The following is a 55743-nucleotide window of genomic DNA, read 5'->3' on the forward strand; positions in this document are numbered from 1 at the left end:
CCGATGGGCCGACCACGCTCGCCGACGTCCGCCATGCGGTCGGCGTCGAGCAGGCCCGGACGCTTGAGGATGTCCTTCTCCGCCGTACGGGTTTGGCCTGGTCGGCGGATCAGGGGCGGGCGGCGGCCTTGCCGGCGGCGGAGGCCATGGCGTCCATGCTCGGCTGGGATGAGGCACTTATCAAGGCCGAGGTCGCGGGCTATCTCGCCATGCTCGACAGGCTCTACAGCATCCCCGGCTCCGGCAAAGATCCTTCGCCGGTCGCAACCGGTGAGGGGCGCCATGCGTCGCGCGGTTGACCAGGACCGGCCTTCCATCGCCTTTTTCATCAATGGCCAGCGCTTCATTGGTAAGGCGGGCGATACCGTTCTGACGGCCGTCCTGACGCAAGCCGGCCATCTGCGCCTGTCGGAATTCGACCATCGGCCGCGCGCGGGCTTCTGCCTCATGGGGGCCTGTCAGGATTGCTGGCTGCGGACAATGGACGGGCCCTCTGTCCGAGCCTGTTCCACATTGCTGGAAGACGGCATGGCTTTCGTGATCGAGGGGGGGCCGGCGACATGACTGGTCGGCCGTCCACCGAGATCAGGCCCGTCATCGTCGGCGCCGGCCCGGCGGGTATCCGTGCCGCCGAGGCCCTCGTCGCCGCTGGCCTGCGCCCTGTCGTCCTCGATGAGGGGGACCGGGCAGGCGGCCAGATCTATCGCCAGCCCCCGGCCGCCTTCAGCCGTAGCCGCAAGGCGCTTTATGGGTTCGAGGCGCATAAGGCCGAGCGGCTTCATCAGACATTCGAGGGGCTTCGCCAACACATCGACTATCGCCCGCGGACGCTCGTCTGGAATGCCGTGCCGGGCGAACTGCATGTCATGGGCGATACCGGGCCGGGGGAGGTTCCGTTCAGCCATCTCGTGCTGGCGACCGGGGCGACCGATCGGATTTATCCCTTCAAGGGCTGGACGCTGCCGGGCGTCTTCAGCATGGGTGGGGCGCAGATTGCGCTGAAGGCACAAGGCTGCACCATCGGCGAGTCTGTCGCGCTCGTCGGCACCGGGCCGCTGCTCTATCTCGTCGGCTATCAATATGCGAAGGCCGGCGCGCGCATCGCCGTCATTCTCGACAGCGCGCGCTTGACGGACCAGATCGCGGGGGCGCCGGCCATGCTGCACCGCCCGGCTACCCTGGCGAAAGGCCTTTACTACGTCGCATGGCTCAAGGCGCGAGGTATCCGGATCGTCCATGGCGCGGTACCGACGGCGGCCGAGGGCACGGATCGCGTCGAAGGTCTCGCTTGGCGCACGGCCGCGGGTGACGAGCGCGTGACATGCGATGCCGTTGCGCTCGGCTACGGCCTGCGCTCGGAAACCCAGATCGCCGATCTCCTGGGATGCCGCTTCAGCTATAGCGAGGCGGAGCACGAGAGCCTGCCGGAGCGTGACGTGGCCGGTCGCACGTCCGTTGCGGGCGTCTATATCGCGGGCGATGGGGCGGGCATTCGCGGTGCGGATGCCGCCGAGGCGGCCGGTGCGCGGGCGGCTCTGGCCCTGTGTGAAGACGCCGGCCTTCCGATTGATGGAGCGGCGACCGGCCTGCTTGAGGCGAGGGTCTCGCGCTGGCGCCGGTTTCGCGCCGGGATCAGGCGGGCCTTCCCGGAGCCCCGTGTGGCCCAGTTCGCGCTCGCCGATGATGTTCTCCTCTGTCGCTGCGAGGAGATAACGGTCGGCGCCTTGCGCGCCGCCTGCCGGGATGATGGCGTCGATGAGCTCAACCGGCTGAAGGCCTTGACCCGCATCGGCATGGGGCGCTGTCAGGGGCGGATGTGCGGGCCGGCGGCCCGCGCGCTCCTCGCTCACCACAGCGGGCGGTCGCCCGGCGAGGTCGGCCGCCTGCGGGGCCAGGCGCCGATCAAGCCGATGCCTCTCGTGTTCGGCGAGCCAAAACCGTGAAGCAACTTGATACGGATGTCGCGATTGTTGGCGCCGGCCTCGTCGGCAGCACGACCGCGCTCGCGCTTCGCCAGCGTGGCGTGCAGGTGGTGATGCTGGAGCGCGATCTCGGCGGTTCCAGGGCGAGCGGTGTCAATTTCGGCGGCGTCCGCCGGCAGGGTCGCTCGGCAGCGCAGCTCCATCTCGCGCAACGCGCGCATCCCATCTGGGCTGATCTCAAGGCACGGATCGGCATCGACGGCGAATACCTGCAGTCCGGCCACATCAAGCTGGCGCGCTCCCAGGCCGACCTTGCCGCGCTGGCGGCCTATGCCGAGCGCGTCGCGGATTTCGGCCTCGGGCTCGAGATCCTCGAGGGCAGGGCGTTCCGCGAGCGCTATCCCTGTTTCGGGCCAGAGATCATCGGTGGCTCGCTCTGTCCCGGCGACGGCCAGGCAAATCCGCGCCTCGTCGCGGCCGCCTATGCGCGGGCGGCGCGGCAGGCGGGCTGTGAGGTGATCGAGCGATGTCTCGTGACGGGGATCACGCGCGAAGGTGATGGCTTTCTATTGCGTTGCGGTGATGCAGTTACAGTCCGCGCGCGCCGGCTGGTCAATGCGGCCGGGGCTTGGGGCGCCGAGATCGCTGCGGCGCTGGGAGACGATATTCCCCTGCGCGTCGATTACCCGACCATTCTTGTTACCGAGCCGCTCCCGCCGATCGTCAGCGTCAATATCGGCATCGAAGGCGGTGGCTTCTACGGACGACAGGTCGAGCGCGGTAATCTCGTGATGGGCGGCGGCTTCGGTGTGGCGACCGGCGATGGCGCATCCCGTCCCGACAGCGGTGCGCTGCCGCGTATCGGCAGCCGCGCGGCGGCCATTCTGCCGGCCTTGCGCCACGCCCGCGTCATCCGCATCTGGGCCGGCATCGAGGGTTACACGGCGGACAAGAGCCCCTTCATCGGCGAGAGCGCCGCCGTTCCGGGCCTGTTCCATGGCTTCGGCTTCAGCGGCGGTGGCTTCCAGATCGCGCCGGCCGTTGGCGAGGTGCTGTGCGAACTGATCTGTGATGGCCGCAGTTCCACACCCGTCGAGGCGTTCCGCCCGGACCGCTTCCAGCAACAGCCCGTCGCGACAAGGAAGAAGCCATGAGCCTCGTCATCATCCGCAAGACCGCGCCCGTGGCCACATGGCTGGAGGCTCTCGCCCGCGAATGCCCCGATCTCGACGTGTGTGTCTGGCCGGAGACCGGGCCCGTTGCGGATGTCGAATTCGTGCTGACATGGGCCGCCAATCGCGGCGTCATCGCGAGCTTCCCTAATCTCAAGGGCATCTTCTCGCTGGGTGCTGGCGTCGACCATATTCTCTCCGATCCCACGGTGCCGGTGAACCTCCCGGTCATCCGCATGATCGACCCGTCCCTGACGCGGAACATGGTGCAGTATGTGGTGCTCGCCGCGTTGCGCCACCATCGCCGCTGGGATGAGATGGCGGCCGATCAACGCAGACGGCGCTGGGGACGCCCGGAGGTCAGCCCCGCGCGGATCGGCATTCTCGGCATGGGAGAGTTAGGCCAGGCCTGCGCGCGACAGTTCCTGTCACTCGGCTATGCCGTGAGCGGATGGAGCCGGCGGGGCCTCCCCGTCGAGGGCGTGGAGGTCTTCTCGGGCGACGACGGGCTTGCCGCCTGCCTCGCGCAGAGCGACATCCTCGTCTCGCTCTTGCCGCAGACGGCCGCGACGGAGAACCTTCTCGACCGCGCGCGCCTTTCCCGCTTGCCGCGAGGCGCCTATCTCATCAATGCCGGGCGCGGCGAGCATCTTGTCGACGCGGATCTCGTGGCGCTCCTCGACGAGGGCCATCTCGCGGGTGCGACGCTTGATGTCTTCCGGCAGGAGCCGCTGCCGCCGGAGCATCCGTTCTGGACCCATCCCGCGGTAACTGTCACGCCGCATGCCGCGAGCTGGACGGTTCCGGCCACGGCCGCGGCGCAGGTGGCGCAGGCGATCGAGGCGCTCCGAAACGGCAAGCCGCCGCGCGGTCTTGTCGACCGCACGACGGGGTATTGAGGCCTCGCAACCTTACTGCTTCTTCACCTTGCTCGCGTCCATCTTGATCGACGGATCGAGGAACTTCGTCGTGGCGATCGCCGAAGCGTCGAAGGGCTTGTCGAGGCCGATCATCGTGGACACCAGCTCGTAGTCCTTCCTGGCGCGATCCGCGTCGATCCAGCCGAGGCCCTTGGAGACGGTGAATTCGTCCGTCATCATCTCCTTGATGCGCTCCCACTGGTTGGCCTGCACCTGCCGGTCTAGGCCGGAGGTCGCGGCGACGAGCGCGTCCAGGCAGGGAGCTACATCCGCCACGCAGGCGGCGAAGGCCTTCTGGCTTATCTTGACGAATTCATCGACAACCTTCTCGTTCTTGGCGAGATAGGCGCCATTGACGATGATGGAATTGCCATAGGGGTTGAGGCCGACTTCCTTCCACGAGAGGTAGCCGAGGTCGTCACCGAATTCGCGGACCTTGAGGTCATGCTCGTTGTAGAAGTCGCTGATGATGTCGACCGCCTTGCTCTTCAGCGACGGCATCTTGGCCTGGGGCGAAATATTGACGAAGCTGACCGCCTTGGGGTCGATGCCGGCCGCCTTGGCAAAGGCCGGCCACATCACGCGCGAGGCGTCGCCCGGCGGGTTGCCGATCTTGCGGCCTGGAAAGTCCTTGGCACCGTTGATGCCCGAGCTCTTGAGCCAGTAGAAGCCTTGCGGCGTGTTGGCGTAGACGCTCATGACCGCGACGACGTCGGCGCCCTTGCCACGCGCGACGATGGCCGTTGCGAGATCGGCGATGCCGAGTTCGGACTGACCGGCGCCGACCTTCTGCGCCGCGACGCCCGAGCCTTTGCCGACTTCGATGTTGAGATCAATGCCGGCCTTCTCGTACCAGCCCTGCGCTTTTGCATAATAATAAGGCGCGTGGTCGGCAGTCGGCGTCCAATTCAGGATAAGGTTGAGCTTCTCGGCTGCTTGAGCCGCGCCGCTGGCGACGGAAAAGGCCAGCGCGGCCGTGCCGATCATCTGGACGATCTTCATGACAATTCCCCTCTATTCATCGAAGCGCGCGCCGATACGGCGGACAATTTCGGCAACACGCGCGGTGCTGCCGGACGCTTGGTGCCGCGGTCGTGGTCTCATTGCCATCGTGCTTGTCGCGCGATCCATAAATCGCTACCAACCCTGTTGGTGGGCGTCAAATACTTTTCAACCAGTTGGTTGGTAGTGTGCGACAAAGTGATAAGCTTGCCGACGGGCCGTGGGGCTGAAGGAGGCCATGATGACCGAGGTGATCAGTGCGGGAACCCGTGCGCCACGCGCGCGGCGCGACCCCGTGGCGAGCCGGCAGGCCCTGATGGCGGCCGCGCGTGTCGAGTTTGCCCAGAAAGGACTCGCCGGGGCGCGGGTCGACGAGATCGCCGCGCGGGCTGGCGTCAACAAGCAGCTCGTCTATCACTATTTTGGTGACAAGGACGGTCTCTATCTCGCTGTCCTCGAATGGATCTATGACGAGATCCGCGCGCAGGAGCGCACACTCAATCTGCGTGGGCTGGCGCCGGAAAAGGCCATCAAACGGCTGATCGAGACTTCCTTCGACCATCTCAAGGACCATCCCGATTTCGTGGCGCTGCTCAATGATGAGAACCGCCATGGCGCCACCCACGTGAGGGCGTCCGCCATGTTGCCGGAGATGCATTCGCCTTTCGTCGCGCTGATCGCCGAGACCCTGGAGAAGGGGACCAAGGAGGGCGTTTTCCGGCCCGGCATCGACCCGATGCAGCTCTATATCTCGATCGCCGGGCTCGGCTATTTCTACTTTTCCAACGCGCCGACCCTCTCCGCGATTTTCAAGAAAGACCTGATGACGCAAGCCGCTTTGAAGGCACGGCGCCGCCATATTGTCGACCTTGTGATGGGTTCGATCCTCATCAAATAATCAACTAGTTGGTTGATTTGTTCGCGGCATTGCTCTAGGTTCAATCGACATTCGGCATTCTCAGCCGTCATGGCCGGGCCCGTCCCGGCCATCTCGATGGATCAAGGCGCCTTTCCGGTCGGGATCACCGGGACAAGCCCGGTGATGACGGTGGGATCGCTTGGGCAATACGTGAATGTCGATTGAACCTAGCCTTCAGGCAATCCTGAAAGGAGCGGGAACGGTGTCGGAGCAATCTATCCCTGTCATCCGCGATCAATCCGCTGAAATCTCCGCGGCGCGCTGGCGGTCGTTGGGCCGTGCGGGCGTGATTGTCGCTGTGCACCTCGCTGTCCTCCTGCTGTGGCAATGGGCGGTGGACTGGTTCGCGATACCCGCCTTCATCCTGCCGTCGCCTGTCGCCACGCTGGCTACGCTCGGCTCGGATCAATATGCCTGGGGTTCAAATACCCTCGTGACGGCGGCCGAAATCTTCGGCGGCTATGGCCTCGCCGTATTCATCGGCGTGGCGCTTGCTCTTCTGTTTTCATGGTCACGCTGGCTGACACTTATCTTTCTGCCGCTCTTCGTGACCTTGAACATGATTCCGAAAGTGGCGCTTGGTCCGCTGTTCATCGTGTGGTTCAGCTACGGCATCGTGCCGAATATTCTGATCGCGTTCAGCATCTGCTTCTTTCCCATCCTCCTGACGACGGCACGTGGTCTCGGAGAGGTCGATCCCGACCTGCTCGATCTCGTGCGCTCGCTCAAGGGCACGCGCTGGCAGCTCTTTCGCAAGATCCAGCTCCCCGGCGCGTTGCCTTATGTGTTTTCCGGCATGAAGGTCGGGGCCATCCTTGCTGTCGCGGGTGCGGTCGTCGGTGAATTCATCGCCTCCGAGCGGGGGCTCGGCTACCTGATGATCCAGGTGCAATCGTCGCTCGATACCCCGGCCATGCTGATGGCCGTCATCCTTCTCACGCTCCTCGGCATCCTGCTCTACGGCCTCGTGCTCCTTCTCGAGCGTCTGGTCATCGTGAGGGATGTCCGCGTTCAATAAGGTCCCAAAAGTCCAAGAGGTCCAAAGAGGTCCCCATGACATCGCACCCGTCAGTGCTCACCGCGGCGTCCTTGCCTGCGCGCATCACTTCGATTGCGGAACTCGACGATCTGCTGTGCCGGCCGTCGCAGGCCCTGATCGACGATCTCGCCGCCGTTGATGGAGACATCATGATCGTCGGCGTCGGCGGCAAGATGGGGCCGACCGTTGCCGGGCTCGCCAAGGCCGCCGCGCCGCACAGACGCGTTATCGGTGTGGCGCGTTTCTCGGAGCCGGGCCTGAAAGAGGCGCTGGAGGCGCGCGGGATCGAGACGATCGTCTGCGATCTGCTCGATGAGGCGGCTGTCGCGGCGCTGCCGAAGGTCAGGAACATCATCTTCATGGCGGGGCGCAAGTTCGGCGCCGAGGGCGACCTCGGCCTGACCTGGGCGATGAACGTCCATGTGCCGGGCATCGTGGCGCAGGCTTTCCGCGACTCGCGCATCGTCGCCTTCTCGACAGGGTGCGTCTATCCCTTCGTGCCCGTGGACGGGCGCGGCGCCGATGAGAGCGTCGCGGCGGATCCGCCGGGCGAATATGCCCAGTCCTGCGTAGGCCGTGAGCGCTTCTTCGAGTATTTCTCGGGGAAGTTCGGGACGCCAGGCCGTCTCTTCCGGCTCAACTACGCCATCGACATGCGCTACGGCGTGCTGCACGACATCGCCTCGAAGGTCCTCGCGGGCAAGCCCATCGATGTCACCATGGGCCATGTCAACGTGATCTGGCAGGGTGATGCCTCGGCGCAGGCGCTGCGGTGCCTGAAGCATTGCACCACGCCCACGAGCCCGATCAATGTCAGCGGTTCCGAGATCCTGGCGGTGCGCGATCTCGCGGTGCGCATGGGTGAGCGGCTAGGCAAGGCCCCTGTCATCACCGGCACGGAAGCGCGCACGGCGTGGCTTACCGATACATCGCTCGCGGTCAACCTGTTCGGGGAGCCTGTCGTCTCCACGGCGCAGATGATCGCGTGGACGGCGGACTGGGTGGCGCGCGAAATGCCGAGCCACGGCAAGCCGACCAAATTCGAGGTGCGGGATGGGCGCTACTGAGGCCATGGCGGCGGACGGTATCAGCTTCGACCGTCTGCAGTCCGGCGAGGCGGCGGCGGGGCTCGCCCTGTCCGACGCCGCCGGCTGGAACCAGACGGCGGACGACTGGCACCTGTTCCTCGCGATGGCCGATGTCTTCGCCGCGCGCGCGCCCGATGGCCGGGTTGTCGCCACGGCGGCGCTTTTGCCCTATCCGCCGGCGGCCTGGATCAGCCTTGTGCTGGTCCATGCGGATTGGCGTCGTCGTGGGCTGGCGACCGCCCTCATGTCGCGCTGCCTCGAAGTTGCGGACGCACGCGCGCTAAAATGCTGGCTCGATGCGACGCCGGCGGGTGCCACGGTCTATGAACAGCTAGGGTTCCGCGCGATCGGCGATATCATCCGCCTGCGCCGCAAGCCGGAAAGCGTGCTGCCCAAGGCTTCGCAGGGAGCCGGCGGGGCAGGGGACATTCCGGCGTTCGTTGCGGCTGATGAGGCCGTTTTCGGTTTCAGCCGCGCCACGGTCTTGACCGAGATGGCAGGCCGCGCAGGCTCGCGGCTCCATCGGCAGGGCGAGGCGATCGCGCTCCTGCGCGATGGTCGCAGGGCCCTCCAGCTCGGCCCGCTTTATGCGCCCGACGAGGCGCGCGCAGCGGCGCTGGTCGACAGCATTCTGGCCGGTGAGCCTGGCGAACTGGTCATTGATCTCGCGGCGGATCGCGATGCCTTGCGCGGGCATCTCATCGCACGTGGCTTTGTCGAGGAGCGCCCGTTCCTGCGCATGGTCCGCGGCGCGCAGGATCTCGCAGGTTTTGGCAGTGAATTCATGGCGGGAGCCGGGCCCGAATACGGCTGAAGACTGCGCCGAATGGCACGATGAACTGTTGCATAGGCTGAAGCAAGAGGCTTAATCATGGGATTGCACCACACGGACCTGAGCCCGGATGTTCTTGGCCTTCTGCGTGAAGGGGCCGTCATCCCGGCGCATCCGCTGGTACTCGATGCCGCGCGCCAGCTCGACGAGCGTCGCCAGCGCGCCCTGACGCGCTACTATCTCGATGCGGGTGTCGGAGGGCTGGCCGTTGGCGTGCACACCACGCAATTCGCCATCCGCGATGTCGGGCTCTACGAGCCGGTGCTGAAGCTCGCGGCCGAGGAAGCCCGGGCCTGGACGGACCGGCCGCTGGTCATGGTTGCCGGGCTGTGCGGCTCGACCGAACAGGCGATCCGCGAGGCGAAGATCGCCGTCGCCAATGGCTACCATGCGGGGCTCCTCAGCCTCGCCGCCATGAAGGGCAGCGATGTCGATGCGCTGATCGCCCATTGCGAGGCCGTGTCGCGGGAGATCCCGCTGATCGGCTTCTATCTGCAGAGCGCCGTCGGCGGGATGACGCTGGGCGTCGATTTCTGGCAGCGCTTCGCGACGATCGACAATGTGGTGGCGATCAAGGTGGCGCCCTTCCACCGCTATCGCACGCTCGATGTGGCGCGCGGCGTGGCGCTTGCCCGTGCCGAGGATCGCGTCACGCTCTATACCGGCAATGACGACCACATCGTGCTCGATCTGGTGACGCCGTTTGATGTGCGCCGCGGCAACGCGGAGACGGCGCGGGTGCGCTTCCGCGGTGGGCTGCTCGGGCATTGGTCGGTCTGGACATCGAAAGCGGTGGACCTGATGAAGCGCTGTCGCGCGGCGCGGGAGGCGGGCCACGTCGACGCGGACCTGCTGGCGCTCGACGCGCGCGTCACGGATTGCAACGCCGCCTTCTTCGACGTCGCCAATAATTTCCACGGCTGCATTGCCGGTTGTCACGAGGTCCTGCGCCTGCAGGGCCTGCTCGAGGGCATCTGGTGCCTCGATCCCGAGGAGGGCCTCGGGCCGGGACAGAAGGCCGAGATCGACCGTGTGCGCGTGGAGCATGCTGATCTCGGCGACGACGACTTCGTCCGGGCCAATCTCGAACGGTGGCTGGCATGAGCGGCGCGCCCTTCATCAGCCTGCGCAATGTGCGCAAGGTCTATGGCTCCGGCGCGCGGGAATTCCTCGCCGTCTCGGACGTGACGATGGACATCGCCGAGGGCGAGATGGTCTCGCTCGTCGGCCCCTCCGGATGCGGCAAGACCACCGTGCTCAAGATCCTCGCCGGGCTTCATACGGCCGATGGCGGCACGGTCGCGATCGGCAACGCAGGCACGCCCTTCAACCCGGGGCGTGATGTCGGGATGGTGTTCCAGCAGGCGCTGCTCCTGAAGTGGCGCACCATCATGGACAATGTGCTCTTGCCAGCGGAGATCGTCGGCCTGCCGATGCGCGAGGCGCGCGAGCGGGCGAAGCACCTCCTCGCCATGGTCGGCCTCGGGGGCTTCGCGGAGAAATATCCGCAGGAGCTTTCAGGCGGCATGCAACAGCGCGCTGCCATCGCCCGCGCCTTGATCCATGACCCGAAGCTCATCCTCATGGACGAGCCGTTCGGCGCGCTCGACGCCATGACGCGCGAGCACATGCATATCGAGATGCTGCGCATCTGGGGCGAGAGCGGCAAGACGATCATCTTCGTCACCCACAGCATCCAAGAAGCCGTGTTCCTCGGAACCCACTGCGCCGTGCTGACGGCAGGCCCCGCCCGCATGGCTGATTATTTTCCCATCACCTTTCCCGGCGAACGCACCGTCGCCTTGAAGACGCATGAGAACTTCGGCGAATACTGCCGGCGGATCTACGCCGAGCTCGGCTTTCCGGCTGGGCATTAGAACATCGCTGGCTATCGGCAAGCATTTGCGGCGGCGATGGATCCCCTTCCCGTCGCTGCGCGACGCTGGGGACGACGAGCGGATGGGTCGGCGCCTATCCTCGCTGCCCTGGACGCCGCGCTGATCCCTCCCCCTCGGGGGAGGGTGGCGCCGCAGGCGCCGGGTGGGGGTGTCTCGACGGGCTTGGGGTAAGCGCTGCATGGCGGGCGGAGCATCGTTCCCGACCTCGTGCCCCCACCCGACCTCGCTGGCGCGAGGCCACCCTCCCCCGAGGGGGAGGGATCAGGGGCGGCGCTTCCCGCGTGTCATCGCGGCGCGCAGCGACGGGAAGGGGATCCATCACCGCATGTTCAAACCAGCTGCACCTGCGGCGCGGGCCCCTCGCCATAGGCCTCGCTCGCTGTCAGCAGCTCGCGCGTATAGGGATGCGTGAGGTTGCCGGCGCGTAGCTGAGCGGCGTTGAAGCTGTCGACGATGCGGCCGCCCTGCATCACGGCGATGTCGTGGCACATGTGGGCGATGACAGCGAGATCGTGGCTCACCAGGACATAGGTGAGGTTGCGTTGTTCGCGCAGGTCCATGAGCAGGTTGAGGATTTCCGCCTGCACCGAGACGTCGAGCGCCGATGTCGGCTCGTCGAGCAGCAGCACCTCCGGCTCCAGCATCAGCGCCCGGGCGATGGCGACGCGCTGGCGCTGCCCGCCGGAGAGCTGATGCGGGAAGCGGAAGGCGGCGGCGCGCGGCAGGCCGACTGATTCCAGCGCCTCGCCGACGATCGTGATCGGCTTGTGGATGCCCTGGTTGCGCAGGGGCTCCAACAACTGTGCCTGGATCGTCTGGCGGGGATGCAGGGAGCCGTAGGGATCCTGGAAGACCATCTGGACGCGCTTGAAGAAGCTCTTCGGGCGGTGGGGCGGCAGCGGTGTGCCGTCCAGCAGGATCTCGCCGTCATAGTTGGTGTTGAGCCCCGCCAGCGCGCGCAGCACGGTGGACTTGCCGCAGCCCGATTCACCGACGAGGCCGAAGGTCGAGCCCGTGGCGACCTTGAACGACAGGCCCGCGACGACGAGCGGCGCGTCATGGGCGAAACGGATGTTGAGATCTTTGGCCTCGATCATCGCGTCGCCCCCGTGCCGAGGAGCCATGCCGGATCGCGCGTGAGCACCGGCAGGCGGTGCTGCTCGCTGTGAATGGAGGGCAGCGAGCCGAGAAGCCCGCGCGTATAGGGATGCTCGGCCTTGTCGAGATCGGACGCCTTCAGCGTTTCCATGATGCGCCCGGCGTACATGATGACGACACGGTCGCAGAAGCGGCGCACGAGGTTGAGGTCATGGCTGATGAGGATCAGGCCGAGACCGCGGCTCTCGATGAGTTCGTCGAGCAGCGTCAGCACCTCGAGCCGCACCGTGACATCGAGCGCCGAGGTCGGCTCGTCGGCGATCAGCACATCGGGGCCGGCGATGAGCATCATGGCGATCATCACGCGCTGGCCCATGCCGCCGGAAATTTCGTGCGGATAGAGCTTCGTGACGCGCTTGGGATCGCGGATCTTCACCGCTTCCAGGATGGACAGAGTGCGCTCGGCCGCCTCGCGCGCGCCCTGGCGTCCGGGATGGTGCAGCCGCCAGGCCTCGGCGATCTGCTCGCCCACCGGCACGACGGGATTGAGCGAGTATTTCGGGTCCTGCAGGATGAGGCCGATGCGCCGGCCTCTCAGGCCCATCATTTCCTTCTCGCTGGCCTTGAGCAGGTCCACGTCCTTGAAGGTGAGCCGATCGGCCGTGACGCGCGCCCCCGGTGGCGACAGGCGCATGATGGCGCGGCCGATCGTCGACTTACCGGCGCCGGATTCGCCGACGATGCCGAGCTTTTCCCGGCCGAGCGTGAACGAGATGCCGTGGACGACCTCCACGGCCGCCTCGCCCCGGCCGAAGACGATGCGAAGGTTTTTGGCCTCGATCAGGGGTTTGGTTGCGATCTTTGTTATGTCGGTCATTCGCCTGCCTTCGGATCGAGCACGTCGCGGAGCGCGTCGCCGGCGAGGTTGAAGGCGAGGCTCACCACGGCGATGGCAATGCCGGGCGCGGCCACGACCCATGGCGAATCCAGCATGTATTCGCGGCCGGTGGAGACCATGGCGCCCCATTCGGCCATGGGCGGCTGCGCGCCGAGGCCGAGGAAGCCGAGGCCCGCCGCCGTCAGGATGACGCCCGCCATATTGAGGGTGATGCGCACGATCACCGATGGCAGGCACATCGGCAGGATATGGCGCGTAATGATGCGCGTTCTCGAGGCGCCCTGCAGGCGCACCGCCGCGATGAAATCCGCGTTGCGCAGCGAGAGGGCCTCGGCGCGGGCGAGGCGCGCCATGGGCGGCCAGGCGGTGAGCGCGATGGCGATGATGGCGTTGGTGATGCCGGGGCCGAGCGCGGCGGCGAAGCCGAGCGCCAGCACGAGGCCGGGGAAGGAGAGGAAGATGTCCGTGACGCGCATCAGCACTTCATCCGCCCAGCCGCCGAGATAGCCGGCGCAGGCGCCGATGATCAGGCCAATGGGGGCAACGATCACCGTGACCAGCATGATGATGTAAAGCGTCGTGCGCGCGCCGTAGACCACCCGCGCGAAGACGTCGCGTCCGAATTCGTCCGTGCCGAGCCAATGGGCTGACGAGGGCGGCTGCAACCGGCCCATCATGTCCTGGGCAGCGGGATCATAAGGTGTCAGCCAGGGAGCCGCGATGGCGGTGGCGACGAGAAGGAGGATGATGCCGAGCCCCAGGAGCCCCAGGGGATGGATCGCGAAACGGCGCCAGCCCTGGTAGAGCTGCTGTACGCTCGCCTGGAAGGCGTCCTTCGGCGTATCGGTCTTGAGCCAGCTTTTCGGCCGCGCGCCAGGGGATGTCATGATCGCCGTCATCGTGTGCGCGGGTCCAGGATGCGGTAGAGCTTGTCGGAGATGATGTTGATCGTCAGGAAGACGACGCCGATGAGCAGCACGGCGCCCATCACCACGTTCATGTCGTTCATCTTCAGTCCCCGGGTGAGATACTGGCCAAGGCCCGGCCAGCCGAACACGGTCTCGATCAGCACGGCGCCGTCGAGCAGCCCGCCGAAAGTCAGCGCGAGCACCGTGAGCAACTGGACGCGAATGTTCTTGAAGGCATGGCTCCAGATCATCTGGCGTCGCGAAACGCCCTTGGCGCGCGCCGAGATGATGTATTCCTGCCCGAGCTGCTCCAGCATGAAGCTGCGGGTCATGCGGCTGATATAGGCCACCGAATAGTAGCCGAGGATCGCGCCGGGCAGGATGATGTGGGACAAGGCGTCGCGAAACACGTCCCATTCCCCCTGCAAGGCGGTGTCCAGCAGCATAAGCCCTGTGATCGGCGGTACGAGCCCTTCATTGAGGATGTCGATGCGCCCGGAGGCCGAGACCCAGCGCAGCTTCGCGTAGAAGACGAAAAGCGCCATCAGGCCGAGCCAGAAGATCGGGATGGAATGACCGGCCAAACCGACGATGCGCGCGATATGGTCGATCAGCTTGCCGCGGTTGATGGCGGCGACGATGCCGAGCGGCACGCCGATCAAGGTGCCGCACAGCATCGCGACGAGGGCCAATTCGATGGTCGCGGGAAAGACTGTCAGAAGATCTTGCGCGACCGGGCGGCCGGTGGTGAGCGACTGCCCCATGTCGCCGGTCAGCATGCGGCCGACATAGGAAGCGAACTGCTTCCACACGGGTTCGCCGAGGCCGAGTTCGTTGTACACCCGCTCGTAGGTCGCGCGGTCCACCTCCGAGCCGGTGACGGCAAGGACCGGGTCCGCGGGCAGAAGCCGCCCCATCGTGAAGGTCAGCAGCAACAGGCCGACCAGCGTGACCACAATGGAGAGAGCCTTGCCCGAGAACTGGCGCAGGCGCAGGAAACGTTGAGGTCTGTTGAAGGCTTCGTAAGTCGTCATCCAGCGCCTCGAAGCAGAGGTTTAGACATTGTTCTCACGTGAAGCGGGTTGCTGTTCCCGCGAGAACAATGCGGTGCAAGAATGAAAGAGAAAATTCCCCATGGATTTGAAGCGCCAGCTTCTAAAGGCGTCATTACCGGGCTTGTCCCGGTAACCCCGATCAGAAAGGCGCTTCAACTCACCGGGATGGCCGGAACAAGCCCGGCCATGACAACGGGGGTTTTCTCGATTCAAATCGATCGACACTGCTTTAGTTCTTCTTCACGTCGAACCAGCGCGTCGACCAGGTGGGGTGACCGACGTAACCGCTGACCCCCTTCTTGATGACGTAAGGATCCGTGCGCTGGAGGGTGATGATCAGCGTCGGTGGCAGGGCCTGATAGCCCTTGTCCACCTGCTCGAAGAGCGCCTTGCGCTTCTCGGGATCGGTCTCGGCCTTCGACTGGTCGACGAGCTTCGTCAGTTCCGGCGCATCGAGCGCCGTGCGCCAGAGGTAGTAACCGCCAAGCTTCGCCTCGTCGCGATTATCCGGGTTGTAGGCATATTGCACGAGCGTACCGAACGGATCGGGCAGGCGTGTGCCGGAATTGCCGACGAGAACCTGGAACTTGCGGGCGCGGAAGTCAGGGGTATGTTCGCCGGGAACGATTTCGAACTCGACGCCGGCCTTGCGCGCGTTGTCCTGGAGCGCGACAGCCATCTTGAGAAGCGCGTCCGACGACGGGAAGAGCGTCTTCTTCAGGCCGTTGGGGTAACCCGCCTCGGCCAGGAGCCTCTTGGCCTTTTCCGGGTCGTATTCATGGCCTGTGGGCTCGGCCGTCGGCGCGCCGGACATGCCCTTCGGAATAATCGACTGCCAGGGGAAGCCATTATACTTCATGGTGGTGGCGGCGAGCGGCTTCCAGTCGAGGATATGCTGGAACGCCTCACGCACCTTCGGCTTGGCGAGGTCCGGGTCCTGGGTGTTCATGGCGATGTAGTAGAAGCCGAGGCCCGGGCCCGGATCGATCGTCGCGCCCTTGGCTTCGAGCGCCTCGATATCGCCGCTCGCCATATACTGGCCGACGTCGATGTCGCCGGCCTCGATTTGCAGGCGCATGTTGCCGGATTCCGGCACATGGCGCATGACGACGCGCTTCATGGCGGGAGCGCCCGCCCAGTAGTCGGCGCGCGCATCCGTTAGCAGGATGTCGTTCGGCCGCCATTGCGTGAGCTTGAAGGGCCCGCTGCCGGCGCTGTTGCTCTTCAGCCAGTTCTGGCCGAGATCGCCATTCTTCTCGTTGGCGAGCACCGTCTTCTTGTCGACGATGCCAAGCGAGGCGCCAGCCAGCGAGTAGAGCACGAGATCGGTCGAGACCGGCTCCGGCAACTTGATGACCAGCGTCTGCGGGTCGGTCGCCTGGACAAGGCTGTCCACGTTGTCCTTGGTGAAGCCCCAGAGCGCGATGTCGGTCGAGCCGACGGCGCCCATCTTGATGACGCGCTGGATCGTCCAGGCGGCGTCCTCGGCCGTGACCGGATTGCCGGACGAAAACGTCGCGCCCTTTCGGATGGTCATCGTGATCGTGCGCTTGTCGTCGGAAACCGTCCATTTCTCCGCCAGCATTGGTCTGATGGTGGTGAGATCGTCCGGGTTAACGATGACCAGATTGTCGTAGAGGTTCGACACGACTTCCGACACCGTGCGCGCGTTGATGGCGGCGGGATCGAGTGCCGGAATGGCGCCGAGGTTGGTGCCGATGACGAGCGCGTTCGGTGGAGAGGCAGCGAATGCGCCTCCAGCGCCCGTGATCAGCGCCACAGCCGCAAGCCCGGCCAGAAGTCGGTATCTCATAAGGTGTCCTCCCTCGATGGACTGGTGGTGCCGGGCTTTTCGCCCATTCACTGCACGTGGTCTTGATTATCGGGAGCGGGCTCGTTGCATGGCCCGCCTGTGCTTCAAAAGAATACCGCAAATCCTGGCGCGGCCAATGGCCGGTTGCAATGGAATGCGCGCCGAGGCCGCGGCTGACCTCACGGGAAGGCGGTCGAGCCGTCCGGGCGTGTCGCGACACGTCGCTCCCAATGCACGTAGGCATCGGTCTTGAGGACGTCCTCGTCGATCTCGACGCCCCAGCCGGGACGATCCGGCCGGAGTTCGAGATAGCCGTCTTTCGGGAGATAGGGGTCCTTGATGTACCAGGTGCCCTCCAGCCCCTCGCGCTCCACGGGCTTTTCCTCGCCGCCCCCCTGCAGGAAATATCCCGGTCCCTGGGGCAGGCGATATTCCAGAATGCGGAAGTTCGGCTGCGCGGCGGAGAAGTGCAGGTTGACCGCGGTGGCGAGAGGGCCCATCGGATTATGGGGCGCGACCGTGACGTAGTGGGCCTCAGCGATCGCCGCGATCTTGCGCATCTCCAGCAGGCCGCCGATGACGCAGATATCCGGCTGGATGATGTCGGCGCCGCGCACGTTCAGGAGGCGCAGGAACTCGAAGCGATTGTAGAGCGACTCGCCGGTGGCCAGCGTGCAGGCCATCTGGCGCTTCATGTCGCCCCAGACTTCCACGTTTTCCGGTCGCACAGGCTCCTCGAAGAACATGGGATCGTACGGGGCGAGCGCATTGCCGAGCTGGACTGCCTGATGTGGCTCGAAGATGCGGGCGTGCGCGTCGAAGGCGATCTCGTAGTCGTTGCGCACGGTCTCCCTGAGGCTACGGAAGTATTCGGCGCTCGTACGCACCACCTCGCCCCAGCGGTTCTGGTGAATATTGATGCGGTAGGGGCTCAACTTGAAGGCGGTGAAACCCCAGCCTTCGTTGAGCCGGTCGAACTCGTCCCGTGCGGCGGGCGCGTCGGGCGCGGTGTAGACACCCGCGTAGACACGTACCCTATCTCGCGCATTGCCGCCCAGCAGCATGTAGACGGGCACGCCGAGGGCCTTGGCGGAAATGTCCCACAGGCAATGGTCGATCGCCGAGATCGCCGCCAGAGTCATGGCGCCCGGTGGAAAGCGCGTCTGCTGGAGGAGATACTGGATGATGTATTCGATGCGCCTGGGATCGCGCCCCTCAAGGAAGGTGTAGAGATATTCGAGCAGCGGCGCGAGCGCACGGTCTGGCCCGTGGTTATAGCATTCGCCCCAGCCGGTGATGCCCTCGTCGGTGTCAATCGCGACCAGCAGGCGCGGACGATCCTTGTCGCGCGTCATAAAGGTCCGCAGGCGATCAATCTTCATATGCGCCCTCCTAATGCCCGTCGCTTTTTGATCGGGATATCCTCGGACGGCTTTCATGGTGCCTGCCGACACGCGCGAAGCCATCTCGAAAAGATCCACGCCTGAGAACCGGGCCGCAGCAAGTTCCGGCGACGCTGATCGCCGAGCTTCGACCGCGCCTGTGACTAGACCTAGCCTAAGAATCTTGATATATCAAGACGCAATATATCAGGCGTCAGCCATCGTCGCCCGCGATCGTGCGGACACTCGTCATGAAGAGGTCAGGTTGCTTCACGCACTGGAATCCCTTGATCCCAATCTGTTGAAGGGGTTGCGTGACCATGTTCACGAAAAGCTCCGCCAGGCGATCATCGCGGGGCGATTGCCAACGGGGATATTGCTCAACGAGCGCAAGGTCGCGGCGGAACTCGGCGTGTCCACAACGCCCCTGAAGGAGGCGCTGCGCCGGCTTGAGCATGAAGGGCTTGTCAGGACCGAGCCGCGGCGTGGCATCCGTGTCACATTTGACTCCGGGCAAGCGGAGGAGATGGCCTTGGCCCGCGCGGCACTGGAAAGCATGATCGCGCGCCTTGCGGCCGCCCGCATCACAGATGATGCCCTCGCCACTATTCGCGGCATCACCGAGGGGATGAAGAAGGCGACCCAGTCGGGGGCGGTCAGCCGGCTCATCGAGCTCAACGAGGCGTTCCACGACGCGATCCACGCGGCGTCCGGCTGCCACTATCTCAAGCGCCTGCTCGTCGGCCAGCTCATCTACGACAAGGCGGCGCGGCGGTTTCTGCTCAGCGATGTGGACGAGCGTGGCCGCGCGCTCGGGGAGCATCTGGCCATCTTCGCCGCTCTCGAAGCGCGCGACGAGGATGGTGCGGAACGCGCGATGCGCGATCACATCGTGCGGTCGGGCAAACAGCACGTGCAGACGGCGTTCGAACGCCGCTAGAGCCTATGCGGTCAACTCCGGTTCACCGCACAGGCTTCAGGTCTTTCTTTCACGCATTTTCTTCACGCGAACCGGTGTCCACTTCGCTTGAAAATGCTCTAGGAGTTGAGGAAATGGGAAACGCCAACGGCTCGGGATCGACTCTGCGGACTGCGCTCGCCGGGATTTCCGGTGTGCACGCCACGCCTTACGACAGGGACGGGGCCGTCGACCGCAAGGTCTTGGGCGATATCGTCGAGCGTATCGTCGCGGGCGGTATCCACAATGTCGTGGCGGCCGGCAATACGGGTGAGTTCTACGCGCTGACGCCGGACGAGGTGCGCCTCGTCCATGATGCGGTGGTGGAGACGACCGCCGGCCGCAGTCGCGTGACAGCGGCTGTCGGGCGCTCGCTCAAGGAAGCGATCGCGCTTGGGCGCCGCGCCAAGGAGATCGGCGCCGATGCCGTCATGTCGCACCAGCCGCTCGATCCCTTCGCCGCGCCCCAGGCACAGGCTGCCTATTTCCGCGCGATCGCCGAGGAGGTCGACCTGCCGCTCGTCGCCTATGTGCGCTCGGATGCGATGAAGCCGGACGATCTCCTGTCGATCGCCAACCACCCCAACGTCGCTGGCGTGAAATTCGCCACCACCAACCTGATGCTGCTGGCCGAATGCGTGCGCGCCAGCAGTGACGAGACGGCTATCTGGGTCTGCGGACTGGCCGAGGGCTGGGCGGCGCCATTCTATGCGCTCGGAGCGCGGGGCTTCACCTCGGGCTTCGTCAATGTCGACCCCAAGCGCTCCCTGGCGATCCATGCCGCGCTCGAGGCCGGCGATTTCGCGCAGGCGCGCGAGCGCGTCGCCGAGATCGCCCGGTTCGAGACCCTGCGCACCAAATACGGCAACGGTGCCAACGTCACCGTGGTCAAGGAGGCGCTCGGCCTCCTCGGCCTTCCCGTCGGGCCGGTGCGCCTGCCGGGCCTGCCGGTGCTCGATCCCGGTGACAAGGAGATCCTGAAGCGCGAGATGGCGCGTTGGGGGCTGACGGGCTGAGCGCCTCACACGTCCTCATCGCCCTCGAAGGGGGCCACATTGGGTTCTTGCGGTTTTTGGTTTGACGGTTTGCGATTTCTGGAGGGTGGGGGCTCCGGAGTTCTCACTCCGTCAGTATGTTCATGGAGATGCGCATGCACAGCCTGGCCGAGAGGATCGAGGATGACGTCTATCCCCTCACGTCGCGCCAATTTGGCTGCCGGCACAAAGTCGCTATCCCCTGTGATAAGCACGATCTGATCGACCAGCCGCTTGTACGTTAAAGCGGCGACATCAAGTCCAAGACGCATGTCGACGCCTTTTTGAAGAGTATCTAGGTCGAAGTCGTCGTCCACGACCTGCTCAAAGCCCTTTTCCCCCCTGACCAGGGCAGACAATACCGCCGGTCTAAGGCGCCAAGATGATGTATCCATAAGGTGCCCCAGCCTGAGAGCCACCTTTCTCTTCTTGCGGAGTTCGTCATGTAAGCTGTTGCGAAAAAGAGCTTGAGGGGATTTTGAGAAGTCGATGGATCGCTTCGTAATTGGATGGTGCATTTTTTTGGAGAACGGAGGGCAATCATAGTAAAAAATGCGGTATAAATCGAAGCTCTCGAAGATGGGCTTATTATACTCATCGCGGCCAGTCTTCTGGTTCCGATGTCTTATCGCGTGGCCATGGATGAGGCGCGCAATGGCGCGCGGATCAGTATGGTCTGAGTTAGGAAATTGATAGCGAAGGCGCTTGAGAAAGAAGCCACCGTCGATCAGGACCGCGACGCGGTTCTTGTGCACGCCCTCCTCCAATCGACATGAGAAGCCCCTGGGCTCGGCTTCACAATCATGAACGGCGTGGCCGAAAGGGAAGCGTACTGCCAGGGGCTTGTCGATTGTCTATCTATCGCGCGTGAGCAAAATTGTCAACCCAAAAGTGAATGTCCCAACATCGCGCGATCTATCTAATATATTGATATTTTTTAATTTTCTGAAAAAGCGCAGGTGTGCGGGTCGCGGCCTCTCCGCCTCACGCCGCCCTTTTCGGCAAGGGGCCGACATAACGGGATTGCGGGCGGATCAGGCGGTTTGTGGCTTCCTGTTCCAGGACATGCGCGGCCCAGCCGGCGACGCGCCCGACCGCGAAGACCGGGGTGAAGGTCTCGCGCGGCAAGGCCAGGGCCTCCAGCACCAGCGCGGTGTAGAACTCCACATTGGTCTGCAGAGGGCGTGAGCGCTTGCGCTCCGCCAGGATTGCGAGCGCGGCCTTTTCCACCTCATCGGCGAACTGGATGCGGTTGCCGCCAGCGCGCAGTGTCGCGGCCACATGTTTCAGGACATCGGCCCGGGGATCGCGCACGCGGTAGACCCGGTGGCCGAAGCCCATCAGCCGGTCGCCGTTGTCGAGCGCCTGTTCCAGCCATGGCCTGATCCGCTCCGGCGTGCCGATCTCATCGAGCATGTCGAGCACCGGACCGGGCGCGCCGCCGTGCAGCGGCCCCTTGAGCGCGCATAATCCCGCGATCACCGATGACACCATGCCCGCCCGTGTGGAGGCAACGACCCGCGCCGTAAAGGTCGAGGCGTTGAGGCCGTGGTCGATGACCGTGACGAGATAGGTGTCGAGCGCGCGGATCTCTGCATCCGAGGCCGCTTGACCGCGCAGCATGCGCAGGAAATCCGCCGCCTGCCCCAGGGTGGAATCCGGCGCGACGGGGGCCAGTCCGTCGCGATGGCGGGTGATGGCCGCGACAAAGACCGGCATGGCCGCCGTCGTCAGGACATGGCCCGGAATGGGCGATGCGTCCGAAAGCCCCGACAGCATCAATCGCAGTGCCTCGACGGGACTCAAATCCGCGATCATCGGCAGCAGGCGCTCGGCGATGGGAAAGGCCGCCACGCGGGCGTCGCCCAACGCCCGGCGCACCTCGGCTTCGTCACCCGCAGCCGACAGATCGCGCCACAACAGGCTCGTCACCGCCTCGAAGCTCTGGCGACCGGCGAGCTCTTCAAGGTCGAAGCCTCTGATGATCAGGCGTCCGGCCTCGCCATCGACATGGCTCAGGGTGGTCTCCGCCGCGACGACGTCATCAAGTCCAACTGACATTGCTTGTCTCCTTTTCCGGAGATAAATTGATCTAAAGATTCATATCGTCAATATTGATTGATGTGATCAATATAAGGTGTCGGCTGTGGACGTCATTGATGCGGGCGAGGCGGTGGAGAGGCTGGGGGTCAGCCGGGCGACGCTCTATGCCTATGTGAGCCGGGGACTCGTGCGCGCGTTGCCGGACACGGCCGATCCACGACGCAGCCTTTATAGCGCGGCCGATATCGATGGGCTCGTCACGCGCAAGCGGCGCGGACGGAAGCCGGAGCGCATCGCGGCGGGCACGCTGGACTGGGGACTTCCCGTGCTCACCTCGCACATCACGCGAATCGAAGGCGGTCAACTGAGTTATCGCGGCCGTGACGCGCTGGAGCTCGCGAAGGTCGCATCCTTCGAGGCAGTGGCCGCCTTGCTTTGGGGCTGCGGCGACAGCGACCCTTTCGCCGCGCCCATGCCGGCGGTCGGTGACGCCTGGGACGAACTCTCGCGGCTGATGGCGGCACGCTCCCTGCCGGAGCGCTGCGGCGTGCTGCTCCCTTTGATGCCTGGCGCCAGCGCGACGCTCTGGCGGCGCGAACTGCGTCTCGTCTGGCCCAATGCTGCCACGCTGCTGCGGACGATGGCCGCCGCCGCGGTCGGCCGCGCGCCGCGTGCCACGCCGATCGCGGAGGTCCTGGCGGAGGCGTGGGGTCTCGAGCCCGGACACGCGAGCACTGACCATTTGCGCGCGGCGCTCGTGTTGCTCGCCGATCATGAGCTCAACGCATCCGCCTTTGCGGTGCGTGTCGTCGCTTCCACCGGCGCTTCGCTGGCGGCCGCGCTTACCGGCGGGCTCGCGGCCTTGGGCGGGCCGCGCCATGGCGGCACGACGAGCCTCGTCGAAATCCTCTTCGACGAGATCGAGCGCGCAGGGGATGCCGGGCGCGTGGTCGATGAGCGCTTGTGGCGCGGCGATCTCCTGCCGGGTTTCGACCATCCGCTTTATCCGGATGGCGACCCGCGCGCCGTGGCGCTGCTCGGCCGGCTGCCGCCTGATGGTGAGCGCGACTCGCTCATCGCCGCCGTCGGCGCGCTCGGGAAGCGGCCGAATGTGGATTTCGCGCTCGTTTCACTGCGGCGGGCGCTCGGGCTGCCGCGCGGCGCGGCCTTCACGCTGTTCGCCGTCGGGCGCACCGCTGGATGGATCGCCCATGCGCTGGAGCAGCTCGCGGACGGACGGCTCATCCGCCCCCGCGCCCGTTACGATGATCCTGAGGAGTAGATGGACAAGCATCCACCAGCGTCATCCCCGGCTTTATGCGGGGGATGACGCTCGGAAGGGCACCAGACCTTAGGTATCGGGATGGCCGGGACAAGCCCGGCCATGACACGAGTTTCACGCACTCAATCAGATCGAACAATTATCCAACTCAAGCCGACAGCTGGTAGCTGTGGGCCTTCTCGTTCTCGTGGCGCGCCAGGATCTGGTCGGCCATCTTCTCGGCGATCATGATGGTCGGCAGATTGGTATTGGCGCGCGGCACGGTCGGCATGACCGAGGCATCGACGACGCTCAAGCCACCTACGCCGATGACCTGGCCGGTGCGGGCGTCGACGACGGCGAGCGGGTCGGCGGGGTCGCCCATGCGGCAGGTTCCGGATGCGTGCCAACCGCCGATGGTGTGTTTGCGGACCGTGGCCTCCAGAAGGTCGTCGTCCGCGAGGATGGTCGCGAGCGCCGGGCCGGGCGCCAGCAGCCGCTCGATGACCTGCCGCCGCAGGGCCGCCGGTCCATCGGTCAGGAGCGCCGGACCGATGGTCATCAGCCAGTTCCGGGCGCTGATCTGTCCGACGAGGGCGGCCATGGCCCCGTGGGTCGAGGCGAAGGGGTCGAGCGCCGCCACCCGCATCTCGGGTGTCGCGAAGATCGCCGCCATCCGGCGGAACACGGCTTTCATGCGCGTGAGGTCGCGTGGGTCCGTCAGCAGCTGGAAGGCGACTTCCGGATAGACGTTCGGATCGGGCGAGGTCAGCTTCACCCAGCCTTGGCTGTAGGGCTTGTTGATCCAGCTAAACAGCGAGCCTATCCGCCGGCCGATGGGGTGCCAGGCGGATTTTGCGACGACGACCGTGAACATGTCGTTGGCGGGCGCGTCCGGCAGGTCCGAGGTGTAGCGCAGCGCCATCTGCACATGGCGACGCGGGGTCTCGCCCATGCGCGCGCCGGGCTTGATCCAGGCCGACATCGACATCGACGGATGTTCCTGCAGATTGGCCCCGACGCCGGGCAGGTCGTGGATGACCGGGACGCTTATGGCGCGCAGGTCGGCGGCGGGGCCGATGCCTGCGCGGAGGAGGATCGCTGGTGAGCGCAGGGCGCCCGCGGCGAGGATGATCTCGCGGCCGCGAACGACCTCGCCGTTGACCTCGACGCCGACCGCGCGGCCCTCTTCCACCACGATGCGCGAGACGATGGCACGGGCGCGAATCGTCAGGTTCCGGCGGGCGCGGGTCGTCGCGTCGAGATAGCCCATCGCCGCCGACCGGCGCTGCTTGCGATCGGTCGTCAGGGCCATCGGGAACCAGCCGTCGTCAAAACAGCCGTTCTGGTCTTCGATGTTGCGATAGCCCAGCCGTTTGAAGGCGCCCGCGGCGGCCTTCGTGAAGCCCGGCCAGACTGCCTCGGGCACACGGCTGATGGTGATGGGGCCATCCGCGCCGTGGAGCGGGCCTGTATGGTCGAGATCGGTTTCGAGCTTGCGGAAATAGGGCAGGACCGAGGCCCAGTCCCAGCCGGTTGCGCCAAGCTCTCCCCATTCGTCATAGTCGTCCGGCGTGCCGCGATTGCCGAGCTCGCCGTTGATGGTCGAGCCGCCGCCCATGACGCGCGCCTGTCCATAGGGCTTCAGCGGCGGCCGGCGCGGATCATTGTGAGGCACGGGCTCGAAATAGGCTTTCAGCCCCTGCCATTGATAATTGGCATTGAAGGCCGCCCGATAAGGATAGACATCCTTGATCTCGTCCGGCTCCTCACCGGGGAGATGGTCCTCGCCCGCCTCCAGCAGGAGCACCTGGTTGGCGCTCCGAGCCGACAGGCGATTGGCGAGGACACAGCCGGCGGAGCCGCCGCCGACGATGATGAAGTCCCAATGCTGCGTCATGATGTGCTCTTCATGGACGTGATGACGTGCGCGATGGCCGCGAGCCCCTGGCGTCGTCTTCAGTCTCGCGGGGTGAAGACGTGGAGCGCCGTGCGGTGCCGGGCGATGTAGTCCCAGTCGTAGTCGACGCCAAGGCCCGGGCCTTCGGGGACGGGCATGCAGCCATCCTCGCCGATCGCCTCGAGTTCGTCGCTGTAGCCTGAGCCGAAGACGGGCGGCATGGGATTGCGCACGCCCGGCGCGACCAGCGACAGCTCGTACCAGTTGCTGTTGCGCATCGCCGCCATGCAATGGCGTTGCGAGGGGCCGGCGGCATGGATCTCGCAATCGAGCCCGAAGGCCTCGGCGAGATGGGCGATCTTCATCGCACCGGTGATACCCATGTCGTAATCGGGATCGGTGCGGATGAAATCCGTCGCGCGCTCTGTCAGCCACGGCACCTTGGCCTCGAGGCCGCGCACATGCTCGGTCAGCAGCAGCGGCGTCTTGACATGCTCCTTGAGCTGGCGCGCGGCATGCGGTGACCAGCCGGCGTCCATGAAGGGGTCCTCGTACCAGTAGTAGTTGCCCTCGTCGCAGGCCTTGCCGACATAGATGGCGTCGGCGAATGTCTTCAGCTCACTCGCGGCGTCGTACATCAACGTCATCTTGTCGCCGACGCGGGCCGCGCAGTGGAGCAGGTTCTCCGCCTCCTCGCGCCGGTCGCCTTCGCCCCAGCCATGGATCTTGTAGCCGCGGAAGCCGAGTTCCAGGCATTCCTCGGCAAAGTCGGCATAGGCCTCCTTGCTGTCGAGGATGCCGGCGCGGCCGCCGTTAAGGGTGCTGGCATAGGTGGGCAGGCGCGAGCGATAGCCGCCGAGCAGCCGCCAGACAGGCTTGCCGACGGATTTGCCGGCGAGATCCCAGAGCGCGATGTCGAGCGCGGAATGCCCAACGGCCATGAAATGCCGGTGCATGCGCTTGAGCTTATTGTAGATGGCCTCGCGCGCCTCGGCATCCTCACCGAGGATATGCGCGGCGAGGCCGCGAACCTGTCCGACAAGAACGCCGTTCTTGCCACTATGCGCGGTGCAATATTCACCCCGCTGCCCGTCGGCCGTTTCAATGGACAGGGCGAAAGACGGCACCTCGCTGGTGGCACCTTTCATGACACAGCGGTTGCCGCTGGCGTCACGGCCAAGGCCTTCAACCTTATAGTCAAATTCGTGAATCTCGACGCGTGTGATGCGGCTGCCTGGCCGTGCTGCCGTCTGTGTGCTCATGGTGGGCGGTCTCCGTCCGCGGCGCTTGTCGGTTCTGTGCAAAGGCACTTGTCAACGCCGATCTGTCTGACTAGTATTGTTGTAGTCCGATAACTTGGAGCGCGTCAATGTCCGATATCAGCGAGCAGGAGAGCCGGGTCGATGCGGCCTACAGGCATCTCGTCGCCTACATCGAACGTGAGAACGTGCCCGAGGGCAGCCGTCTGCCTTCGGAGAGCGAATTCGTGGAGCGCTTTGGTTTGTCGCGGGCCAGCATTCGTGAGGCCCTGGCTCGCCTCAGGGCGGAGGGGCGGGCGGTCTCGCGCCGCGGCTCCGGCACCTTCACGGCGCGTGGTCTGCCGGCGGAGCTCGTTCGCCTCTCGGCGATCGATTCGGTTCAGGACCTCATCGACTGGCAAGAGTTCCGCGTCGCTCTCGAAAGCGAGGTCGCGGCACTGGCGGCTGAACGGCGCGATGACGCTGATTTGGCTCGGATTCATGCCGCGCAAGAGGCGTTGATGGCCAAACTCGCGAGCGAGCATGGCCAGGCCGAGGACGCCGAATTTCACCGGTCCATCGCCGTGGCTGCCCATAACGGGAAGCTTCTGGACGGCGTGAGTGCGCTGGCCAATCACATCTTTCGCTGGAGCGGGCAGACGCGGGAGCGCGGCATTCTCACGCTCAGTGAACGCCGGGAGATCATCGCGGCCGAGCACGGCGAGATCATCAACGCGATCACGGAACGCAAGCCCGACCAGGCTCGCTTCGCTCTCCGCCGGCATCTGTTGAATGGCCGGGCGCGCTTTCTCGGAACGTTGCGCCTGTAGCGCACGTAGGTCTCAAAGTAGTCAGACAGGAAGATAAGCTGTCCGTCAGGGAGGACATGGGGAATGACCGGGATGGAATCCAGGCTGATCGATCGCCGATCAGCGCTCAAGGGCGGGCTTGCGGCGGGTGTCGCAATGCCGTTCCTCTCGCGGGCGGGGTTCGCACAAGCTGCGGGCAGTGTCCGCATCTGGACTTTCATGAGCGCGGAAGGACAATCTCCGCGCGAGAAGGTCTTCAAGGCGCTCATCGACGAATTCGAGGCCAAGAACAAGGTCAAAGTTGTCGTCGAGCCGCAGCCGTTCCAGGAGCTGGAAACAAAATTCGTGGCCGCGGTCGCGCAGAAGCGCGCTCCGGATCTCGTGTGGCTGCGCGACACCTTCCTCAGCCTCGTGGTCGACCGTAAAGGACTTGCGGATCTGAACGAGGTGCTGACGCCGGATTTCAAGCGCGACGCGCTGCCGGACATGTTCGATGTCTTCACGCAGAAGGCGGTCTTCGACGGCAAGCGCGTGTCGTTGCCCATCTGGCCATCGCCAGCGCAGATCATCTTCTATCGCAAGGACGCCTTGCGGGAGATCGGCATCGATGCGCCGCCGCTCGCCTGGGATACCTTCATCGACGCGGCCGCGAAGCTCACGAAGGGCGATCGCATCGCCTTGGGCCTGCCGACGAGCGACAACAGCGTGTCGGCCTTCATCAACATCATGACCGGTTTTGGCCCGGAGATTTTCGACAAGGCGACCGGGCGCATCGATCTCACAGGTGCGCAGGCGATCGAGACGGCCAATGTGGTGCGGACGCTGGTGGCAAGGGGCGCGGTGTCGAAGACCCTGCTGAACGCCATGGGTGACGATATCCAGGACCAGTTCGCCGCTGGCCGCTTCGCCATGGCGCAGGCCTTCGCGCCGCGCTTCCAGCAGTATCAGAAGATCGCCGCCGGCTACGACCCGAAGGAACTGGCGATTTCCGCCTGGCCGTCCTTCGGCGGGCGCCCGCCGGCCGTTCTCCTTGGGCCTTATTGGACGGTCGGCCTTGCCGCCACCTCGCAGAACAAGGAGGCGGCTGTCGCCTTCCTGGAATCTATGTATACGCCCGAGGCGTCGATGCGCTGGGCGAAGGATGCGAGCCTCATTCCCGATCGACGCTCCGTCATGAAGGATCCGTGGTTCGAGAAACCCGAGGCGGCCGTCACGCGGAATTTCTACGAACTCCTGTCGGGCAAAGGTGCATTCGTCTTCCCGCAGCGCGTGCCTGACGTCACCAAGATCTTCGCTGTGCTCAATACGTCCCTGCAAGAAATCATCGGCACGGACGAGAAGGTCGAGGCGATCCTCAGCCGCGCCAAGACGTCGCTCAACTGGTAGGACACCGCGACAGATGGTCAGCGTTCCAGCGTCTGGTACGACAACATTCACCCGATCGATCGAGGACGCGGCGCGCGCCGGGCGCCGCGTCGGGACGACGCTGGTTGGTCCGGCGGTACTCGTCGTGATCGCCGTCAATATATTGCCGGCGTTCTTCGGCTTCTACTCGAGCCTGCGCAAGATCTTCTTCTTCGGAGACGAAGGTTTTGCCGGCCTCGACAATTTCAGGGCACTCTTCGCTGATCCCGTGACCTGGGAGGCGATTGGCCGGTCGCTTATCTTCACCTTCGGAGCGCTGGCGCTCGCGGTTCCGCTGGCGCTGCTCGCGGCGCTGGCGGTTCGTGAGCTTGGCGCGCGCGGCCGTATCCTGCTGACTATTCTGCTTGTGCCGTGGGCGATGAGCCCGATCGTCGTCGCGCTCCTGTGGAAGTGGATCCTCCTGCCGTCGCCGGGCGGTCTCTTCGCGTCCATCTTAGCCACCTTCGGCATGCCGCCCGCCAACCTCCTGTCCAATCCGACATGGGCGATGCCGACCGTGATCGCGGTTGCGGTATGGCGGACTTTCGCCTTCGCCGCCATCATCCTGACGGCCGGCCTCGGCCAGATCCCGAAGGACCTCTACAAGGCAGCGGCCGTCGATGGCCTGACGGCGGTGGAGCGCTTCTCGCGCATCACCGTGCCGTTGCTCGCGCCGTCGATCCTGATCGTCCTGTCGATGTTGACGATCAGCTATTTCAACGAGGTCCAGGTCATCATCGGGCTGACGTCGGGTGGACCTATCCGCTCCACGACGACGCTCGCCTACCAGCTCTACCTCACCGGTTTCGTGGAGCTGGACCAGGGACGCGGAAACGCGATCGCCGTGGTGATGTTCCTGATCAATCTCGTGCTCATCGTCGGCTATGTCCAACTCCTCGGCAACAAGAAGGGCGGTGAAGCATGAACCAGAGCATGCGCCTGTCCGGCCGCGCGGCTCTTCTCGCGGCGTCGGCGATTGCCTCGGTCGTGGTGCTCGGTCCGATCATCTGGGCGCTGTCCACGTCGCTGAAGTCGGACAACCACATCTTCGCGGTCCCGCCGCGTCTCATCCCCGATGAGCCCACGCTGATGCATTTCCAGCGCCTCATCGCGGAAGGCGTGCAGTGGAGTTTCCTCAACAGCGCCTTTTATACCGTGGTCTCCGTCGCCTTTGCCGTCGCTGTCGGAGGCACCGCGGGCTACGCGCTGGTGCGGTATCCCGTCCCGGCCAAGCGCGCGCTGCTCGTCCTGTTCATGGGCGTCATGTCGATCCCGAGCTACGCGCTTCTGCTGCCGACGCAGGTTATCTTCGTGCGGCTGGGGATCTTCGACACGCGGCTCGCGCTGCCGATCCTCTATGCCGCCCACGTCATTCCCTTCGCGGTGTGGATGACCCGGGCGCATTTCGCGACCGTGCCGCGCGAGCTTGAACAGGCCGCTCTCGTCGATGGGTACTCACGCTTCGAGGCGGTGTGGAAGGTCATCATTCCCGGTGCCCGCCCGGCCCTGATCGCGGCGTCCGCCTTCGGCTTCCTCTATGCCTGGAACGACTACATCACCGCGACGACGATGGTGGAAGCGCCCGATCTCCGGACGTTGCCGGTTGCCCTCATCTTCTTCCAGGGCTTCCACGGCCGGGACTGGGGCGCGCTGATGGCCGGGGTGGTCATCGCCACGCTGCCGCCTGTCGTCCTCTTCCTCGTCTATCGCCGCTATCTGATCGGCGGCTTCTCGGAAGGTTCGGTGAAGGGGTGACCCACGCCGACGCCAACGCAATCCGCCAGCCGGACGACAAAGCGCAAGACGTTATTCTGCCAAAGACGCTATTCTGCAATGTGAGAGCCAAGGAATGAACGTGCACAGCCAGGATATCGCATCACGCGCCGTCGGCGCTTCCGCGCGTTCCGTCCGCTTTGTCGATGTCGCCAAGCGCTTCGGCTCCGTCACGGCGGTCGGCGATGTCAACCTCACCATCGCGCCGGGACAGTTCGTCACGCTGCTCGGCCCTTCCGGCTGCGGAAAATCAACGACGCTCAGCATGATCGCCGGACTGGAGCTGCCGAGCCAGGGGCACATCTATATAGGCGAGAAGGACGTGACGACGGTCCCTCCGGCGGACCGGGACATCGCCATGGTGTTCCAGTCCTACGCGCTCTATCCGCATCTCACGATCTTCGAGAACATCGCCTTTCCCCTGCGGGCGAAGCGCCGGCGCACCACCGAGGCCGAGGTCAACCGCAAGGTGACGGACGCCGCGCGGATGCTCGGTCTCGACAAGCTGCTCGCGCGCTTTCCCCGCGAGATCTCCGGCGGCCAGCGCCAGCGCGTGGCGCTCGGCCGGGCGATGGTGCGCACGCCGACCATCTATCTCCTCGATGAGCCGCTCTCGAACCTCGACCAGCAGCTGAGGGTGCAGATGCGCTCCGAGCTGAAGGATCTCCACCAGCGGCTCGGCGCCACCATGCTCTACGTCACCCACGATCAGGGTGAGGCGATGACGCTGTCGGACATCATTGCGGTCATGTCGGCCGGGCGCATCGAGCAGGTGGGGGCGCCACGGGAGCTTTACGACCGGCCGGCCAATCTGTTCGTCGCGCGCTTTCTCGGCGAGCCCGGCATGAACATCCTGAACGGCGATATCGGCGATGGCCGGCTGCGCGGGCCCGGCGTCGCGATCGCGCTTCCGCCGACCGTGAAGGCAGGGCCCGGCAAGCTGTGCGCCGGCATCCGGCCGGAAGATCTCATGCTTTGCCCGGCTGATGAGGCCGAGTTGACCGGGGTGGTACGGACGGTCGAGTTCCTCGGCTCGCGCTGCCTGATGCGCGCCGATATCGGTGAGACACTCGTCACCGCCTTCCTGCCGGCCGAAGTCACGACCCAGCCCGGCGAGACGGTCGGTCTCAAGGCGTCTCACCCGGGCCGCACGCGCTGGTTCGACGTGGCGTCCGGCCTCGCGGTCGGTCATTAAGGCGATTGCGATGCGACAGATACTCAGCATTGAGACGACTGAGGCCTTGAAGGTCGCGTCGGCGGCGCTCGAGGCGGGCGCCGGGCGCGGTCATGCGCTCGCGGTCTGCGTGGTCGACGCGACCGGCACACCGCTCATCCTCCTGCGCGACGACCGGGCGCGGTTGACGACCGTCGAGATGGCCATCAACAAGGCGTGGACGGCGGCGGCTCATCAGCGTGCGACCCATGAACTCGCGGCCGTCGTGCAACCCGGCCAGCCGGGGTTCGGCGCCAATATCCAGTTCGGCGGACGGCTGTCGCCCTTGCCCGGTGGATTGCCGATCGCAGTCGAGGGCGGTGTCGCCGGCGGCATCGGCGTCAGCGGAGGAGACGCGGAGACAGACATCGCCGCGGCCCGCGCGGGGCTGGCGGCACTTGGCTGAGCCGAATTCACGTCGCCTCGCGTCGACCCCGGCCAATCAACGCCACGGCATGACCGGTCAGTATGTCCGCTGCTCGTGACGTTGAGCCGGCCGCGCGGGCAGGACTGCGCCTTGCAGGGCGCGCGCGGCCGGGTGGGTGAAGTGAAGCGGCCGTATCACCGGGACATCCTCGACGATGCGGCCTCCATCCATGACGACGACACGCTCGCAGAAGCGGTGGACGAGCCGGAGGTCGTGCGTGACGAAGAGAAAGGCGGTGCCGCGCGCCGCCTGGATTTCCTTGAACAGATCGATGGTCTGGATCTGCAGCACGAGGTCGAGATTCGAGACCGCCTCGTCGAGCACGATAAGCTCGGGCTGCGGCGCCAGCGCGCGCGCAATGCAGACACGCTGCAATTGTCCCCCGCTCATCTGCACGGGCAACTTTTCGGCGTCATCCGGTGCAAGCCCCACTTCGACGAGGAGTTCGCGGACGCGTGCCGCCCGCTGGCGCTCGTCAAGGTCGGTAAGGTGGCGCAGGGGCTCGGCGACGATGCGTTCCACGCTGTGGCGCGGGTTCACGGCTTCCAGCGAATCCTGGAACACCACCTGGACAGCGCGGCGGAAGGCGAGAAGGTCCGCGCTGTCGAGCGTACTGAGAGGTCTGCCCTTGAAGCGGATATCGCCACGGTCCGGCTTCTCCAGGCCCAGGATGAGTCGGCCGAGCGTGCTCTTGCCGCAGCCACTGCGGCCTAGCAGGCCCAGCGTCTCGCCCGGCTGGATCGTCAGGTCGATGCCATCGAGCACCACTTTCGGCGCGGCGCGGCCGACCAGCGCAAAGCTGCGATAGCTGCGGCCGATACCGCGCGCTTCGATGAGGGGCGTCACGCCACTTCCTCGTCGACATAGAGCGCGAGATGCGCGGCGATGAGGCTCTGGGTGACTGGATGCGCCGGCGCGTCGAAGATCGCGCGCACCGAGCCGCGTTCCACGATCCGGCCGGCGCTCATGACGGCCATGTCGTCGGCGAGCCGTGCCACCACGCCCATGTCGTGGGTGATGAGAAGGACACCGAGTTGGCGCTCCCGCGCGACACGCTCGATGAGATCGAGCAAACGCGCCTGCACCACGAGATCGATGTCCGTTGTCGGCTCGTCAGCGAAGAGAAACGGCGCGCGTGACAAGAGCGCGAGTGCGATCATCATGCGCTGGAGCATGCCGCCGCTCATCTCGAACGGATGGAGCGCGAGGATCCGCGCGGGATCGTCGAGCCCGACCTCCGCCATGGTGTCACGGATGGCGTCTTCGGAGCCGGCGTCCCGATGGCCGACGGCGGCCAGCGTTTCCACCGCGTGGGCGCGCATGGTCTTCACCGGATTGAAGGCGCTGCGCGGGTTCTGCATGATGGTGGCGATGGTGCGTCCGCGGAGTGTCGCGGCCGGCTTTTCCTCTCCATCCAGCAGGATACGACCGATCCGGCGGCTTACCCCGGCCGGCAGCACGCCCTGCGCGCCGCTTGCCGTCAGGGATTTCCCCGAGCCACTCGGCCCCACGAGTGCGAGGATACGCCCTGCCTCCAGCGTAAGCGTGAGCCCGTCGACGAGGGCGATCTCCCTGCCATGCCGATGCGTCGTGATGGTGAGGTCTTCGATGGTGAGCGTCGGCATCAGTGCTGGTGCTCCGCTGCGAGATGCGGATCCAGCTTGTCGCGAATGGCGTCGCCCGCGAGATTGAATGCCGCGACCGCCACGAACAGCGCAAATCCCGGCCAGAACAGCAGCATCGGCTCCGTCCAGACGAACTGACGCGCGTCGTTGATCATGACGCCCCATTCCGCTGTCGGCGCCATCACCCCGAGGCCGAGAAACGACAGGCCGGAGACGTGGAGCATGATGTGGCCGATATCGAGCGTCGCCAGCACGACGAGCTGCGCGAAAGTCGGCGGCAGCAGATGCTCGATGAAGATGCGCGTGCGGCTGGCGCCGGCAACACGTGCTGCCAGAATGAAATCGCGCCGTTTGAAGGAGAGAACGAGCCCGCGCACGATACGTGCGTACCACGCCCAATGCGACAGCACGATCGCGATGATGACATTGACGAGGCCCGTGCCCAGCATGCCGACCATGAACAGGGCCAGCACGATGGTCGGGAACGTCAGGAACACGTCGCAGCAGCGCATGATGACCTGGTCCGCACGGCCGCCCAGCACGGCCGAGGTCCCGCCGATGACGATGCCGAGTGCGATGATGCCCGAAAGCGCGATGGCGACCGCGCCCAGCGAGACGCGGGAACCGTAGATCAGGCGGGACAGCATGTCGCGGCCGAGGTGATCCGTGCCCATCCAATGGGCGAGGCTCGGTCCCTGGAGGCGCCCGGGCAAGTCGACCGCGTTCGGATCATAGGGCGCGATCAGGGGCGCGGCGATGGCGGCCAGGAGAAGAACGGCGACCAGCCCGCAGGCGATGCGCGAACTCCAGCGCATGCTGGCGAAGAAGCCGCGCGCCGGTGCGACGGCGGCGCTGTCGTGCTCGACGATCGCGGTCATTCCGCGCTCCCGGCGTTGAGGCGGATCCGCGGATCGGCCCAGGCGTAGAAGATGTCGACGAGGAGGTTACAGAGCACGAAGATCAGCACCATCATGAGCGTGAAGCACTGGATCACGGGATAGTCGCGGTTGAAGATGGCCGAGACGGCATAGCGGCCGAGGCCCGGCCAGCCGAACACGCTTTCGATGACCAGGGTGCCGCCGATGAGTTCCCCCGCATGCATGCCCGTTGCGGTGATGATCGGCAGGATGGCATTGCGCAGCACATGGCCGCGCTCGACCTTGCCGTCGCTCAGGCCCCTGAGGCGCGCGTAGTACACGTGCCGCTGCCCGGCGACCTCCAGCATGCTGGCCCTTAAGAGCCGCGCGTTGATGGCCAGCGACATGAAGCAGATGGCGATGACCGGCATGATGAGATGGGCGGCGGTGCCACGGCCCATCGGCGGCAGCCAGCCGAGCTGCAGCGAGAAGAGCAGCACCAGCAGGAAGCCGAGCCAGAAGTTGGGCATGGAGACGCCGAGGAAGGCGATGCTGCGTACCACCTGATCCGGCCATTTGTCGCGATGCCGGGCCGCCCACATGCCGAGCGGAACGGAGACGAGGAGCGTGAAGGCGAGCGCGATGCCCGCGAGTTGCAGCGTCGCGGGCAGGAAATGCAACACCTCCGGCAAGACGGGGCGCTGCAAGGCGTAGGACGTGCCGAAATCGAGCCGCAACGCATCCCATAGCCAAAGGAGATATTGGGTCAGCAGCGGCCTGTCCAAGCCAAGCAAGGCGCGCGCTTCGACAAGCGCCTGGTCGGTGGGCGGTATTCGCGACAGGCGGAGATAGTCGAGCGCGGGGTCGCTTGGCCCGAGCCTCAGCATCAGGAAGATGACGAGCGAGGCGCCGAGCAGCATCGGGATGAGAAGCAGGATGCGCCTGACGATGAAGGAAGCCATCGGTGCGGCTCAGCGGTTTGCAGGCTTGATCTTGTCGAACGGGATCTCGCTCGACATGGCCCCGAAGGGGATCTCGCCCAGCGCCGGTTTGGCGACAGCGATGGCGGTCACGTAGGTCAGCGGCAGATAGACAGCCTGCTCATGGAGGCTGGTCAGGATCTTCGCGTAGAGCGCCCGACGCTTTTCCTCATCCGTGGAGATGAGGGCCGCGCCGATGTCGGCGTCGATCTCGGCCTTGTCCGGCAGGCCGAGTTGCGCCTGGTAGTCCGCGTGCGAGGGCAGCCGCATGGAGCTGAGGAAAGCGTGCGGGTCATAGGGCGCGCCCCATGTCCGGTTGAAGATCATGCCGAAGCGCCCATCGCGCTGGCGGGCATAGACGCTGCTTTCTTCCTCGCCAACGAGGAAGGCGTCGATCCCGACCTTGCGCAGATCCGCCTGGATCACCTCTGCCATCGACTTCGCCACCGCGTCCGGACCGACATAGTTCAGCTCGATCGAGAGCGGTTTGCCGCCCTTCGCGCGAATGGGCTGGCCGGGCGCCAACACCCAGCCGGCCTTGTCGAGAATAGTGGCCGCCTGCGCCGGATCGTAGGCAAACGGCTTCAGGCCGATGTCGGCATAGGGCACGTTGGGCGCGAACAGGGTGTCGGCGCGCTTCTGGGTGCCGTAGAGCACCGTCTTGATCATCGTGTCCTTGTCGACGGCATGGTTGATCGCCTGTCGCACGGCAAGTTCGTTGGTCGGCGCCCGGTTGGTGTTGATGGCGAGCGGCCGCGTCTCCAGCGGTTCGGAGAGGCGGGCGCTGTAGGTCTTGCCTTGCGCGAATCGGGCGAAGGTGTCCGGCGAGATCGGGCCGTCGGCCCCGTAGATCAGGTCGATCTCACCGGTCTCCAGAGCGATGGCGCGGGTGTTGGGATCAGGAATGACCTTGACGACGACCTGCTCGAAGGCCGGCTTGTCGCCCCAGTAATCGGCGTTGCGCTTGAAGATGTCATGCTCGCCGAGGCTGATCGCATCGAGCGTCCAGGGACCGGTGCCGATCGGCGCCTTAATGCCGTCCATCGTGCCGCCCTTCTCCCCGAACTGCGAGGGAGCGATGAAGCGGAATGGCCGGGGGAGGGCGAGTTCCTGCAAGACCGGGTAATAGGCGTCCTTCAGGGTCAGCCGCAGCGTCGCCTCGTCGATCGCCTCGGCCTTCACGATCTGGTTGGCCAGTTCGAGCCAGGCGTGCCGCTTGCGGTTGGCGAGGATCGCGTCGAAATTGGCGACGGCCGCCTCGGCGTTGAAGGGTTCGCCGTTAGAGAACTTCACGCCGGGCCGCAGCTTGAAGGTGTAGGTCTTGCCGTCCTCGGAGATCTCCCAGGACTGCGCGAGCCACGGAATGACCTTGCCGTCCGCCTGGTAGCGGACGAGCGGCTCATAGACCATCGCCTGCGCGAACATCTGGTTGGGTGAATAGAGATGGGGATTGAGCGGGCCGACATTCTGCGGCCAGGAGAAATTGAGGGTCTGGGCTTGCGCCGTCTGGGCCGGCGTGACGCAAGCGGCTGCCAGAACAAAACCTGCCCCGCCGAGCCATCGGAATAACTTGCGCATTGCTGAGCCCCGCTTGTCGCTGCCACACTCAAGTATGATGATTCTATAGAAACATCATACTGCCGGCGCAATCGGGATTTAGCGATGCTGATGGAAATATTGTTAAAGCACAGTATTTTATGATCTGATGAAAGCTCGGCGTGCCTCGGCGCTCTGATCAATCGTCGTGATGATGATGGCTATGGACGCCCGGGTGATGGGTATGGGGATGCCCGTGGTCACGATCATGGGCATGGGGTTCATCCGGGCCGGCCGGCATCACATGGAGATGGCCATGGCGCACGCCACGCTGGCTTGAAACGCTGTCGGCGAAATGCTGCATCGCGTGCACGGTGCCCCTGAGGATCGACACCTCGAGGCAGAGGTCGTGGTCCACATGCACATGCATCGTCGCGACGGATAGATCCGAATGGTCGTGGTGGTTTGACGTCAGACGGCTCGCCAAGGCGCGGGTGTGGTGATCATAAACATAGGAAAGGACACCGTGGCCACGCGCCTCGCTGGGCGGGAGGGCCTCTTCCAGCGTTTCCTTACGCGAGAACTCGGCGCGGATGACATCGCGCAAGGCCTCGGAGCGGCTCTGGTATCCCTTGCGTTCGCAGAACGCGTCGATGCCGGCCAGGAGGTCGTCGTCAATCGTCACGGTGATCCGTTGCATGGCGCGGCATCCTCTCTCTGGCCGCCATTGCAGGCAACCGAGTTTGATGGATTCGAGGTTTCACCCTGTGATGGCGCTCGGGCGCAGGACCTTACGGACCCGTGACAATAAAACCCGCAAAACCATCCCAATGGCTTTCCGCGTCATGTGGTCCGCGCTGCGGACGCTATTGTCAAGACTGAAGGCTTGCGCTCCGCATCGATACGCTCGGCCACGCTGGCGGCAGGAAGCGTTTGACGCGTAGCTTCAGAGCTCCAGCGGATGCGGCAGCACGGCCCATTGCCAGAAAGGCAGGCCATCCACATCGAAAGGCTCACTGAGGAGAACGAAGCCGGCGGGCGTGTCGCGCCCTGTATCACGCATGGCGTTGGTGAGGGCCTGTCGCAGTCCGTAGCTGAGCGGCAGCGTGTCGATGGTACCCCGTCCGTCCTGAACCGTCAGACCCGACTCATCGACCGCGATGATCGTCAACCGCCGGCCGATCCAGCGATCGTCCGGGCCCGTGGACGCAACGGCAGGAGGCTCGAGAGCCAAGCTCAACAGTCGCAGGAGGTTGTGCTTGAGGGTCAGTATCATGCGGGGCCATGCGGTTAATTCTCCACTCAGTCAATCATGTTTGTATATTTATTTAAATAACATAATCAATCTGTTGTTTTCGCGTTCCTCTGTCAGCCTGGGCGGCGAAGCGATCGAACATCAGCGCGGCGGATGATAACGGGCGACCGGCGATGGTGAGGCGATTCAGAGAACGGCCGATCTTCACCCCGGTCACATTGATGATCTGCAGTTTGCCCAAGGCCAGCATGTCGGCCGCCGCCGTCCGCGAAATCACCGCGATGCCGAGCCCAGCCGCCACCGCCTGCATGATGGCCGCGGTGCTGTCCACCTCCATTGTCTCAGTGGGTATGACGCCGAGATCACGAAGCGCGCTGTCGACGACGTCGCGGGTGCCGGAGCCGTGTTCGCGAACGATATGACGGTGTTGGGCCAGATCCCGGGTGGTCGCCTTTCGCCCCATGGCGAGGGGGTGGGAGGGAGCCGAGACGATCACCAGCTCGTCGACGCGCCAGGGGGTGAGCGTCAGGCCGGGGAGATCCACGGGCCCTTCCACAAAGGCGAGATCGATCGAACGGGAGGTCAGCAAGTTCGCGATGTCACGCGTGTTCGCGCTCGTCAGCCGCAGCTGGATCGTCGGATGCGCTTCATGGAACAGGCCGAGGATCGGCGGAAGGATATAGGTCGCAATCGTCGTGCTGGCGCCGATATGCAGGCCGCCGCGCTCGATGCCGCGAAAGGCCTGGAGCTCCGCTTCCGCTCCCCGTTCGATCGTGAAGAGAAGTTTCGCGTGGTGCAGCAGGGCCTGGCCGGCATCTGTCAGAACGACGCTGCCGCGAGTGCGGTCGAGCAGCGCAACGCCAACCTGTCGCTCAAATTCGCGGACCCCCTTCGAGACAGCTGACTGGCTGATCGCGAGCGCGTCGCCGGCCCGCGAGAAACTTTCGCATTGGGCGACTGTGGTGAACAGGCGCAGGAGGTGCAGATTGAGCGCCATGGCGACCTATGTGAATGGGCAAACGATATGAATTAAAGTCATGTCGAGATGAAAACTATGCGTTTGCATCCCGGTGAAATCAACTCACATTAGGGGGATGGTTTCGTTCGTGTCTGCGCTCGCGTCGGATCGGCGCCAGTTCCCCGCCTTCACCGTCCTGCCCGGGGTCGCGCTCTGCGCGGCCATTGGAATTATTGCCTGGCTGATTGAGGCGGTCGAATATCGCATCAGTGGGCACCCCTATATCGAGGCGCTCGTCCTTGCGATCTTGATCGGCGCCGGCATCCGGGCCGTCTGGTCGCCGAGCAAAGTCTTCACCCCCGGTATCCAATTCAGCGCCAAGACCTTGCTTGAAGTCGCGGTCATGATGCTGGGCGCGTCACTGAGCGCGACGTCGATCATCGCCGCGGGCGGGCCGCTGCTGGCCGGCATCGCTGCCGTCGTGGTCTGCTCGCTGTTCGTCAGCTATGCCCTGAGCCGCCTGTCGGGATTGCCGCATACCATGGCGGTGCTGATCGCCTGCGGTAACTCTATCTGCGGCAACTCCGCGATTGCGGCGGTGGCATCGGTCATGCGGGCGGATGGCAATGACGTGGCGGCGGCGGTTGCGTTCACGGCCCTTCTCGGCGTTCTCATGGTGCTGTTGCTGCCACTCAGCGTACCGCTTCTCGAGATGACCGAACTCCAGTATGGCGCCATGGCGGGTCTGACGGTCTATGCGGTGCCGCAGGTGCTTGCCGCGACGATGCCCGTGGGCCTCGTCAGCGCGCAGATCGGCACCCTGGTCAAGCTTATCCGGGTGCTGATGCTCGGGCCGGTGGTCTTCGCGGCTGCGCTCGCCTCCCGGGATACCGGTCAGGGGGCGGTTCGCCTGTCCTTCTTCAAGCTGGTGCCCTGGTTCGTGATCGGTTTTGCCGCGCTCAGCGTCGCGCGTTCACTCGGACTGATCCCCGACGCGGTCATCCCGGTTATCCGCCAGACCGCCACGGTCTTCACGGTGCTGGCGATGGCGGCGCTCGGGCTTGGCGTGAATTTCGCCAGCCTACGGAAAACCGGCCTGCGCGCTACGGTTGCTGTGCTCGCATCCATGGCGGCGCTGCTGGTGATGAGCTACGCGCTGGTGATCCATATCCCCATCACCCTCTGATGATGGGGATCAGGCTTTCCAGAACGGCTCGGCTCCTTTGAAAGCCTTCCACCGGCTGCCGAGTGATTTCATCGCCTCGACGCGGTCGCGCGCCAGCCAGCCGGCCATCAGCCCAATGCCACGATGAACGCCCGGATCCTGGGATCGCGCGGCGACGGCGCTGAGAAGATGTTCCGTCGTGGTGACATCGTTGTCGACGCCCAACGCGTCCTGCAGTTTCGAAAGCCGCCTGAGATAGCCCTTGGCGCTGTTGTCATCCTCGAAGAGTGGCAGGAAGAACTCTGTCGCGTAGCGGAGCTTCTTCAACGTCAGGCGCAGGCCGTGTCGGGCTTCCGGCTCCAGCTCGCTGAATCCGGAGCCTTGTTTGAGCGCCTTGCGATGCAGGCGGGACAGCGTGCGCTCGGCGAGGGCGGCGACCGGCTCGGTCAGGATGGTCAAGGTTTCACTGTCGATGTCATTGCGCCAGGTGCGCCGCGCGACGATCCGTCCGAGGGATAACGAGAAGCGGTTGGTGTGCTGGGCGGCCAGCATGGCGCGCACATCCGTGTAGCTTTGCTGGCGGATGGGCTCGGCCGCGGAGCGCAGGGCCTCGGCGTTGAAACCCGGCAGGTTCAGGTCCGCGATCGTCTGGACCGTCGACGTGCAGAACACGTCCCAGTTGCGTGCGTCGCCGAGGGCCCTGGCGATGGCCTTGGCGTCGGCCGAAAGCTGCTTCAGGCATGGAGCGGGAATCTCGCGATGGAACATGGACAACGCGGTGCGCATGCGTCGCAGGGCGACGCGCATCTGATGCACGCCCTCCTGCGTCTTGCCGTGCGCGGCCGCGGCCGTGTTGCGGACCATATGCGCATGGCATCCCATCAGCAGCTTGGCGATCGCCGCGTCCACGCTGTCCTCGGGTTTCAAGTCGGACGGTGCCGCGCGCGCGGCCGCGGGGGCGGCGTCGCGAGCAAGCGCGAAGCCGCGTTCGGCCTTGCTCTCCGTGCCAAACTGGAGAGGGGCGAGCTCGAGCAGCGCGAGTCCAAAGTCATAGAGCGCGCCGATATCGCCGCCCTTCAGCTCCAGCTCGATCTCGCTGAGCGGCGCCTGCTTGTCTCCAGCCTCGATGGCACCCTCATCAAAGGCCAGCTCAACTGTTGCGCTTGGAAGCGCGATGATGCGTGTCCACCGGCGCACCCGCGTTGTAAACACGGGCGCGATCTCGTCGACGCTCAGATTTTCGAGAGGGCCGCCGATCTCGGCGAGTGGGAAAAGGCCGAGTTCCGGCGCCATTCCGGATACCGGTGTTTCCCATTCCGGACGGCTGAGCTGACTGATATCCGGTGGCAGCTTGATCGTCTGGATGCACCGCTTGCCACTACGCCGCACACGCAGTGAAACGCCATGCGTGGAAAGTTTATGATCTGGTGTGTCGAAATAAACGGCTTCCAGAAGTCGCACACTGCCCTTGTTCCGGGCGTGTTGCACAATGATCGGCGCGTCATGAATTTGCTTGAGTACGCCGGGAGGGGCCAGCAGCTTCAGCTCGATCTCACGCGGAGTTTCGGCTTGCGGAGATTTCGGCGCGCTGTCATCCGAGTGGTCCGCATCGCTGGGCATCGCGTCCAACCCTGTACTCCCACTCATATATTATCCCCGTGCGGCGATCATATCCATGTGATCGGCGATCGTCTGCCGCTAAAATAGGCGGCGCATATCACGAGATCGTCGTCACATTCAAACCCGGCCACATAAAGCCACTGTCCTGATTTCAAGGATATGACACAGGTCAGCATATCGGTTGGCACCTGGGTCGTTCCGCCTGAGCGCTGCGCCGTCCGCATGGGATTGGAGCGGCGCCATGAAGCCGCCGCGCTCGATATTCCGAGCCGCAGGGAATATCGTGCCGGTCGGATACCGGCGGGCTTTCTTTGCGCCGCGGACATCAAAAGCCAAACGATAACGGACCCGTACAGGAGGACCGCACGATGCAGTATGGCAGATTGGGTACGACGGGCACCGAGATCTCGCGTCTGTGCCTTGGGTGCATGACCTTCGGCGATCCGGACAGGGGCGATCATAGCTGGACGCTGCCGGAGGATGAAAGCAAGCCCTTGCTGCGCAAGGCCGTGGAAGCCGGCATCAACTTCTTCGACACCGCGAATGTCTATTCCGACGGCACCTCGGAGGAGATTATAGGTCGCGCGCTCAAGGAACTGACACGTCGCGACGAGATTGTGGTCGCGACGAAGGTCTTCAACCGCATGCGCCCCGGTCCGAATGGCGCTGGCCTGTCGCGCAAGGCGATCATGACGGAGATCGACCACAGTCTGCGCCGCCTCGGCATGGACTATGTCGACCTCTACCAGATCCATCGCTGGGACCCGAATGTCGAGGCCGAGGAGATCATGGAGGCCCTGCATGACGTCGTGAAGGCCGGCAAGGCGCGCTACATCGGGGCGTCGTCGATGCAGGCATGGCGTTTTGCCAAGGCGCAGCACATCGCCGACAGCAACGGCTGGACCCGTTTCGTGACCATGCAGAACCATCTCAACCTGCTCTACCGCGAAGAGGAGCGGGAGATGCTGCCGCTTTGCCAGGACCAGGGCGTGGGGCTCATTCCCTGGAGCCCGATGGCCCGGGGGCGCCTGACGCGTGACTGGAACGAGGAAACGGAGCGCACGCGCAGCGACCGTGTGATGCACCGCCTGTACGACGGGACCGTGGAGGCCGACCGCAAGGTTATCGAGCGGGTGGCGGAGGTCGCGGCGGAGCGTGGCGTGTCGCGCGCCCAGGTCGCGCTTGCGTGGGTCATTCAGAAGCCCGGCGTGTCGGCTCCGATCATCGGCGCGTCGAAGCTCAGTCACTATGATGATGCTATCGCCGCGCTGTCGCTGAACCTCTCACCGGAGGAGATCGCGCGTCTCGAGGAGCCCTACGTGCCCCATGCGGCGATGCCGCTGGCATAGGGTGCGGCGGTCGTAGCCGCTTTTCCATGGCAAGGCCGGGCTCGTCCCGGCCTTTGCTTTTCCAGACCGAGGCCTCGCCGGGACGCGGCCTACTCAGTTCGGCCGTGCGACGACGGCGACGAAAGCGGTCACCGCATCGTCCAGCGCGCCACCGTTGTCGATCTCCACATCCACGCGGATGGAGCGCAGCGCCGCCGCGCGATCCAGTCGCTTCGTCGCCTCGTCCTCGCTCTCGCGGGCGCGGCCAAAGATGCGCGCTGCCAGAACATCGCGCGATGCGGTTATGCCAACCACAGTGACATGCTGGTAACGTAGCCGCGCGGTATCCAGCACCGTGCGCGAAACGTTGCAGATGACGGTGGCGCCACGGGCGATCGCGGTGTCGATCGCCCGTGGCACGCCGTAGCGATGGCCGTGGGCGCGCCAGTGCAGCGCGAAGGCATCCGCGTCGATGAGAGCTACGAAGGCATCCTCGTTGAGGCTGAGGTTGTCCTCATCGGCGGAAGGGGGACGTGTCACGCTGCGGCGGGGAAAGACATAGCGAGCATCGTGGGCGAGACGATCACGGGCGCCGCGCAGGACACTGTCCTTGCCCGCGCCGCTCGGACCGACCACAAGGATGAGGCGGCCGGGGCCGATAAGCTCCTCGGGCGCACGGTCCTCTTGAGATCTCAGACTGACGTCCGTTTCGCCATCCATGGTTATGCGACCCGGTTGCCCTGCCGGTAGACCTCGCGGACGACAGGATATCCATCGACCAGCGCCACAAGCAGAAGGTCGGCGCGTTTTCCGACAGCGATCTCTCCCCGGTCGGCGAAACCGGCGACCCTGGCCGGCGTTTGCGTGACGAGGCGGATGGCGCCGGAAATGCCCCCGACGGCTGGCACGTCGGCGAGCGCGATCGCGCCAGCCAGCAGGCTCGCGGGGACATAGTCCGACGACAGGATGTCCAGCAGTCCTTCCTCGGCGAGATGGCGCGCGGAGACGTTGCCCGAATGGGAGCCGCCGAGCAGCACATTCGGCGCACCCATCAGCACCGACAGACCGGCGCCGTGGGAAGCCGCCGCGGCTTCCAGGGTGGTGGGGAATTCGGCCACCGCCACACCGAGCGAAAGCGATTCCGCGACATGGTCCTCGGTGGTGTCATCATGGCTCGCCATAGCGATGCCATGGAATTTGGCGAGGGCGACGATCCCCTCCTTGTTGGCGGTGGCGAACAATTTCGCATAGCGCTTGCGCTCCGCGAAGTATTCGTCGAGGTCGGATTCCGTTTTCGTGGTCTTGCCGCGGTAGTAGTTGCGCAGCTTTTCCTCATCCCGGAACTGGCGTTCACCTGGGGTGTGGTCCATGAGCGACATCAGCCGGACGTCGAAATTCGCGAGATACTGGCGCGCGTCGTCCACCATGCCTTCGCAGGGAATTTCGCACCGCAGATGGGTGAAATGGTCGGCGCGCAGGAGGCCCGTGCCGCGCGCACGCGCGATGGCCTGACCAAGCTCGAACAGCGCCGAGCCCGCTCCCTTCGCGTTGTCGAAGTCGCGGCCGACGCGAAGGCTGTCGAGCACTGTGGTGATGCCGGCCGCGGCGATCTGCGCGTCATAGGAGAAGACGGCGGAGAAGGAATCCCAGTTGACCTTCGGGCGCGGGGTGAAATGGGGCTCCAGATGGTCGGTGTGGAGCTCGACGAGGCCCGGGATCAGGAGGTCGTCGCCACAGTCGATCGCGCCTTCCGCGATCACATCCTGCTCGATGCCGACGATGAGACCCTGCTCGACATGAATGGTTCCCGCGATCTCGCGATCGGCGAGGACGAGGCGACGGGCGGCCAGGGAAAGCGAGCCGGTGGAGAGGGTGGGCGGGACGTGCTTGTTCATGGAACTCTCTAGAAAAAGGCTTTCGCCCACCGCGCGGGGTGGGTCAAGGGTCTTCGTTTCTCACTTGACGCGGCCGGCGCCGACATCGGGCTGATGTCGCTCGCCGTCATACGACCGTCGGTCGCGCGCCAATGATCGCGCTCCTGAGCCGTGTGGAAAGCGTATCGATGACAGCAACCGTCGCCAGGATGAGAATGACGAGAAATGCCACATGCTGCCATTCGAGCGTTCGAATTTGCTCGGACAGATGAAGCCCGATTCCCCCCGCGCCGACAATCCCTATGATGGTGGCCGAACGCGTATTGGATTCGAAGAAATAGAGCACCTGGCTCGCGAAGACCGGCAGCACCTGGGGAAGGATGCCGAAGCGCACGGCCGCCAGGCGGCTGCCTCCCGCCGACATAACACCTTCTACAGGCCGGCGGCTTGCCGTTTCGATCGCCTCGGAGAAGAGCTTTCCGAGGGCGCCGGTATCGGAGCACATGATGGCGAGGACCCCGGCAAAGGGGCCGAGCCCGACGACATTTACCCACAGCAGCGCCCAGATCAGCGTATCGACACCGCGCACCGTGTCGAGCATCCGGCGTGACAGGAAATGCACGATGCGGTTGGCGACGACGTTCTTGGCGGCGAGAAACCCGAAGGGCAGGGCGATGCACGCCGCCAGCATCGTTCCGAGCGCGGCGATCGCGACCGTTTCGCCGAGGGCGTGGAGGAACAGAAAAAGCCGCCTCATGGTGCCGGGTGTCGGGGGCCACATCAGAACGACGAAAGTGCCGAGCTGATCGAGGCCCGCGAGCATTTTTGCGAAGGAGAAGCCAAGCGCCGCGAAGCCATAGATGAAAATGGTGAGCAGCACGACGGTGAGCATCAGCCCGAGGACGCCGTTACGCGTCACGCGGCGGAAAGCATCGGCATGCCGGGCCCGCAGTTGTGGCAGTTCGCGCAGGGCGTCCTCGCGCAGGCGACTGACGGGGCGCGGGGCGCGTGCGCTGCCGGGGAGTGAGATTGGCGCGTTCATGAGGGCGTTCCCGTCAGTGCGTGGCGGATGCGCTCCGTGACGATGTCGATCACCATGACGGTCACGATGATCAGGATGAGGATCGCGCTGACATCCGAGTAGTAGAACTTGCGGATGGCTTCCAGAAGGTCCTGGCCGATGCCGCCCGCGCCCACGAAACCCATGACCGCGGCGCCGCGCACGTTGATCTCGAAACGCAGCAGGGTGTAGCTGACGAAACCCGACAGAACTTGCGGCAGCACCGCGAAGCGGATGACGGCGACGCGGCCGGCGCCGGTGGCGCGGATGCCCTCGACGGGGGCCATGTCGATGTTCTCGACGATTTCGGAGAACAGCTTGCCGAGCGCCCCGGTGCCGTGGATGGCGAGCGCCAGCACGCCGGGTATGGGGCCGAGCCCGAAGGCGATGACGAAGACAAGCGCGAAGACAATTTCGGGGACGCTGCGGCAGAATTCCAGAAAGCGTCGCGCCACGAAGCGGACGCGCGGGGACGGCGTGAGATTGATGGCGGCGGGGAAGCTCAGGACAAACGCGCAGATGGCGCCGAGCGCCGTGCCGAGATAGGCGATGATCAGCGTTTCGCCGAGGAGCACGGTCCATTTGTGGAGGCCCCAGAACCATTCCCCGAAGTCCGTCCAGACAGGCTCGCCATTCGCGAGATGCGCTAGCCGGACGATATAGGAGCCGAAGGCGCCGATGTTCTGGAAGAGCTTGCCGAGATCGACCTCCGTCATCCACCCCGAGGTCGCCATGGCAGCGATGAAGATCGCGATGCCGAGCAGGACACGGCGGCGCCTGGTCGCGACTTCCCGGTCGTACCGGAGGGCGAGCGCCTGGCTCTGCGCCGGCGGCAGGGTGGGTACGGATGCGGTCATGGGCAATCTGCGATCATGTCAATTCATCGGGGCACGTTGGCCCCGATGAAGAGCGGCTTCCCCGTGCATGCGCCAGAAGAGCCCATGCACGGATGACGGGGGCGTCGCCCGCGCGGGCGCGTCCCGTCAGCTCGATTTCTTGCGGAGGCTGTCGACGAAGCTGTTCAGCTCGATGATCGGCTTGTAGGCTGTGTTGTCGACCGGCTGCCAGGGGCCTTGCTTGCCTTCATAGATCTTGTCGAAGGCGGCCTTGTCCTTCGTCTGGATGTCCATGAACGCCTGGCGGATCTTGGTCTTCAGGTCAGGCGGAAGGTTGGAGAGCATCGCGATCGGCGAGTTCACGATCTGCTCGGACTTGAAGATGATGCGGAAATCGTCGGCATTGACCATGTTCTTGCGGGCCATACGCAGAAGGTTCGACTCCTGCTCGTCGTTCCACCAGTTGGCGGCGACATCGACGGTGCCCTGGTTCAGGGCGATGACGGCGTTCTCGTGGCTGCCGGTGTAGACGACCTTGCCGAAGAAGGCGGCGGGGTCGATCTTCATCTGGTCGAGCGCGAAGCGCGGCACGTTGTTACCAGACGTGGAGTTCGGGTCGACGAGGCCGAGGTTCTTGCCCTTCAGATCTTCGATCTTCTGATAGGGGCTGTCCTTCTTCACGTAGAATACGGAGTAGTAGCCCTTCGTGCCGTCGAGGTTGGTCTCGATCGCGAAGGCTTCCGTGTTCACGCCGGTCATGAGCGCGCGGGCGAAGGAGGAGGGGCCGTAGGAGGCGATGTGGATGTTGCCGGAGCGCTGGCCTTCGATGACAGCCGCGTAGTCATTGGCGATGCGCAGCTTGACCGGAATGCCGAGTTCCTTGGACAGATACGTCATCAGCGGGTTGTAGCGCTCGGTCACGCCCGAGGCGTTCTCGGCCGGAATGATCGCGAAGGTGAGTTCCGGATACTGGGCCTTCCAGTCCTGCGCGAAGGCGGCGCCAGTGGTGAAGAGGCCGACAGCGGCCGCGATGACGAGACGACGGTTGAACATTGGGATCTCCGATCAGATCTATTGTGCGAATACGTTACGTATTCGGCGGTATTTGCGGGAACTGACTGCGAATTTCTTGCGCAAAAGTCCGGCTTCGTCTGCCGTTCTTCAGGACGCCAGACAGCTTGGACAATCGACCAAAAAGCCGATCGGCCGAAATCCTGGCGATTACGCCGGAATGGATATGGCGCTCGCCATCGCGGCCTGCGGTCGCGGTATGGCGGTCGCTTTTCCAAGTACTTCCTCGGCCTCCAGGCCATAGAGATCGCGCGCCACATCTTCCGTCAGCGCCTCCGGCGCGCCGTCGAAGACCACCCGGCCAGCGGCGATGCCGATGAGGCGATCGCAATAGGTCCGTGCGAGATCGAGCGAATGCAGGTTGCACAGGACGGTGATGCCGTAGTGCTTGTTGATGCGCAGCAACGCATCCATGACGACCTTGGTGTTGCGCGGATCAAGCGAGGCGACCGGCTCGTCGGCGAGGACGATCTGCGGCTCCTGCACCAGGGCCCGGGCGATTGCGACACGCTGCTGCTGGCCGCCGGACAGGCTTTCGGCCCGTTGAGCGGCGAGGCCGGCGATGTCGAACTGTTCGAGCGCCGACAGCGCGATGGCCTTGTCTTCCTCGGACCACATCTTCAGCACCGCGCGCGGGGCCGGAACATGATTAAGCCGGCCCATGAGCACATTCGTGAGCACATCGAGCCGGCCTGAAAGGTTGAACTGCTGAAAGATCATCGCGGCGGACTGGCGCCATCGGCGGAGTTCACGGCCACGCAGGCCGGTGACGTCAACGCCATCAAAGACGATGCGGCCGCTGGTGGGTTCCACAAGCCGGTTGATCATGCGCAGCAAGGTGGATTTTCCTGCGCCGGAACGGCCGATGACCCCAATGAAGTCCCCGGATTCAATATCCAGCGAGACGTTGTCGACGGCCGTCTTCGTTGCAAACTGGCGCGAGACATCGCGAATGCTGAGCAAGAACCCCTCCGCAGCAAGAAAACTATTCGCTACGCCAAGCCATCTCTGTCGTGTCAGAGATCGGCCGCCGCAGCCGGGACGATCATGGATGCCGCGTGATGCAGCGATTGCTGCGGACGCCAACATAGTGAACCGCAGTTGATCCCGCAGCCTCCAGGCTACGCTGATGCATAGACCTAGGGATATATTGTAACAATCCCATGACGGGCCGGTCGCGTGCGCCACTTATGCGCATCACGTCGCTGTGAATATTGGTGAGAAAGATGCGCTGGCTAATATTGTCTTGGCTAAGCACTTATTCCGGGGGCAGTTGCGGGCTCGCTGGCGTGAGCTGCGGGATGGCTACTCGATGATGATCTGCATGCGATCGCCGCAGTTGGCGCTGATGCCGAAAGCGATGGGGCGGCCATTGGCGTCGATGTCGACTTTTTGGGTCTCGAGGATAGGCCGGGTTCGCGCGATCTTCAGGAGGCGGGCCTCGCGGGCTGTCGGCATCCGGCTGATGATCCAGGTGCATTTGCGTGTGTAGTCCTGGACGCCGAACGCCTTCAGGGCCTTGGTATGGGAGACCGTCTCGCGCAACACGGTATCGAGACCACGGAACCGGTCGGCCGGATAGAAATTCTGGCTGAGACCCATGGGGCGCCCGTCAACCGAGGACAAGGTGTCGATGACGAGGACATCCGCGCCGCGCGCAAGCTCCAGCCGCTCGCAGACGAGCGAGTCGCCCGTCTCTATGGCCGTCGAGAGAATCTCCCGGTCCCCAGCGATGTTGAAGCGGCGCATATTGTCGGTGAAACGCGTGCGCTCGCCCACCGCATAGGGCACGATGTCTTCCGCCACGAAGAGGCCGCGTCCGTGCTCGATGCGGATGAGCCCTTCCTTTTCGAGCTCGGCCAGCGCCCGGCGGGTCGTGAAGCGGCTGACGGAGAAATGCTCCGAGAGTGCCGCCTCCGGCATGATCTGCTCGCCGGGCTTCAGGGTCTGGTCACGAATCTCGGTACGCAGGGCTGTCGCGACCTTCTGCCAAAGGGGAGGGGCCGCCTTCCGCGCCTTGGGGGATCCGTCTCTGGCCGGGGATGCTTCCATGTTGTTTCGGTCCGTTTTGTCCAGCGCGGGGTGCCCCGCGCGGCCTGTCGTACTGTTGCGATATGACACGCGTATACATGCCACCCATAGTCCGATCGCGTATCAGGCCGCAACGTCATTCAAATGATACACTGGCGGCGTAGACATCCGCATGTTAAATGAAAGGTACGTACCTTTCAAAGAAGATATGTGTTCTACGGCAGGCATACGGACCGGGCGGAGGTTTCGCTGCGGCTCTCGGGCCTGGGTTGCGGAGGCGATCGACACGGGATGACGAACATGCGGGCAGCGGGGCATGGCGATGATGCCGGGGATGCGGCGAGGCGATCGTGGCTGAGCGTGCTGGCGCGCGCGCCGCGTGATGAGCTGGAGGCCGCTTTCGCGGATGTGCCGGAATGCCCGGAGCATCGGTTCCTGCGGCAGCCGGAGATAGGCCTCGTCATGGTGCAGGGGCGGGCCGGCGGCAGCGGCAATGCCTTCAATCTCGGCGAGATGACGGTGACCCGTTGCGCCCTGCAGCTCGCGGACGGCACCATTGGTCTCGGCTATGTGCAGGGGCGCGATCGTCGTCGCGCGGAGATCGCAGCGATCATCGACGCCTTGTTGCAGGTGCCGGAGCGCCGCGCCGACCTCGAGACGGTCGTGATCGCGCCGCTCGCGGCGGCGCAGGCGGCGCGGCGGGATGCCCGCAGCCGCAAGGCGGCGTCGACCAAGGTCGAGTTCTTCACGATGGTAAGGGGAGACAATCCGCGATGACACTTGCATTCGATACGGCCGGGCTGGAGCCCGGCTTCTCCAATCCGGTCTTCGACAGCCAGTCCGTGTTCCGCAATGTGCTGAACGCCATCGCCTATCCCGGCGCGATCGAGCAGCTCGCGCAACGGCCCGGTGCCCCCGAGGGGGTCACCCCGGCGATGGCCGCGGTCGCGCTGACGCTGTGCGATCTCGACACGCCTGTCTGGCGCGATGCGGCTTTGTCGAGCGATGCGGTGGCGACCTATCTGCGCTTCCATTGCGGCGTGCCTGTTGTGGCCGAGCCGGCGGAGGCGCGTTTCGCGCTGATCGGCGATGCGGTGGCCATGCCGCGCCTCTCGGCGTTCGAGGCCGGCGACGAGCGCTATCCCGATCGTTCGGCCACGCTCGTCATCACCGTGCCCTCGCTGACGGAGGGCCCTCGGCGCCAGTGGTCCGGACCGGGCATTCCCCGCCGTCGGGCGGTCTCGGTCGCGGGCCTGCCGGATTGGTTCTGGGCGGATTGGGCGCTCAATCAAGGGCTCTATCCGCTTGGTGTGGATGTCCTTTTTGCATGTGGCGACGCGGTCGTGGGCTTGCCCCGGGGCATCGCGGTCAAGGAGTAGCCATGTATGTCGCGGTGAAGGGTGGCGAGCGCGCTATCCTGAATTCCCACAAGCTTGTGGCGGAGGAGCGTCGCGGGGACCCCGCGATCGCCGAACTCAGCCTCGCGCAGATCACCGAGCAGTTCCGCCTGGCCGTCGATCGCGTCATGAACGAGGGCTCGGTCTATGATCCCGAACTGGCGGCGCTGGCGCTGAAACAGGCCCAGGGCGACAGCGTGGAGGCCATTTTCCTCCTGCGCGCCTATCGTACCACCCTGCCGCGCATCGCGGTGTCCCGGCCCATCGAAACGGCCGGAATGGCGGTGCGCCGCCGTATCTCGGCCGCCTACAAGGACATGCCCGGCGGGCAGGTTCTCGGTCCGACCTACGACTACACCCATCGCCTGCTCGATTTCGCGCTAGCGGCGGAGGGCAACGAGGCGCCGCAGGCCGAGAAAGCCGAAACGCCCTTGCCGGAGACCATGTTGCCGGTGCTCGATATTCTCGCTCATGAGGGCCTGATCGAGGAGGAGGTCGCTGACCGGGAAGGCGAGCCCGTCTTCGACGTCACCCGCGATCCCATGTCCTTTCCCGCTGGCCGCGACCAGCGGCTGCAGAACCTCGCCCGCGGCGACGAGGGTTTCGTGCTCGGGCTCGCCTATTCGACGACGCGCGGTTATGGCGGCAGCCACCCTTTCGTGGGCGAGTTGCGGCTTGGTGAGGTTTCCGTCGAGATCGTGCCGGAAGAGCTCGGCTTTCCCATCGACATCGGCGAGATCACCGTCACCGAATGCCAGATGATCAACCAGTTCAAAGGCTCCACAGAGAAACCGCCGCAGTTCACCCGCGGCTACGGCTTGAGCTTCGGACATTGCGAGCGCAAGGCCATGGCCATGTCGCTCGTCGACCGCGCCTTGCGCTGCAAGGAGCTGGGTGAGGATGCGCTCCATCCCGCGCAGGACGACGAATTCGTCCTGTCGCATACGGACAACGTGGAGGCCGTCGGCTTCGTCACCCATTTCAAGCTGCCCCACTACGTGGATTTCCAGGCGGAGCTTGAACTCGTGCGCAAGATGCGGGCTGAGCAGGCCCGGGCCGAACCGCAGGAGGCGGCGGAATGACCAGCGACTACAACTTCGCCTATCTCGACGAGCAGACCAAGCGGATGATCCGGCGGACGCTTTTGAAGGCGCTTGCCATTCCCGGTTACCAGGTGCCGTTCGGTGGCCGCGAGATGCCGCTGGCCTATGGCTGGGGCACCGGCGGTATTCAGGTCACGGCCAGCATCATCGGGCCGCAGGACGTACTCAAGGTGATCGACCAGGGCGCCGACGACACCACGAATGCGGTGTCGATCCGCAGGTTCTTCGAGCGTGTCGCCGATGTCGCGACAACCGAATCGACAACGGACGCCACCATCATCCAGACACGCCACCGTATTCCGGAGGCCCCCTTGGTCGAGGGGCAGATCCTCGTCTACCAGGTGCCGCAGCCCGAGCCGCTCCGCCGGCTTGAGCCGCGCGAGACCGAGACGCGCAAGATGCACGCCTACGGCGAATACGGGCTGATGCAGGTGAAGCTCTACGAGGACATCGCTCAGTTCGGCCATATCGCGACGACCTACGACTATCCCGTCATCGTCAATGGTCGCTATCTCACCGCACCCTCGCCGATCCCGAAATTCGACAATCCCAAGATGCAGGACAATCCGGCGATTCAGCTCTTCGGCGCCGGTCGCGAAAAGCGCATCTACGCGATCCCGCCTTATACCAGCGTGAAGAGCCTCGATTTCGACGATCATCCCTTCACGGTCCAGCGCTGGGACGGCGCCTGCGCGCTCTGCGGCGCCACGGATAGCTACCTCGATGAGGTGGTGCTCGATGACAAGGGCAAGCGCATGTTCGTCTGCTCCGACACGGATTATTGCGGCCAGCGCCGGGCGGCAGGCCACGTCGGCGAGCAGCCGGATGTGGCCGATGCGCTCGCCTCGGAGGTGACGCCATGACGGTCGCCGTGCTTCAGAAGGCGGATAGCCAACCTTCGGCGGTGTCCGCTAGTCGCAAGCCGCTGTTGAAGGTGGAAGGTCTCAACAAGACCTTCGGGCGCACGATCGCCTGCCGGAACATCGACCTCACGCTTTATCCCGGCGAGGTCATCGGCATCGTCGGTGAATCCGGTTCCGGCAAGTCGACCCTGCTGAATTGCATCTCGGGCAGACTGGCCCCCGACGGCGGCTCGGTGGCCTATGACCTGCGGCGCGGCGGCGGCGATGCGCCGCTCGTCGATATTCTGACCCTGTCCGAGCCCGAGCGGCGCATGCTGATGCGCACTGACTGGGGTTTCGTGCATCAGAATCCGCGCGACGGGCTGCGCATGGCGGTGAGTGCCGGCGGCAACATCGGCGAGCGGCCGATGGCCATCGGCGCGCGCCACTACGGCGACATCCGCCGGGAAGCCGAGGACTGGCTGGCCCGGGTCGAGATCGACATCGGCCGCATCGATGACAAGCCGCGCGTCTTCTCCGGCGGCATGCAGCAACGTCTGCAGATCGCCCGCAACCTCGTGACCAGGCCGCGCCTCGTCTTCATGGATGAGCCGACCGGCGGCCTCGACGTCTCGGTGCAGGCGCGCCTGCTCGATCTCCTGCGCGGGCTGGTGCGCGACCTCGGCATCGCGGCCGTGGTGGTGACCCATGATCTCGCGGTGGTGCGGCTGCTGGCCGACCGCCTGATGGTGATGTGGCGCGGCGACGTGGTGGAGGAGGGGCTCACCGACCAGGTGCTTGATGACCCCCATCATCCCTACACGCAGCTTTTGGTCTCATCCGTGTTGCAGGCTTGAGCGCCGCAAGGATTGTTATGATGACGACGAGAATAGATGTCAGGGCGCTCAGCAAGAGCTTCGTCCTACACACGCAGGGGGGCGTGCGAATACCTGTATTCGCCAATCTCGATCTGAAGGTTCATGCCGGTGAATGTGTGTGCCTGCACGGGCCGTCCGGCGCCGGCAAGTCGACGTTGCTGCGCTCGCTCTATGCCAATTACAAGCCGGACAGTGGCGAGATCCTGGTGACGCACGACGGCGCGACCGTCGATCTCGCCAGCGCCGAACCCTGGCGCGTGGTGGAGGTTCGGCGCCGCACGATGGGCTACGTCAGCCAGTTCCTGCGGGTCATTCCGCGTGTTTCCACACTCGACATTGTCGCTGATCCGGCGCAGATGCGCGGGGTCGAGCGCGAGCAGGCCGAAGCGCGTGCCGGCGATCTCCTTAGCCGGCTGAATATACCACGGCGGCTGTGGTCGCTGGCTCCGGCGACCTTCTCCGGTGGTGAGCAGCAGCGGGTCAATATCGCCCGCAGCTTCGTCATCGACTACCCCATCCTCCTGCTCGATGAGCCGACGGCCTCGCTCGATGCGGCCAATCGCCAGACCGTGATCGCCCTGATCCGCGAGGCCAAGGCGAGGGGCACCGCTGTCGTCGGCATCTTCCACGACGCGGAAGTGCGCGATGCCGTCGCTGATCGCCTGTTTGAAGTTGCACAGTTTCAGAGGGCTGCATGACCAAATTGTCCGAAACGGCGCTGATCCATCCGACCGCCGCGGTCAAGGACAGCGAACTGGGCCGTTATGTCGAGATCGGCGCCCGGTGCCATGTCGCGTTCTCGCGCATGGGTGACTATTCCTATGCTGTCGAGGGCACGCAGATCGCCTATGCGGATATTGGCAAGTTTTCCAATATCGCCGCGCATGTGCGCATCTACGCCAGCATGCATCCTATGGACCGGGCCTCCCTGCACCACTTTTCGTATCGGTCGAGCTGGTATTTCGACGGTGAGACCGACGATGCCGACTTCTTCGACTGGCGGGCGGACAGCCGCATCACGATCGGCCACGACACGTGGATCGGCCATGGCGCGGTCGTCATGCCGGGCGTGACGATCGGGACGGGCGCGGTTGTCGGCTCGAATGCGGTCGTGACGCGTGACATTCCCGATTTCGCGATCGCCGTCGGCGTGCCCGCGAAGACAATCCGCCAGCGGTTCCCCGATGGGGTGGCGCAAGCCTTGCTGGACCTTGCCTGGTGGGATTGGCCACACGAGAGATTGCATCAGGCGCTGCCCGATTTTCGCACCATGGCGGCTGAGGATTTCATAGATAAATACAAATAATACATATGAATTTAT

Annotated in this window: 56 protein-coding genes (1 of these 56 only partly in view); 29 read left to right on the plus strand and 27 right to left on the minus strand. The window is 64.8% G+C overall.

The features are described 5' to 3' along the window. The 5 genes in view from KIO74_RS19905 to KIO74_RS19925 are tightly spaced (each overlapping or abutting the next) and all read left to right on the plus strand, a layout consistent with a single transcriptional unit that may run on beyond the window. Positions 1–299, plus strand: partial view of an FAD-dependent oxidoreductase gene (locus tag KIO74_RS19905; protein WP_213333568.1) — the final stretch only. It extends 1297 nt beyond the left edge of the window; the window shows 299 of its 1596 coding nt (coding positions 1298–1596); the start codon falls outside the window, past its left edge; the stop codon is at positions 297–299. Beyond that, positions 283–564 carry a (2Fe-2S)-binding protein gene (locus KIO74_RS19910; protein WP_213333569.1) on the plus strand — a complete coding sequence of 94 codons (282 nt, stop codon included), beginning with the start codon at positions 283–285 and terminating at the stop codon, positions 562–564. The genes KIO74_RS19905 and KIO74_RS19910 overlap by 17 nt, the downstream gene beginning before the upstream one ends. Next, the gene (locus KIO74_RS19915) at positions 561–1943 is read left to right on the plus strand and encodes an NAD(P)/FAD-dependent oxidoreductase (RefSeq protein WP_213333570.1); all 1383 of its coding nucleotides are present in this window, start codon (positions 561–563) and stop codon (positions 1941–1943) included. Before KIO74_RS19910 ends, KIO74_RS19915 begins: the two co-directional genes overlap by 4 nt. Further along, positions 1940–3076: an NAD(P)/FAD-dependent oxidoreductase gene (locus KIO74_RS19920; RefSeq protein WP_213333571.1), complete on the plus strand. Its 1137-nt coding sequence runs from the start codon at positions 1940–1942 to the stop codon at positions 3074–3076. The genes KIO74_RS19915 and KIO74_RS19920 overlap by 4 nt, the downstream gene beginning before the upstream one ends. Beyond that, positions 3073–3993, plus strand: coding sequence for a 2-hydroxyacid dehydrogenase (locus KIO74_RS19925; RefSeq protein WP_213333572.1), 921 nt, complete (start codon positions 3073–3075; stop codon positions 3991–3993). Before KIO74_RS19920 ends, KIO74_RS19925 begins: the two co-directional genes overlap by 4 nt. Positions 3994–4005: 12 nt before the next feature. On the opposite strand, the gene KIO74_RS19930 is transcribed toward KIO74_RS19925, so the two are convergent. Beyond that, positions 4006–5016, minus strand: a complete 1011-nt coding sequence (locus KIO74_RS19930; protein WP_213333573.1) for an ABC transporter substrate-binding protein — start codon at positions 5014–5016, stop codon at positions 4006–4008. Between the two features lie 241 nt (positions 5017–5257). Here KIO74_RS19930 and KIO74_RS19935 point away from each other — a divergent pair, with 241 nt between their 5' ends. The 6 genes from KIO74_RS19935 (at position 5258) to KIO74_RS19960 (ending at position 10771) form a co-directional block, all read left to right on the plus strand. Beyond that, positions 5258–5914, plus strand: a complete 657-nt coding sequence (locus KIO74_RS19935; protein WP_213333574.1) for a TetR family transcriptional regulator — start codon at positions 5258–5260, stop codon at positions 5912–5914. Between the two features lie 268 nt (positions 5915–6182). Then, positions 6183–6953: an ABC transporter permease gene (locus KIO74_RS19940; protein ID WP_291979680.1), complete on the plus strand. Its 771-nt coding sequence runs from the start codon at positions 6183–6185 to the stop codon at positions 6951–6953. Between the two features lie 35 nt (positions 6954–6988). Continuing rightward, positions 6989–8041, plus strand: coding sequence for an NAD-dependent epimerase/dehydratase family protein (locus KIO74_RS19945; protein WP_213333576.1), 1053 nt, complete (start codon positions 6989–6991; stop codon positions 8039–8041). After that, positions 8028–8876, plus strand: a complete 849-nt coding sequence (locus KIO74_RS19950; RefSeq protein WP_213333577.1) for a GNAT family N-acetyltransferase — start codon at positions 8028–8030, stop codon at positions 8874–8876. Before KIO74_RS19945 ends, KIO74_RS19950 begins: the two co-directional genes overlap by 14 nt. A 57-nt stretch (positions 8877–8933) precedes the next feature. Beyond that, positions 8934–9998, plus strand: coding sequence for a dihydrodipicolinate synthase family protein (locus KIO74_RS19955; RefSeq protein WP_249731080.1), 1065 nt, complete (start codon positions 8934–8936; stop codon positions 9996–9998). Further along, positions 9995–10771, plus strand: coding sequence for an ABC transporter ATP-binding protein (locus KIO74_RS19960; RefSeq protein WP_213333578.1), 777 nt, complete (start codon positions 9995–9997; stop codon positions 10769–10771). The genes KIO74_RS19955 and KIO74_RS19960 overlap by 4 nt, the downstream gene beginning before the upstream one ends. Positions 10772–11121: 350 nt before the next feature. On the opposite strand, the gene KIO74_RS19965 is transcribed toward KIO74_RS19960, so the two are convergent. From KIO74_RS19965 to KIO74_RS19990, 6 genes are all read right to left on the minus strand, one after another. After that, positions 11122–11889: an ABC transporter ATP-binding protein gene (locus KIO74_RS19965; RefSeq protein ID WP_213333579.1), complete on the minus strand. Its 768-nt coding sequence runs from the start codon at positions 11887–11889 to the stop codon at positions 11122–11124. Beyond that, entirely contained in the window at positions 11886–12767 is an 882-nt protein-coding gene (locus tag KIO74_RS19970) for an ABC transporter ATP-binding protein (RefSeq protein ID WP_213333580.1), read from the minus strand. Before KIO74_RS19970 ends, KIO74_RS19965 begins: the two co-directional genes overlap by 4 nt. Continuing rightward, a complete protein-coding gene (gene nikC, locus KIO74_RS19975; protein ID WP_249731081.1) occupies positions 12764–13675 on the minus strand; it encodes a nickel transporter permease in 912 nt (303 codons plus the stop codon). Before nikC (KIO74_RS19975) ends, KIO74_RS19970 begins: the two co-directional genes overlap by 4 nt. 8 nt (positions 13676–13683) lie before the next feature. Continuing rightward, the gene (locus KIO74_RS19980) at positions 13684–14730 is read right to left on the minus strand and encodes an ABC transporter permease (protein ID WP_213333582.1); all 1047 of its coding nucleotides are present in this window, start codon (positions 14728–14730) and stop codon (positions 13684–13686) included. 250 nt (positions 14731–14980) lie between these two features. Next, complete coding sequence (locus KIO74_RS19985; protein ID WP_213333583.1) at positions 14981–16564, minus strand: ABC transporter substrate-binding protein; 1584 nt, start codon at positions 16562–16564, stop codon at positions 14981–14983. 179 nt (positions 16565–16743) lie between these two features. Beyond that, entirely contained in the window at positions 16744–17946 is a 1203-nt protein-coding gene (locus tag KIO74_RS19990; RefSeq protein ID WP_213333584.1) for a mandelate racemase/muconate lactonizing enzyme family protein, read from the minus strand. A gap of 265 nt (positions 17947–18211) precedes the next feature. Here KIO74_RS19990 and KIO74_RS19995 point away from each other — a divergent pair, with 265 nt between their 5' ends. Together KIO74_RS19995 and KIO74_RS20000 are read left to right on the plus strand one after the other, a co-directional pair. Beyond that, positions 18212–18886 (plus strand): GntR family transcriptional regulator, encoded by a 675-nt coding sequence (locus tag KIO74_RS19995; protein WP_249731082.1) that lies wholly within the window; start codon positions 18212–18214, stop codon positions 18884–18886. A gap of 113 nt (positions 18887–18999) precedes the next feature. Then, positions 19000–19920 (plus strand): dihydrodipicolinate synthase family protein, encoded by a 921-nt coding sequence (locus KIO74_RS20000; protein WP_213333586.1) that lies wholly within the window; start codon positions 19000–19002, stop codon positions 19918–19920. Between the two features lie 5 nt (positions 19921–19925). Here KIO74_RS20000 and KIO74_RS32520 read toward each other — a convergent pair whose 3' ends face one another. Then, positions 19926–20693 (minus strand): NYN domain-containing protein, encoded by a 768-nt coding sequence (locus KIO74_RS32520; RefSeq protein WP_213333587.1) that lies wholly within the window; start codon positions 20691–20693, stop codon positions 19926–19928. A 229-nt stretch (positions 20694–20922) separates the two neighbouring features. Further along, positions 20923–21999: a citrate synthase/methylcitrate synthase gene (locus tag KIO74_RS20010; RefSeq protein WP_213333588.1), complete on the minus strand. Its 1077-nt coding sequence runs from the start codon at positions 21997–21999 to the stop codon at positions 20923–20925. An 85-nt stretch (positions 22000–22084) separates the two neighbouring features. Here KIO74_RS20010 and KIO74_RS20015 point away from each other — a divergent pair, with 85 nt between their 5' ends. Further along, the gene (locus KIO74_RS20015; RefSeq protein ID WP_291979622.1) at positions 22085–23263 is read left to right on the plus strand and encodes a citrate/2-methylcitrate synthase; all 1179 of its coding nucleotides are present in this window, start codon (positions 22085–22087) and stop codon (positions 23261–23263) included. A gap of 148 nt (positions 23264–23411) precedes the next feature. Here KIO74_RS20015 and KIO74_RS20020 read toward each other — a convergent pair whose 3' ends face one another. Together KIO74_RS20020 and KIO74_RS20025 are read right to left on the minus strand one after the other, a co-directional pair. Then, positions 23412–25142 (minus strand): GMC family oxidoreductase, encoded by a 1731-nt coding sequence (locus KIO74_RS20020; RefSeq protein ID WP_213333589.1) that lies wholly within the window; start codon positions 25140–25142, stop codon positions 23412–23414. A 59-nt stretch (positions 25143–25201) separates the two neighbouring features. Continuing rightward, the gene (locus tag KIO74_RS20025; protein WP_213333590.1) at positions 25202–26404 is read right to left on the minus strand and encodes an enolase C-terminal domain-like protein; all 1203 of its coding nucleotides are present in this window, start codon (positions 26402–26404) and stop codon (positions 25202–25204) included. A 107-nt stretch (positions 26405–26511) separates the two neighbouring features. Between KIO74_RS20025 and KIO74_RS20030 the strand changes: the two genes are divergently transcribed. The 6 genes from KIO74_RS20030 (at position 26512) to KIO74_RS20055 (ending at position 31985) form a co-directional block, all read left to right on the plus strand. Further along, positions 26512–27210, plus strand: a complete 699-nt coding sequence (locus tag KIO74_RS20030; RefSeq protein ID WP_213333591.1) for a FadR/GntR family transcriptional regulator — start codon at positions 26512–26514, stop codon at positions 27208–27210. A gap of 63 nt (positions 27211–27273) precedes the next feature. Continuing rightward, positions 27274–28575, plus strand: a complete 1302-nt coding sequence (locus KIO74_RS20035; RefSeq protein WP_213333592.1) for an ABC transporter substrate-binding protein — start codon at positions 27274–27276, stop codon at positions 28573–28575. Positions 28576–28588: 13 nt separating this feature from the next. Continuing rightward, complete coding sequence (locus tag KIO74_RS20040; protein ID WP_213333593.1) at positions 28589–29518, plus strand: carbohydrate ABC transporter permease; 930 nt, start codon at positions 28589–28591, stop codon at positions 29516–29518. Next, positions 29515–30348: a carbohydrate ABC transporter permease gene (locus KIO74_RS20045; RefSeq protein ID WP_213333594.1), complete on the plus strand. Its 834-nt coding sequence runs from the start codon at positions 29515–29517 to the stop codon at positions 30346–30348. Before KIO74_RS20040 ends, KIO74_RS20045 begins: the two co-directional genes overlap by 4 nt. Before the next feature lie 94 nt (positions 30349–30442). Then, positions 30443–31561, plus strand: a complete 1119-nt coding sequence (locus tag KIO74_RS32290) for an ABC transporter ATP-binding protein (RefSeq protein ID WP_213333595.1) — start codon at positions 30443–30445, stop codon at positions 31559–31561. Positions 31562–31571: 10 nt separating this feature from the next. After that, entirely contained in the window at positions 31572–31985 is a 414-nt protein-coding gene (locus KIO74_RS20055) for a GlcG/HbpS family heme-binding protein (protein WP_213333596.1), read from the plus strand. Positions 31986–32042: 57 nt separating this feature from the next. Here KIO74_RS20055 and nikE read toward each other — a convergent pair whose 3' ends face one another. The 8 genes from nikE to KIO74_RS20095 form a co-directional block, all read right to left on the minus strand. Beyond that, entirely contained in the window at positions 32043–32852 is an 810-nt protein-coding gene (nikE, locus tag KIO74_RS20060) for a nickel import ATP-binding protein NikE (protein ID WP_213333597.1), read from the minus strand. Next, positions 32849–33631, minus strand: a complete 783-nt coding sequence (locus KIO74_RS20065; protein ID WP_213333598.1) for an ATP-binding cassette domain-containing protein — start codon at positions 33629–33631, stop codon at positions 32849–32851. Before KIO74_RS20065 ends, nikE begins: the two co-directional genes overlap by 4 nt. Then, positions 33631–34446: a nickel ABC transporter permease subunit NikC gene (gene nikC, locus KIO74_RS20070; protein ID WP_213335946.1), complete on the minus strand. Its 816-nt coding sequence runs from the start codon at positions 34444–34446 to the stop codon at positions 33631–33633. The genes KIO74_RS20065 and nikC (KIO74_RS20070) overlap by 1 nt, the downstream gene beginning before the upstream one ends. 59 nt (positions 34447–34505) lie before the next feature. Beyond that, a complete protein-coding gene (gene nikB, locus KIO74_RS20075) occupies positions 34506–35450 on the minus strand; it encodes a nickel ABC transporter permease subunit NikB (RefSeq protein ID WP_213333599.1) in 945 nt (314 codons plus the stop codon). A gap of 9 nt (positions 35451–35459) precedes the next feature. Then, positions 35460–37046 carry a nickel ABC transporter substrate-binding protein gene (gene nikA, locus KIO74_RS20080; protein ID WP_213333600.1) on the minus strand — a complete coding sequence of 529 codons (1587 nt, stop codon included), beginning with the start codon at positions 37044–37046 and terminating at the stop codon, positions 35460–35462. Positions 37047–37203: 157 nt separating this feature from the next. Then, entirely contained in the window at positions 37204–37704 is a 501-nt protein-coding gene (gene nikR / locus KIO74_RS20085; RefSeq protein ID WP_213333601.1) for a nickel-responsive transcriptional regulator NikR, read from the minus strand. A 246-nt stretch (positions 37705–37950) separates the two neighbouring features. After that, positions 37951–38280: a hypothetical protein gene (locus tag KIO74_RS20090; RefSeq protein ID WP_213333602.1), complete on the minus strand. Its 330-nt coding sequence runs from the start codon at positions 38278–38280 to the stop codon at positions 37951–37953. Between the two features lie 52 nt (positions 38281–38332). Continuing rightward, the gene (locus KIO74_RS20095) at positions 38333–39256 is read right to left on the minus strand and encodes a LysR family transcriptional regulator (protein WP_213333603.1); all 924 of its coding nucleotides are present in this window, start codon (positions 39254–39256) and stop codon (positions 38333–38335) included. A 97-nt stretch (positions 39257–39353) separates the two neighbouring features. Between KIO74_RS20095 and KIO74_RS20100 the strand changes: the two genes are divergently transcribed. Further along, on the plus strand, positions 39354–40403 hold the full coding sequence (locus KIO74_RS20100) for a YeiH family protein (RefSeq protein ID WP_213333604.1): 1050 nt from the start codon (positions 39354–39356) through the stop codon (positions 40401–40403). A 9-nt stretch (positions 40404–40412) separates the two neighbouring features. Here KIO74_RS20100 and KIO74_RS20105 read toward each other — a convergent pair whose 3' ends face one another. Then, positions 40413–42029 (minus strand): CYTH and CHAD domain-containing protein, encoded by a 1617-nt coding sequence (locus KIO74_RS20105; protein ID WP_249731083.1) that lies wholly within the window; start codon positions 42027–42029, stop codon positions 40413–40415. Positions 42030–42370: 341 nt separating this feature from the next. On the opposite strand from KIO74_RS20105, the gene KIO74_RS20110 reads away from it, so the two are divergent. Next, positions 42371–43351 carry an aldo/keto reductase gene (locus KIO74_RS20110; protein WP_213333605.1) on the plus strand — a complete coding sequence of 327 codons (981 nt, stop codon included), beginning with the start codon at positions 42371–42373 and terminating at the stop codon, positions 43349–43351. Positions 43352–43444: 93 nt separating this feature from the next. Here KIO74_RS20110 and phnN read toward each other — a convergent pair whose 3' ends face one another. The 7 genes from phnN to phnF all read right to left on the minus strand — a co-directional run bounded on the left by phnN (position 43445) and on the right by phnF (position 50223). Beyond that, on the minus strand, positions 43445–44050 hold the full coding sequence (gene phnN / locus KIO74_RS20115) for a phosphonate metabolism protein/1,5-bisphosphokinase (PRPP-forming) PhnN (protein WP_213333606.1): 606 nt from the start codon (positions 44048–44050) through the stop codon (positions 43445–43447). A gap of 2 nt (positions 44051–44052) precedes the next feature. Then, positions 44053–45225, minus strand: a complete 1173-nt coding sequence (locus KIO74_RS20120; RefSeq protein WP_213333607.1) for an alpha-D-ribose 1-methylphosphonate 5-triphosphate diphosphatase — start codon at positions 45223–45225, stop codon at positions 44053–44055. A 106-nt stretch (positions 45226–45331) separates the two neighbouring features. Beyond that, complete coding sequence (phnE, locus tag KIO74_RS20125) at positions 45332–46246, minus strand: phosphonate ABC transporter, permease protein PhnE (protein WP_213333608.1); 915 nt, start codon at positions 46244–46246, stop codon at positions 45332–45334. Continuing rightward, a complete protein-coding gene (gene phnE, locus KIO74_RS20130; protein ID WP_213333609.1) occupies positions 46243–47121 on the minus strand; it encodes a phosphonate ABC transporter, permease protein PhnE in 879 nt (292 codons plus the stop codon). Before phnE (KIO74_RS20130) ends, phnE (KIO74_RS20125) begins: the two co-directional genes overlap by 4 nt. Positions 47122–47247: 126 nt before the next feature. Next, positions 47248–48153, minus strand: coding sequence for a phosphonate ABC transporter substrate-binding protein (gene phnD, locus KIO74_RS20135; protein WP_213333610.1), 906 nt, complete (start codon positions 48151–48153; stop codon positions 47248–47250). A gap of 168 nt (positions 48154–48321) precedes the next feature. Next, positions 48322–49134 (minus strand): phosphonate ABC transporter ATP-binding protein, encoded by an 813-nt coding sequence (gene phnC / locus KIO74_RS20140; protein WP_213333611.1) that lies wholly within the window; start codon positions 49132–49134, stop codon positions 48322–48324. Positions 49135–49476: 342 nt separating this feature from the next. After that, the gene (gene phnF / locus KIO74_RS20145) at positions 49477–50223 is read right to left on the minus strand and encodes a phosphonate metabolism transcriptional regulator PhnF (protein WP_213333612.1); all 747 of its coding nucleotides are present in this window, start codon (positions 50221–50223) and stop codon (positions 49477–49479) included. A 279-nt stretch (positions 50224–50502) separates the two neighbouring features. Here phnF and phnG point away from each other — a divergent pair, with 279 nt between their 5' ends. Genes phnG through KIO74_RS20180 form a run of 7 tightly spaced genes read left to right on the plus strand, consistent with a single transcriptional unit; the run spans position 50503 to position 55728 of the window. Then, entirely contained in the window at positions 50503–50979 is a 477-nt protein-coding gene (gene phnG / locus KIO74_RS20150; protein ID WP_213333613.1) for a phosphonate C-P lyase system protein PhnG, read from the plus strand. After that, entirely contained in the window at positions 50976–51581 is a 606-nt protein-coding gene (gene phnH / locus KIO74_RS20155; protein ID WP_249731084.1) for a phosphonate C-P lyase system protein PhnH, read from the plus strand. The genes phnG and phnH overlap by 4 nt, the downstream gene beginning before the upstream one ends. 2 nt (positions 51582–51583) lie before the next feature. Further along, positions 51584–52681, plus strand: coding sequence for a carbon-phosphorus lyase complex subunit (locus tag KIO74_RS20160; RefSeq protein WP_213333614.1), 1098 nt, complete (start codon positions 51584–51586; stop codon positions 52679–52681). After that, positions 52678–53565, plus strand: coding sequence for an alpha-D-ribose 1-methylphosphonate 5-phosphate C-P-lyase PhnJ (locus KIO74_RS20165; RefSeq protein ID WP_213333615.1), 888 nt, complete (start codon positions 52678–52680; stop codon positions 53563–53565). The genes KIO74_RS20160 and KIO74_RS20165 overlap by 4 nt, the downstream gene beginning before the upstream one ends. Next, positions 53562–54401 (plus strand): phosphonate C-P lyase system protein PhnK, encoded by an 840-nt coding sequence (gene phnK, locus KIO74_RS20170; RefSeq protein ID WP_213333616.1) that lies wholly within the window; start codon positions 53562–53564, stop codon positions 54399–54401. Before KIO74_RS20165 ends, phnK begins: the two co-directional genes overlap by 4 nt. A gap of 20 nt (positions 54402–54421) precedes the next feature. After that, positions 54422–55120 (plus strand): phosphonate C-P lyase system protein PhnL, encoded by a 699-nt coding sequence (phnL, locus tag KIO74_RS20175; protein WP_213333617.1) that lies wholly within the window; start codon positions 54422–54424, stop codon positions 55118–55120. Then, positions 55117–55728, plus strand: a complete 612-nt coding sequence (locus KIO74_RS20180; protein WP_213333618.1) for a DapH/DapD/GlmU-related protein — start codon at positions 55117–55119, stop codon at positions 55726–55728. The genes phnL and KIO74_RS20180 overlap by 4 nt, the downstream gene beginning before the upstream one ends. Positions 55729–55743 lie beyond the last annotated feature (15 nt).

Origin of the sequence: Chelatococcus sp. HY11, assembly GCF_018398335.1 — a bacterium.
In the GTDB taxonomy this organism is placed as follows: Bacteria; Pseudomonadota; Alphaproteobacteria; order Rhizobiales; family Beijerinckiaceae; genus Chelatococcus.

What these genes read in the sequence shown, in the direction of transcription:
- KIO74_RS19960 (WP_213333578.1), top strand. Translation starts at nt 9,995, where the DNA reads ATGAGCGGCGCGCCCTTCATCAGCCTGCGCAATGTGCGCAAGGTCTAT.
- phnF (WP_213333612.1), bottom strand. Translation starts at nt 50,223, where the DNA reads ATGGAAGCATCCCCGGCCAGAGACGGATCCCCCAAGGCGCGGAAGGCG.
- KIO74_RS20025 (WP_213333590.1), bottom strand. Translation starts at nt 26,404, where the DNA reads ATGAGCACACAGACGGCAGCACGGCCAGGCAGCCGCATCACACGCGTC.
- KIO74_RS20045 (WP_213333594.1), top strand. Translation starts at nt 29,515, where the DNA reads ATGAACCAGAGCATGCGCCTGTCCGGCCGCGCGGCTCTTCTCGCGGCG.
- nikR (WP_213333601.1), bottom strand. Translation starts at nt 37,704, where the DNA reads ATGCAACGGATCACCGTGACGATTGACGACGACCTCCTGGCCGGCATC.
- KIO74_RS19985 (WP_213333583.1), bottom strand. Translation starts at nt 16,564, where the DNA reads ATGAGATACCGACTTCTGGCCGGGCTTGCGGCTGTGGCGCTGATCACG.
- phnL (WP_213333617.1), top strand. Translation starts at nt 54,422, where the DNA reads ATGACGACGAGAATAGATGTCAGGGCGCTCAGCAAGAGCTTCGTCCTA.
- nikC (WP_213335946.1), bottom strand. Translation starts at nt 34,446, where the DNA reads ATGCGCTGGAGTTCGCGCATCGCCTGCGGGCTGGTCGCCGTTCTTCTC.
- KIO74_RS20110 (WP_213333605.1), top strand. Translation starts at nt 42,371, where the DNA reads ATGCAGTATGGCAGATTGGGTACGACGGGCACCGAGATCTCGCGTCTG.
- KIO74_RS20120 (WP_213333607.1), bottom strand. Translation starts at nt 45,225, where the DNA reads ATGAACAAGCACGTCCCGCCCACCCTCTCCACCGGCTCGCTTTCCCTG.
- KIO74_RS20180 (WP_213333618.1), top strand. Translation starts at nt 55,117, where the DNA reads ATGACCAAATTGTCCGAAACGGCGCTGATCCATCCGACCGCCGCGGTC.
- KIO74_RS20160 (WP_213333614.1), top strand. Translation starts at nt 51,584, where the DNA reads ATGTATGTCGCGGTGAAGGGTGGCGAGCGCGCTATCCTGAATTCCCAC.
- KIO74_RS19935 (WP_213333574.1), top strand. Translation starts at nt 5,258, where the DNA reads ATGACCGAGGTGATCAGTGCGGGAACCCGTGCGCCACGCGCGCGGCGC.
- KIO74_RS19990 (WP_213333584.1), bottom strand. Translation starts at nt 17,946, where the DNA reads ATGAAGATTGATCGCCTGCGGACCTTTATGACGCGCGACAAGGATCGT.
- phnG (WP_213333613.1), top strand. Translation starts at nt 50,503, where the DNA reads ATGCGGGCAGCGGGGCATGGCGATGATGCCGGGGATGCGGCGAGGCGA.
- KIO74_RS19950 (WP_213333577.1), top strand. Translation starts at nt 8,028, where the DNA reads ATGGGCGCTACTGAGGCCATGGCGGCGGACGGTATCAGCTTCGACCGT.
- KIO74_RS19945 (WP_213333576.1), top strand. Translation starts at nt 6,989, where the DNA reads ATGACATCGCACCCGTCAGTGCTCACCGCGGCGTCCTTGCCTGCGCGC.
- nikA (WP_213333600.1), bottom strand. Translation starts at nt 37,046, where the DNA reads ATGCGCAAGTTATTCCGATGGCTCGGCGGGGCAGGTTTTGTTCTGGCA.
- KIO74_RS20000 (WP_213333586.1), top strand. Translation starts at nt 19,000, where the DNA reads ATGGGAAACGCCAACGGCTCGGGATCGACTCTGCGGACTGCGCTCGCC.
- KIO74_RS19930 (WP_213333573.1), bottom strand. Translation starts at nt 5,016, where the DNA reads ATGAAGATCGTCCAGATGATCGGCACGGCCGCGCTGGCCTTTTCCGTC.
- KIO74_RS20035 (WP_213333592.1), top strand. Translation starts at nt 27,274, where the DNA reads ATGACCGGGATGGAATCCAGGCTGATCGATCGCCGATCAGCGCTCAAG.
- phnN (WP_213333606.1), bottom strand. Translation starts at nt 44,050, where the DNA reads ATGGATGGCGAAACGGACGTCAGTCTGAGATCTCAAGAGGACCGTGCG.
- phnE (WP_213333608.1), bottom strand. Translation starts at nt 46,246, where the DNA reads ATGAACGCGCCAATCTCACTCCCCGGCAGCGCACGCGCCCCGCGCCCC.
- KIO74_RS19965 (WP_213333579.1), bottom strand. Translation starts at nt 11,889, where the DNA reads ATGATCGAGGCCAAAGATCTCAACATCCGTTTCGCCCATGACGCGCCG.
- KIO74_RS20020 (WP_213333589.1), bottom strand. Translation starts at nt 25,142, where the DNA reads ATGACGCAGCATTGGGACTTCATCATCGTCGGCGGCGGCTCCGCCGGC.
- KIO74_RS20030 (WP_213333591.1), top strand. Translation starts at nt 26,512, where the DNA reads ATGTCCGATATCAGCGAGCAGGAGAGCCGGGTCGATGCGGCCTACAGG.
- KIO74_RS20095 (WP_213333603.1), bottom strand. Translation starts at nt 39,256, where the DNA reads ATGGCGCTCAATCTGCACCTCCTGCGCCTGTTCACCACAGTCGCCCAA.
- KIO74_RS20105 (WP_249731083.1), bottom strand. Translation starts at nt 42,029, where the DNA reads ATGAGTGGGAGTACAGGGTTGGACGCGATGCCCAGCGATGCGGACCAC.
- KIO74_RS20165 (WP_213333615.1), top strand. Translation starts at nt 52,678, where the DNA reads ATGACCAGCGACTACAACTTCGCCTATCTCGACGAGCAGACCAAGCGG.
- KIO74_RS19970 (WP_213333580.1), bottom strand. Translation starts at nt 12,767, where the DNA reads ATGACCGACATAACAAAGATCGCAACCAAACCCCTGATCGAGGCCAAA.
- nikB (WP_213333599.1), bottom strand. Translation starts at nt 35,450, where the DNA reads ATGGCTTCCTTCATCGTCAGGCGCATCCTGCTTCTCATCCCGATGCTG.
- nikC (WP_249731081.1), bottom strand. Translation starts at nt 13,675, where the DNA reads ATGACATCCCCTGGCGCGCGGCCGAAAAGCTGGCTCAAGACCGATACG.
- KIO74_RS19925 (WP_213333572.1), top strand. Translation starts at nt 3,073, where the DNA reads ATGAGCCTCGTCATCATCCGCAAGACCGCGCCCGTGGCCACATGGCTG.
- KIO74_RS19980 (WP_213333582.1), bottom strand. Translation starts at nt 14,730, where the DNA reads ATGACGACTTACGAAGCCTTCAACAGACCTCAACGTTTCCTGCGCCTG.
- KIO74_RS20090 (WP_213333602.1), bottom strand. Translation starts at nt 38,280, where the DNA reads ATGATACTGACCCTCAAGCACAACCTCCTGCGACTGTTGAGCTTGGCT.
- phnD (WP_213333610.1), bottom strand. Translation starts at nt 48,153, where the DNA reads ATGTTCAACCGTCGTCTCGTCATCGCGGCCGCTGTCGGCCTCTTCACC.
- KIO74_RS20065 (WP_213333598.1), bottom strand. Translation starts at nt 33,631, where the DNA reads ATGCCGACGCTCACCATCGAAGACCTCACCATCACGACGCATCGGCAT.
- KIO74_RS20055 (WP_213333596.1), top strand. Translation starts at nt 31,572, where the DNA reads ATGCGACAGATACTCAGCATTGAGACGACTGAGGCCTTGAAGGTCGCG.
- KIO74_RS20100 (WP_213333604.1), top strand. Translation starts at nt 39,354, where the DNA reads ATGGTTTCGTTCGTGTCTGCGCTCGCGTCGGATCGGCGCCAGTTCCCC.
- phnE (WP_213333609.1), bottom strand. Translation starts at nt 47,121, where the DNA reads ATGACCGCATCCGTACCCACCCTGCCGCCGGCGCAGAGCCAGGCGCTC.
- KIO74_RS20010 (WP_213333588.1), bottom strand. Translation starts at nt 21,999, where the DNA reads ATGTCAGTTGGACTTGATGACGTCGTCGCGGCGGAGACCACCCTGAGC.
- KIO74_RS19955 (WP_249731080.1), top strand. Translation starts at nt 8,934, where the DNA reads ATGGGATTGCACCACACGGACCTGAGCCCGGATGTTCTTGGCCTTCTG.
- KIO74_RS32290 (WP_213333595.1), top strand. Translation starts at nt 30,443, where the DNA reads ATGAACGTGCACAGCCAGGATATCGCATCACGCGCCGTCGGCGCTTCC.
- KIO74_RS19915 (WP_213333570.1), top strand. Translation starts at nt 561, where the DNA reads ATGACTGGTCGGCCGTCCACCGAGATCAGGCCCGTCATCGTCGGCGCC.
- KIO74_RS20040 (WP_213333593.1), top strand. Translation starts at nt 28,589, where the DNA reads ATGGTCAGCGTTCCAGCGTCTGGTACGACAACATTCACCCGATCGATC.
- KIO74_RS19910 (WP_213333569.1), top strand. Translation starts at nt 283, where the DNA reads ATGCGTCGCGCGGTTGACCAGGACCGGCCTTCCATCGCCTTTTTCATC.
- phnK (WP_213333616.1), top strand. Translation starts at nt 53,562, where the DNA reads ATGACGGTCGCCGTGCTTCAGAAGGCGGATAGCCAACCTTCGGCGGTG.
- phnH (WP_249731084.1), top strand. Translation starts at nt 50,976, where the DNA reads ATGACACTTGCATTCGATACGGCCGGGCTGGAGCCCGGCTTCTCCAAT.